52 protein-coding genes (1 of these 52 cut by a window edge) are annotated in these 57671 nt (G+C 53.3%); 28 read left to right on the top strand and 24 right to left on the bottom strand.

What is annotated here, in order from left to right:
• Together IEY39_RS18800 and IEY39_RS18795 are read right to left on the bottom strand one after the other, a co-directional pair.
• On the bottom strand, positions 1-914 hold the 5' portion of the coding sequence (locus IEY39_RS18800; protein WP_229688980.1) for a glycosyltransferase. It extends 313 nt beyond the left edge of the window; the window shows 914 of its 1227 coding nt (coding positions 1-914); its start codon is at positions 912-914; its stop codon lies beyond the left edge, outside the window.
• Positions 914-1744, bottom strand: coding sequence for an alpha/beta fold hydrolase (locus IEY39_RS18795; protein ID WP_188934443.1), 831 nt, complete (start codon positions 1742-1744; stop codon positions 914-916). The genes IEY39_RS18800 and IEY39_RS18795 overlap by 1 nt, the downstream gene beginning before the upstream one ends.
• Before the next feature lie 173 nt (positions 1745-1917).
• Here IEY39_RS18795 and IEY39_RS18790 point away from each other — a divergent pair, with 173 nt between their 5' ends.
• The 4 genes from IEY39_RS18790 (at position 1918) to IEY39_RS18775 (ending at position 5888) form a co-directional block, all read left to right on the top strand.
• Positions 1918-2358 (top strand): MarR family winged helix-turn-helix transcriptional regulator, encoded by a 441-nt coding sequence (locus IEY39_RS18790; protein ID WP_188934441.1) that lies wholly within the window; start codon positions 1918-1920, stop codon positions 2356-2358.
• A gap of 12 nt (positions 2359-2370) precedes the next feature.
• Positions 2371-4164 (top strand): acyl-CoA dehydrogenase FadE, encoded by a 1794-nt coding sequence (locus tag IEY39_RS18785; protein ID WP_188934439.1) that lies wholly within the window; start codon positions 2371-2373, stop codon positions 4162-4164.
• Between the two features lie 113 nt (positions 4165-4277).
• Positions 4278-5468, top strand: a complete 1191-nt coding sequence (locus tag IEY39_RS18780) for an N-acetylmuramoyl-L-alanine amidase family protein (RefSeq protein ID WP_188934437.1) — start codon at positions 4278-4280, stop codon at positions 5466-5468.
• 12 nt (positions 5469-5480) lie between these two features.
• Entirely contained in the window at positions 5481-5888 is a 408-nt protein-coding gene (locus tag IEY39_RS18775) for a DUF2251 domain-containing protein (RefSeq protein ID WP_188934435.1), read from the top strand.
• Here IEY39_RS18775 and pgl read toward each other — a convergent pair.
• The 3 genes from pgl to gnd are packed head-to-tail and all read right to left on the bottom strand — an operon-like array spanning position 5880 to position 9552.
• A complete protein-coding gene (pgl, locus tag IEY39_RS18770; RefSeq protein ID WP_188934433.1) occupies positions 5880-6599 on the bottom strand; it encodes a 6-phosphogluconolactonase in 720 nt (239 codons plus the stop codon). The genes IEY39_RS18775 and pgl overlap by 9 nt on opposite strands.
• A gap of 6 nt (positions 6600-6605) precedes the next feature.
• Positions 6606-8108: a glucose-6-phosphate dehydrogenase gene (gene zwf, locus IEY39_RS18765; RefSeq protein WP_188934431.1), complete on the bottom strand. Its 1503-nt coding sequence runs from the start codon at positions 8106-8108 to the stop codon at positions 6606-6608.
• A gap of 28 nt (positions 8109-8136) precedes the next feature.
• Positions 8137-9552, bottom strand: coding sequence for an NADP-dependent phosphogluconate dehydrogenase (gene gnd, locus IEY39_RS18760; RefSeq protein WP_188934429.1), 1416 nt, complete (start codon positions 9550-9552; stop codon positions 8137-8139).
• A gap of 303 nt (positions 9553-9855) precedes the next feature.
• On the opposite strand from gnd, the gene IEY39_RS18755 reads away from it, so the two are divergent.
• Positions 9856-13290: a galactose-binding domain-containing protein gene (locus IEY39_RS18755; protein WP_188934427.1), complete on the top strand. Its 3435-nt coding sequence runs from the start codon at positions 9856-9858 to the stop codon at positions 13288-13290.
• A 235-nt stretch (positions 13291-13525) separates the two neighbouring features.
• Positions 13526-16942 (top strand): discoidin domain-containing protein, encoded by a 3417-nt coding sequence (locus tag IEY39_RS18750; RefSeq protein ID WP_188934425.1) that lies wholly within the window; start codon positions 13526-13528, stop codon positions 16940-16942.
• A gap of 31 nt (positions 16943-16973) precedes the next feature.
• On the opposite strand, the gene IEY39_RS18745 is transcribed toward IEY39_RS18750, so the two are convergent.
• Entirely contained in the window at positions 16974-17384 is a 411-nt protein-coding gene (locus IEY39_RS18745) for a c-type cytochrome (RefSeq protein ID WP_188934423.1), read from the bottom strand.
• A 134-nt stretch (positions 17385-17518) separates the two neighbouring features.
• On the opposite strand from IEY39_RS18745, the gene IEY39_RS18740 reads away from it, so the two are divergent.
• On the top strand, positions 17519-18712 hold the full coding sequence (locus IEY39_RS18740; RefSeq protein WP_229688979.1) for an MFS transporter: 1194 nt from the start codon (positions 17519-17521) through the stop codon (positions 18710-18712).
• A gap of 241 nt (positions 18713-18953) precedes the next feature.
• Positions 18954-19283 carry an RNA-binding regulator gene (rbp, locus tag IEY39_RS18735; protein ID WP_188934421.1) on the top strand — a complete coding sequence of 110 codons (330 nt, stop codon included), beginning with the start codon at positions 18954-18956 and terminating at the stop codon, positions 19281-19283.
• 57 nt (positions 19284-19340) lie between these two features.
• Here the strand turns inward: rbp and IEY39_RS18730 are convergent, their stop codons facing one another.
• On the bottom strand, positions 19341-19751 hold the full coding sequence (locus IEY39_RS18730; protein WP_188934419.1) for an ATP-binding protein: 411 nt from the start codon (positions 19749-19751) through the stop codon (positions 19341-19343).
• Positions 19752-20015: 264 nt separating this feature from the next.
• Complete coding sequence (locus tag IEY39_RS18725; RefSeq protein ID WP_188934417.1) at positions 20016-20300, bottom strand: YXWGXW repeat-containing protein; 285 nt, start codon at positions 20298-20300, stop codon at positions 20016-20018.
• Between the two features lie 197 nt (positions 20301-20497).
• Here IEY39_RS18725 and IEY39_RS18720 point away from each other — a divergent pair, with 197 nt between their 5' ends.
• Positions 20498-21532, top strand: a complete 1035-nt coding sequence (locus IEY39_RS18720) for a 2-oxoacid:ferredoxin oxidoreductase subunit beta (protein ID WP_188934415.1) — start codon at positions 20498-20500, stop codon at positions 21530-21532.
• A gap of 641 nt (positions 21533-22173) precedes the next feature.
• On the opposite strand, the gene IEY39_RS18715 is transcribed toward IEY39_RS18720, so the two are convergent.
• A complete protein-coding gene (locus tag IEY39_RS18715; protein WP_188934413.1) occupies positions 22174-23064 on the bottom strand; it encodes a cupin-like domain-containing protein in 891 nt (296 codons plus the stop codon).
• A 113-nt stretch (positions 23065-23177) separates the two neighbouring features.
• On the opposite strand from IEY39_RS18715, the gene IEY39_RS18710 reads away from it, so the two are divergent.
• Positions 23178-23795 carry an L-threonylcarbamoyladenylate synthase gene (locus IEY39_RS18710; protein ID WP_188934411.1) on the top strand — a complete coding sequence of 206 codons (618 nt, stop codon included), beginning with the start codon at positions 23178-23180 and terminating at the stop codon, positions 23793-23795.
• 13 nt (positions 23796-23808) lie between these two features.
• Here the strand turns inward: IEY39_RS18710 and rnhB are convergent, their stop codons facing one another.
• Positions 23809-24435: a ribonuclease HII gene (gene rnhB / locus IEY39_RS18705; protein WP_188934409.1), complete on the bottom strand. Its 627-nt coding sequence runs from the start codon at positions 24433-24435 to the stop codon at positions 23809-23811.
• A gap of 60 nt (positions 24436-24495) precedes the next feature.
• Here rnhB and IEY39_RS18700 point away from each other — a divergent pair, with 60 nt between their 5' ends.
• Together IEY39_RS18700 and IEY39_RS18695 are read left to right on the top strand one after the other, a co-directional pair.
• Positions 24496-25593, top strand: coding sequence for a COX15/CtaA family protein (locus tag IEY39_RS18700; RefSeq protein WP_188934407.1), 1098 nt, complete (start codon positions 24496-24498; stop codon positions 25591-25593).
• Entirely contained in the window at positions 25590-27821 is a 2232-nt protein-coding gene (locus tag IEY39_RS18695) for a patatin-like phospholipase family protein (protein ID WP_188934405.1), read from the top strand. Before IEY39_RS18700 ends, IEY39_RS18695 begins: the two co-directional genes overlap by 4 nt.
• Positions 27822-27882: 61 nt before the next feature.
• Here IEY39_RS18695 and IEY39_RS18690 read toward each other — a convergent pair whose 3' ends face one another.
• Together IEY39_RS18690 and IEY39_RS18685 are read right to left on the bottom strand one after the other, a co-directional pair.
• Entirely contained in the window at positions 27883-28806 is a 924-nt protein-coding gene (locus IEY39_RS18690) for a diacylglycerol/lipid kinase family protein (protein WP_188934403.1), read from the bottom strand.
• Positions 28807-28889: 83 nt separating this feature from the next.
• Positions 28890-29891 carry an alpha/beta hydrolase gene (locus IEY39_RS18685; protein WP_188934401.1) on the bottom strand — a complete coding sequence of 334 codons (1002 nt, stop codon included), beginning with the start codon at positions 29889-29891 and terminating at the stop codon, positions 28890-28892.
• 161 nt (positions 29892-30052) lie between these two features.
• Between IEY39_RS18685 and typA the strand changes: the two genes are divergently transcribed.
• The 3 genes from typA to IEY39_RS18670 are packed head-to-tail and all read left to right on the top strand — an operon-like array spanning position 30053 to position 33097.
• Positions 30053-31870, top strand: coding sequence for a translational GTPase TypA (gene typA / locus IEY39_RS18680; protein ID WP_188934399.1), 1818 nt, complete (start codon positions 30053-30055; stop codon positions 31868-31870).
• A gap of 53 nt (positions 31871-31923) precedes the next feature.
• Positions 31924-32157, top strand: coding sequence for a CAMCR motif-containing small membrane protein (locus IEY39_RS18675; protein WP_229688978.1), 234 nt, complete (start codon positions 31924-31926; stop codon positions 32155-32157).
• Positions 32141-33097, top strand: a complete 957-nt coding sequence (locus IEY39_RS18670) for a glycosyltransferase family 2 protein (protein ID WP_188934397.1) — start codon at positions 32141-32143, stop codon at positions 33095-33097. The genes IEY39_RS18675 and IEY39_RS18670 overlap by 17 nt, the downstream gene beginning before the upstream one ends.
• A gap of 3 nt (positions 33098-33100) precedes the next feature.
• Here IEY39_RS18670 and meaB read toward each other — a convergent pair whose 3' ends face one another.
• Positions 33101-34003 carry a methylmalonyl Co-A mutase-associated GTPase MeaB gene (gene meaB / locus IEY39_RS18665; protein ID WP_188934395.1) on the bottom strand — a complete coding sequence of 301 codons (903 nt, stop codon included), beginning with the start codon at positions 34001-34003 and terminating at the stop codon, positions 33101-33103.
• Between the two features lie 39 nt (positions 34004-34042).
• Between meaB and IEY39_RS18660 the strand changes: the two genes are divergently transcribed.
• From IEY39_RS18660 to IEY39_RS18615, 10 genes are all read left to right on the top strand, one after another.
• The gene (locus tag IEY39_RS18660; RefSeq protein ID WP_188934393.1) at positions 34043-34756 is read left to right on the top strand and encodes an FkbM family methyltransferase; all 714 of its coding nucleotides are present in this window, start codon (positions 34043-34045) and stop codon (positions 34754-34756) included.
• Positions 34753-35781 (top strand): glycosyltransferase family 9 protein, encoded by a 1029-nt coding sequence (locus IEY39_RS18655; protein ID WP_188934391.1) that lies wholly within the window; start codon positions 34753-34755, stop codon positions 35779-35781. Before IEY39_RS18660 ends, IEY39_RS18655 begins: the two co-directional genes overlap by 4 nt.
• A 14-nt stretch (positions 35782-35795) precedes the next feature.
• Entirely contained in the window at positions 35796-36440 is a 645-nt protein-coding gene (locus IEY39_RS18650) for an LON peptidase substrate-binding domain-containing protein (RefSeq protein ID WP_188934389.1), read from the top strand.
• Position 36441: 1 nt separating this feature from the next.
• The gene (locus IEY39_RS18645) at positions 36442-37167 is read left to right on the top strand and encodes a type III pantothenate kinase (protein ID WP_188934387.1); all 726 of its coding nucleotides are present in this window, start codon (positions 36442-36444) and stop codon (positions 37165-37167) included.
• Positions 37142-37744: an LPS export ABC transporter periplasmic protein LptC gene (gene lptC / locus IEY39_RS18640; protein ID WP_188934385.1), complete on the top strand. Its 603-nt coding sequence runs from the start codon at positions 37142-37144 to the stop codon at positions 37742-37744. The genes IEY39_RS18645 and lptC overlap by 26 nt, the downstream gene beginning before the upstream one ends.
• 234 nt (positions 37745-37978) lie before the next feature.
• Complete coding sequence (locus IEY39_RS18635; RefSeq protein ID WP_188934383.1) at positions 37979-38620, top strand: TetR/AcrR family transcriptional regulator; 642 nt, start codon at positions 37979-37981, stop codon at positions 38618-38620.
• A gap of 55 nt (positions 38621-38675) precedes the next feature.
• Positions 38676-40034 carry a TolC family protein gene (locus IEY39_RS18630; protein ID WP_188934381.1) on the top strand — a complete coding sequence of 453 codons (1359 nt, stop codon included), beginning with the start codon at positions 38676-38678 and terminating at the stop codon, positions 40032-40034.
• 76 nt (positions 40035-40110) lie between these two features.
• Positions 40111-41157: an HlyD family secretion protein gene (locus tag IEY39_RS18625; protein WP_188934379.1), complete on the top strand. Its 1047-nt coding sequence runs from the start codon at positions 40111-40113 to the stop codon at positions 41155-41157.
• 40 nt (positions 41158-41197) lie between these two features.
• The gene (locus tag IEY39_RS18620; RefSeq protein ID WP_188934377.1) at positions 41198-42748 is read left to right on the top strand and encodes an MDR family MFS transporter; all 1551 of its coding nucleotides are present in this window, start codon (positions 41198-41200) and stop codon (positions 42746-42748) included.
• A 593-nt stretch (positions 42749-43341) separates the two neighbouring features.
• Positions 43342-44166, top strand: a complete 825-nt coding sequence (locus tag IEY39_RS18615; protein WP_188934374.1) for an SDR family oxidoreductase — start codon at positions 43342-43344, stop codon at positions 44164-44166.
• A 106-nt stretch (positions 44167-44272) separates the two neighbouring features.
• On the opposite strand, the gene IEY39_RS18610 is transcribed toward IEY39_RS18615, so the two are convergent.
• The 4 genes from IEY39_RS18610 to IEY39_RS18595 form a co-directional block, all read right to left on the bottom strand.
• Positions 44273-44650 (bottom strand): DoxX-related protein, encoded by a 378-nt coding sequence (locus IEY39_RS18610; protein WP_188934372.1) that lies wholly within the window; start codon positions 44648-44650, stop codon positions 44273-44275.
• 137 nt (positions 44651-44787) lie between these two features.
• Complete coding sequence (lysS, locus tag IEY39_RS18605; RefSeq protein ID WP_188934370.1) at positions 44788-46344, bottom strand: lysine--tRNA ligase; 1557 nt, start codon at positions 46342-46344, stop codon at positions 44788-44790.
• Positions 46345-46364: 20 nt separating this feature from the next.
• A complete protein-coding gene (locus IEY39_RS18600; protein WP_188934368.1) occupies positions 46365-47252 on the bottom strand; it encodes a flavin reductase family protein in 888 nt (295 codons plus the stop codon).
• Positions 47249-48265 (bottom strand): fumarylacetoacetate hydrolase family protein, encoded by a 1017-nt coding sequence (locus IEY39_RS18595; protein WP_188934367.1) that lies wholly within the window; start codon positions 48263-48265, stop codon positions 47249-47251. The genes IEY39_RS18600 and IEY39_RS18595 overlap by 4 nt, the downstream gene beginning before the upstream one ends.
• An 81-nt stretch (positions 48266-48346) precedes the next feature.
• Here IEY39_RS18595 and IEY39_RS18590 point away from each other — a divergent pair, with 81 nt between their 5' ends.
• Both IEY39_RS18590 and IEY39_RS18585 read left to right on the top strand, forming a co-directional pair.
• Positions 48347-49438 (top strand): fatty acid desaturase family protein, encoded by a 1092-nt coding sequence (locus IEY39_RS18590; protein ID WP_188934365.1) that lies wholly within the window; start codon positions 48347-48349, stop codon positions 49436-49438.
• A gap of 70 nt (positions 49439-49508) precedes the next feature.
• Positions 49509-50165 carry a sterol desaturase family protein gene (locus IEY39_RS18585; protein WP_188934363.1) on the top strand — a complete coding sequence of 219 codons (657 nt, stop codon included), beginning with the start codon at positions 49509-49511 and terminating at the stop codon, positions 50163-50165.
• On the opposite strand, the gene IEY39_RS18580 is transcribed toward IEY39_RS18585, so the two are convergent.
• From IEY39_RS18580 to IEY39_RS18565, 4 genes are all read right to left on the bottom strand, one after another.
• Positions 50154-51344 carry a GNAT family N-acetyltransferase gene (locus IEY39_RS18580; protein ID WP_188934361.1) on the bottom strand — a complete coding sequence of 397 codons (1191 nt, stop codon included), beginning with the start codon at positions 51342-51344 and terminating at the stop codon, positions 50154-50156. The two genes, IEY39_RS18585 and IEY39_RS18580, sit on opposite strands and share 12 nt — an antisense overlap.
• Before the next feature lie 3 nt (positions 51345-51347).
• Positions 51348-51671 carry a hypothetical protein gene (locus IEY39_RS18575; RefSeq protein WP_188934359.1) on the bottom strand — a complete coding sequence of 108 codons (324 nt, stop codon included), beginning with the start codon at positions 51669-51671 and terminating at the stop codon, positions 51348-51350.
• A gap of 69 nt (positions 51672-51740) precedes the next feature.
• Positions 51741-52628: a TIGR02757 family protein gene (locus IEY39_RS18570; RefSeq protein WP_229688977.1), complete on the bottom strand. Its 888-nt coding sequence runs from the start codon at positions 52626-52628 to the stop codon at positions 51741-51743.
• On the bottom strand, positions 52612-53751 hold the full coding sequence (locus tag IEY39_RS18565; RefSeq protein WP_188934357.1) for a cystathionine gamma-synthase: 1140 nt from the start codon (positions 53749-53751) through the stop codon (positions 52612-52614). Before IEY39_RS18565 ends, IEY39_RS18570 begins: the two co-directional genes overlap by 17 nt.
• Positions 53752-54029: 278 nt before the next feature.
• On the opposite strand from IEY39_RS18565, the gene IEY39_RS18560 reads away from it, so the two are divergent.
• Positions 54030-54494 carry a PepSY-like domain-containing protein gene (locus tag IEY39_RS18560; protein ID WP_188934355.1) on the top strand — a complete coding sequence of 155 codons (465 nt, stop codon included), beginning with the start codon at positions 54030-54032 and terminating at the stop codon, positions 54492-54494.
• 11 nt (positions 54495-54505) lie between these two features.
• On the opposite strand, the gene asnB is transcribed toward IEY39_RS18560, so the two are convergent.
• Genes asnB through IEY39_RS18545 form a run of 3 tightly spaced genes read right to left on the bottom strand, consistent with a single transcriptional unit; the run spans position 54506 to position 57582 of the window.
• Positions 54506-56353 (bottom strand): asparagine synthase (glutamine-hydrolyzing), encoded by a 1848-nt coding sequence (gene asnB, locus IEY39_RS18555; RefSeq protein WP_188934353.1) that lies wholly within the window; start codon positions 56351-56353, stop codon positions 54506-54508.
• Between the two features lie 35 nt (positions 56354-56388).
• On the bottom strand, positions 56389-56955 hold the full coding sequence (locus IEY39_RS18550) for a DUF2911 domain-containing protein (protein ID WP_188934351.1): 567 nt from the start codon (positions 56953-56955) through the stop codon (positions 56389-56391).
• Positions 56956-56964: 9 nt separating this feature from the next.
• A complete protein-coding gene (locus IEY39_RS18545) occupies positions 56965-57582 on the bottom strand; it encodes an acyl carrier protein phosphodiesterase (protein ID WP_188934349.1) in 618 nt (205 codons plus the stop codon).
• Between the last annotated feature and the right edge of the window lie 89 nt (positions 57583-57671).

Here is a 57671-nt window from a genome sequence, read left to right as displayed (position 1 = left end):
TTGCTCGCCCAGCGGATGCGCTGGTGAAAAAAGGCCTTCCACGTCGACTCGGGCCGGGTCGAAACGATGGCCCGGGAATTTTTTAGAAAGAAGACCTGCTGCGGCCATCGAAGGAATATCTTATGCATCAACAGCATATCGTCCCCGGAAGGAATGCTGTCGATGCCTTTGAAGCCGCCAACTTCCAGAAAGGCCGCTTTTGCATAGGCAAGATTGGCCCCGTTGCACATGGAATGTATCCTGCTGTGAACCGCCGCGCCGGTGATGCCCTGCAGCGTGATAAAGTCCAGTGTCTGGAAAACAGATAACAACGAAGACTGCCGGCCCCATACGCTCATCCCGCCGATGCGCACGGGCGCCGCGATAAACATGGCCCCCTTCTCTTCATAAAAGGCCGCCAGCGTCGAAAGCCAGTCAGGGTCAAAAAGACAATCCGCATCAGTTGCGACGATGAGTTCACCTGTAGCCCGGGCCACACCGGTTTCGATGGCAAATTTCTTGTGGGCGGTAACGGCACCGTCACGCGGCGCCTCCGCGAGGGGCAGGTACCGTATGCCCAGCGGCGCCGCGGCAGTGTCACCAACCGGCATGCCCCGGACCACATCCTTGGCCTGGAAGCCGGACCCGGTAAACTCCCGCACCACGGCCGCCGTCCCATCGGTGGAATGGTCGTCGATGACGATCACCTCGAAAAGATGACGGGGATAGGTCTGGGCCGCGAGGCTCTGTAGGCAATTACCAATATTTTCTTCCTCGTTGCGGGCGGGGATCAGCACCGTGATCTTTGTCCGCGGCTGCGCCGCCCCCGGCACAAACACCGGCAAAGCCATCCAGGCCTGGTGATACCAGGCGATGAGCCCGCTATAAACAGCGAAAAGCAGACAACCAATCAGTGTAAAGGAGAGCGTTACCATCAAATGATCGGTAAATATAGCGCGTTAGTGATGACTTCTATGAATTTAGGTTGCAGCAGCTGATGCCCTGCCGCCAACAGGGTCAGCCGGCAATAAGGGGCCGTGCGCTGACGGAAGCGCTCTCCCCGCCCCGAAGGGATGATCCGGTCATAGCTGCCATAGAGCAGGAACACGGGAATCTGCCGCTCACGGATAAAACCGGCGATCACATCTAGCCGCGGCCGGAAACCCCGCATCGTGGTCCAGCGGGTGTAGAGGTCCTGGCGAAGCCGGTCATCGTTGATATAATAGGCGGCAAACTTATACAGACTGGGGTTTACAAGGCGTAGTTTATTACCGGTGCGCAGCAGGAAAAAAAGCCATCCCGGCTTTTTCATCGTCCACCGAAACAGCTGATTGCCAGCCCTGCTCTGGGTGCCTAACCAATACCAGGGGTTCACCTTCAAGCCATCCGGCGCCAGCATCACCAGCCGTTGGACCCGCTGTGGCGCAAATTCGAGCAACTGCAACGCCACCCGGCCACCCATGCTGTACCCCATCAGCCACCACCCTGCTTCCCGACCGGGAAACCCGGCCGCTATTTCCTCCAATAGAGCAAGAAAGTCATGGGGATCGAGAAAAAGCCTGTCCTCCGCCCATTGGGTCGCCCCATGAAATGGCAGGTCGGGAGCGATGATCGTAAAATCGCTGCCCAGCGCTTCTTCCAAAAAAGAAAAGCTTCCAGCCGACTCCCCATAGCCATGAAAGGCGAAGAGAATACGGCTCCCCGTCCCCCAGGAAGAATAATGAAAACGCGATGAGCGGAAAGCAATGAAATGCTGTGAATGCACTTTAATCAAAAATAGCGCATTCCCGGCAAAGGGCTAACGCCTGCGACCGCACCCGCTCCGACTGCCTGCAGCCGCACCCTCTCCAACTGACTGCGGCCGCGCAAAATATTTTTCGAAATCCTTCCGCCATCCAGAAAAAATCCGTACTTTTAGTTAGTTGTTTATCTAACTGTATGTCAAACAACCAATTCAAGAAAGGCGAACTCTACAGTTTTATCACTGGCAAAGCCAGCACGGCCATTGCCCGCAATCTGCAAAAGAAATTCAACTCCGCGGGATTGAAGATCACGATCGAACAATGGAGTGTCCTGTACCAATTATGGAAAGAAGACGGTAAGAGCCAGCAGGAGCTTTGCAGCGCTACTTTCCGGGATAAACCCAGCATCACCCGGCTGGTGGATAACCTCGAAAAACAACAACTGGTAAGACGCGTGCCCTCGGAGAGCGACCGGCGCATCAACCTGATCTTTCTTACCAAACAGGCCCTGAAATTGCAGGAAGAGACGATGCAACTGGCGGAAGCCACCCTCAACGAAGCATTGGAAGGCGTACCCCCCGACCGCATCGACATCTGCAAGGAAGTTTTGCAAATTGTATACGACAACCTTCGATAAAAACTATTTTCTATGAGCGCGTCTACCGAAAAAAAACAAGCCCTGAAGGGCGCCGAGTGGCTGATAAAGGAAAGCTCTCCCTTCGAGACCTTTATCCCGGAGGATTTTAATGAAGAACAGCAGATGGTAAAAGACATGTGTAACGCCTTTCTGGATGCCGAGGTGCTACCCATCATCGACCGCATCGATAAATTGGAACCCGGGCTGATGCCATCGCTTATTCAAAAGGCGGGTGAGCAGGGGCTGCTGGGCGCAGCTGTTCCTGAGGAATACGGTGGCCTGGGAAAAGACTTTATAACGGCTACGCTGGTGAATGAAGGGCTGGGCGGCGGCTTCTCCTTCTCGGTTGGCGTTTCCGCGCATACGGGCATCGGTACCCTGCCGATTCTTTATTTCGGTACCCCTGAACAAAAGAAGAAATATATTCCCAAATTGGCCAGCGGCGAATGGAAAGGGTCCTATGGCCTCACCGAACCCAACAGCGGCAGCGATGCCCTGGGCGCCAGGACGACGGCTAAATTGTCGGCCGATGGCAAATACTACCTGCTCAACGGTCAGAAATGCTGGATCACCAACGGCGGCTTTGCAGACGTCTATACCGTGTTTGCAAAGATTGACGGCGACAAATTCTCCGCCTTTATCGTAGAGCGGGGATTCGAAGGGTTTACCCAGGGACCCGAAGAACACAAGATGGGCATCAAGGGTTCGTCTACCGTACAATTGTATTTCCAGGACTGTAAGGTTCCGGCAGAGAACCTGCTGGGCGAGATCGGCAAAGGTCATATCATCGCATTCAATATTCTGAATATCGGCCGCCTCAAGCTTTGTGCAGCCGCAGCCGGGGGTGCCAAACGGGCCGCTACCACCTCCATCCAGTATGCGAAGACCCGCGAGCAGTTCAAGACCCCCATCGCCAACTTTGGCGCTATCAAGAACAAGATCGCCGGGATCGCTATCCTCATCTGGACGGCGGAGACCGCGCTGTACCGGACGACCAAATGGATCGATGACAAGGAAGTGGGCCTGGCCGCCGAAGGCAAACCCTTCAATGAGGCGGTGCTTGGCGCAGCCGAAGAATATGCCATCGAATGTGCCATCCTGAAGGTATTCGGCAGCGAAATGCTCGACTTTGTGGTCGATGAAGGCGTCCAGATCCATGGCGGCAACGGGTACAGCGATGAATATATTATCTCCAAGGCCTATCGCGACAGCCGCATCAACCGCATCTATGAAGGGACAAATGAGATAAACCGCCTGCTCACCGTCGACATGGTTTTGAAACGCGCCATGAAGGGCAGGTTAGACATTATGGGCCCCGCCATGGCCGTGTCGAAAGAGCTGATGAGTATCCCTGAATTCGGCAATGATGGCGACGCACCCTTTGCAAAAGAGAAGAAGGCGATCCAGAATTTTAAGAAGGCGATCCTTATGACGGCAGGCGCCGCAGTGCAGAAGCTGATGACGAAGCTGGAGAACGAGCAGGAGGTCCTGATGCACATCGCCGACATGGCCATCGATACCTTTGTGGCGGAAAGCGCCCTGTTACGGGCATGGAAACTGGCCGATCAGCGGGGTGAGGCCGGCGCAGCCTTCGAACTCGACATTATGCGCACGTTCCTCTATGATGCAGCCGATCGGATCAATAAATCCGGGAAAGACGCGATCAATGCCTTTGCTGACGGGGACGAACAGCGGATGATGCTCCTTGGGCTCAAGCGATTCACCAAGGTCGATCCCTTTAACAGCAAGGATGCCCGGAGACGCATTGCTGATAAGCTGATCAACGACAACAAGTATCCCCTGTAAAGGGCGGCATTATAACATACTCGCGGGTCCACACATGAGCAACAGAGCCACTTTGCAAATAATTTGCGAGTGGCTTTTCTTTTATAAATTATCTTTAAGAAAAGATTCAAAGCATGCGGCGATCAACGATTGGCTTCCTGCTCCTGCTGCTGGCCTTCCCCGGCTTCTCCCAGGGCAGCTTCTGGCTGGCAAGGACGACAGGCCAGCTTCCCTTCATGGAATATGGCATCGGTGACGACCGCCTCGGGGGCGCCAAGATCGGTTTCCTGGATTCCAATGTCCTCGTAACCATTGTCGACAGCTTTAACACCGACTACAAAGTAAGGCTTTCTACCTTGCACTATGCGTATATCGCCAAGACCAGCCTGGTGCTGCAGGGCAAACAGGTCAACCGGCCCATCGCCCATAACCCGCATCTCACCGGCAATATAAAAGTATACGGTGACACGGCCTCCGACTATGTCACGCTTACGCTGGATGACCGGTATCCCTATCGGGGCATGCAGCTTCTCGACCCATCGAGGGTCGTAGTGGATGTCTTTGGAGTCACCAGCAATACTAATTGGATCACCCAGCTGCACTCTGCCAAAGAGATCAGCAACACCTGGTACGAACAGGTGGAGGATGATGTCTTCCGTGTCTATATCCAGCTGAAACACCCGCAACACTGGGGTTATGCCATCGCTTACGACAGCGTGGGCAGGCATCTGATCATACGCATCCGCCGTCAGCCGGCCGTGCTCGACATCCGCAAATTACGCATCGCCATCGACGCGGGACATGGAGGTGACAACTCGGGCGCTACGGGTGTCACCAGCAAGATCCTGGAAAAAAATTATACCCTGCTCATCGCCGAACAACTACGAAAGATGCTGAAGACCGCAGGTGTACAACACATTTTCATGACGCGGACAAAGGATACTACGCTCAGCATGCCCGAAAGGATCGCGATGCTAAAAGAATACGACCCGCATCTGCTGGTGAGCATCCATCTCAACTCGGCCTCCTACGACACCGTTGAGGGAACAAGCACCTACTATCGCTACCTCGGTTTCCGTCCCCTGAGCATGGCCATCCTGAATAGAATGCTGACCCTGGGGCTTGCCGAATATGGAAACGTCGGCAGCTTCAACTTTTCGTTAAGCGGGCCCACCAACTATCCCAATGTGCTGGTAGAGGTCGCTTTTCTCAGCAACCCGGGAGATGAGAAGAAGATACTCAGCCCCAAATTCCATAAAGCGGTAGCCCAGAAGATCTTTCTGGGTATCGTAGACTGGCTTAATGCACAAAAACCTAAACCGTAAAAAAATCATAAGATGAACGGATATCTCATGCAGGAGCAAGACTGGGTCGCCGGGGAAGATCTCTTCGTCGAGAGTTTCTCACCCGAAAATTCCTATGGAGTCGTTTTCGAAGATGACGGCGAAACCGCCTTCTTCTATGCCGTAGAGAAGGATAAGACCAGCGGCGAGCTGCGGGTGCTGGACGCCTTGCATATCCATGAATCGAATGAAGACGACCCCGAGCCAGCCACCGCACAGCTTAAAATTATCTGGTCCAAAGACTGGCTAAAGGTCGCGCTGGTGATCGACGATCATGTCCATGCCCTATTTGACTTCGAGGCGCATGGCGGCTATAATATCAATGAATTCCCACCTCCCAACGACTTCTGGACGCAAGGCGACCGCAAACTAAGCAACGAGATGATCCGGCAATTATTTTAGCTGCGCGGCTGCGGCCTCATCGACAAACCAATGCAGCTGTCCAACGGGCTTTATCACCTGCGATGGATAATGATCGGGGTTATAAGCGCCTTTCAGCACTTCCTGCAACGCATGCGCCTTTGTGCTTCCCGTCGTCAGGAAAGCCACGCAGGCCGATCGGTTCACGATCACCTTTGTCAGCGTGATCCGGTACATATCCTGTGCCTGGAGCCAGAAAGCCGTCGTCCAAAGCTTTTCTTCATGGATGACGGGTGTTCCGGGGAAAAGCGAGAGCGTATGCCCATCATCACCCATGCCAAGTAGCACCAGGTCGAAGCTGGTATCGGTGTTGTCAAAATATCCGTGGAGGATCTTTTCATATTCGGCGGCCGACTGCTCGGGTGGGATGTCCGTCCGCATAACATGTACCTGCCCGGCCGGCACCGGCACAAAGTTGAGCAGAGTATCGTAGGCCATCTTTGCATTGTTGCGGCTGTCCTCGAAAGGAACGGCCCGCTCGTCACCCCAGAAGACATGTAGTTTCGTCCAGTCGATCTGCTCCTTATACGGCGGCTGCGCCAGGATCTGGTGCAGCCGCTTAGGGGTACTGCCGCCCGAAAGGGCGATGGTATAACGGTCTTTTGTCTTTAGCGTCGCCGTGATACTGTCGGCGATGAATTTGGCTGCGGCGTTGCTAAGCGTTTCGCCGTCTTTGAATACGTGCAGTTCCATGAGTCCTTATTTGACGGGGGGCATGGTGATCCAGTTGTGTCCGTCCCTGGCGATGAGCGCTTCGGCGTCCTCCGGTCCCCAGGAATCGGGTGTATAGTTGGGGAAGCCTGCCGGGGGACGGCTTTCCCAGGTTTCCAGGATAGGCATCACGATCTTCCAGGCGGCTTCCACCTGGTCTGCACGCATGAACAGGGTTGCATTGCCCTCCATAACGTCCAGCAACAGGGTCTCGTAGGCTTCCGGCTCGTTTTCTCCATCCTTCGGATTAAAGATCATGTCCACCGGGCTGAGCGTCATGGACTGACCGGCGCGTTTTGACTGGAACCGGAGCTTTACCTCCATTTCGGGTTGAATGCTGATGGTCAGCCGGTTTGCCCGCCACGTCTCTGCCGCTTCCGGCGGAAAAGCATAGCTGGGGGCGGTTTTGAACTGTATCGTAATGCTCGTGGACTTCTGGTTCATCCTTTTGCCGGTGCGCACATAAAAGGGAACATCCTGCCAGCGCCAGTTGTCGATATAGAATTTGACGGCGGCAAAAGTTTCGACAGCAGAATTGGGGTTCACACTTTTCTCCTGCTTATAGCCCGGAACCTTCTCCCCTTTCATCCATCCTTCGCCATACTGGCCACGCACGGCCACCTGGTTCACTTCCTCCTTGCTGATCTTGCGGATCGCTTTCAGTACGTCCACTTTCTTATTTCTAATCTCATTGGCATCGAAGGACACCGGTGCTTCCATCGCGATCATACACATCAGCTGCAGGATATGGTTCTGCACCATGTCGCGTAAAGCTCCCGATTGCTCGTAGTAACCGCCGCGGCCTTCGACACCTACCGTTTCGGAGGCCGTGATCTGTACGTAGTCGATATAGTGCCGGTTCCAGATAGGCTCGAAAAGCGCATTGGCAAACCGGAGAGAAAGGATATTCTGCACCGACTCTTTGCCCAGGTAGTGATCGATGCGGTAGATCTGTTCTTCCTTAAACATGCCCATCAGCAGCTGGTTCAGCTCGTGGGCGCTTTTAAGGTCATGACCGAAAGGTTTTTCGATGACGATGCGAGTGGTGGATGTTTCCGAGCAGAGTTGAAGGGCGCCGAGCTTCTTGGCGATGTCCGGCATCAATTGCGGCGCGACGGACAGATAAAAAATAACATTGGGGTGTTCGCCCATCTCCGCTTCCTTTGCCTTGACAACTTCGGCTATCTTCTGATAATCGCCTTCTTTCTCGGCATCCATCTGGAGGTAGGTGACATGCTTGGAGAATTCATCCCAATGGCCGTAGGAATCTTCTTTCCGGCGGCTAAACTGCCGGATGCCATTGAGCAGCCGTTGCCGGTAATCTTCGTCATTATACGGGCTGCGGCCGATGCCCACGATGCCGAATTTCTCGGGCATCCATTCGTCGATGAATAAATTATATAAGGCGGGCGAAAGTTTCCTATAGTTGAGATCACCGCTGCCCCCGAAGATGAAAATCAGGGAAGCAGGCGGTATTTTATGGTTTTGCATAAACTATCTGTTGAATCTTAAAATATTACTATTTATTCCATTCCGTATGAAATATACCCGGCTCGTCGATACGCTGATAAGTATGGGCGCCGAAATAGTCCCTTTGCGCCTGGATAAGGTTGGTAGGCATCTTTTCGCTGCGATACGCGTCGAAATAGCTCAAGGCGGCCATCAGCCCGGCCACAGGATAGCCCATGTGGATGGCGTGGATGATCATGTTGCGCATATTCTGCTTTTTGGCTTGCAGCAGCTGGGCGATCTCACCTTCCAATAACAAATTGGGTAGCTCAGGGTTCTTTTGGAAGGCTTTAAAAAATACTTCCAGCAGAGACGACCGGATGATACAACCGCCCCGCCAGACCTTGACCACTTCCTGCATGGGGATCTGCATGTCCAGCTCTTTGGAAGCAACGTGCAGCATGGCCAGGCCCTGGGCATAGCTGATGATGACCCCGAAGAACAGGGCATCCTGCACCTGTTGGATAAAGACCTCTTGGGGGACAGGGATGTCGGAAGAAGGGTTTTTATAGAGCGCGGCAGCCTGGATCCGCTCGTCTTTATAAGCGGATAATTCCCGCAGGCAGACGGCCATGTCGATGACGGGGATGGGAACACCCAGATCCATCGCGTCCTGCGAGGTCCATTTGCCCGTACCCTTGGCGCCGGCCTTGTCGAGGATCATATCCACCAGGCGATTGCCGGTCTTCTCATCCACTTTCAGGAAGATGTCCCGGGTGATCTCTACGAGGAAGGATTGTAATTCCCCGTCATTCCAGTTGCGGTATACTTTATGTAATTCGTCATTATCGAGCCCCAGGCCGCGGTGCAGCAGGTCGTAGGTCTCGCTGATCAGCTGCATAATAGCATATTCGATGCCGTTGTGCACCATTTTAACATAGTGTCCTGCTGCGCCTTTACCCAAATGGGCGACACAGGGTACTCCACCCACCTTTGCAGCAACTGCTTCCAGTATGGGTTGAACAAAGGGATAAGCTTCGGGGTCGCCACCTGGCATGATGCTGGGGCCGGTGCGCGCACCCTGCTCGCCACCAGAGATGCCGACACCCATGAAATGGAAGCCCTTACCCTCCATAAATGTTACCCGGCGTAGGGTATCCGTATAATGGGAGTTGCCGCCGTCAATGACGATATCGCCTTTTTCCAGCAGCGGGAGAAGATCGTTTATTACATCGTCCACCGGTTTGCCCGCAGGCACCAGCATCATCATCTTTCTCGGTTTTTCGAGAAGCTGGACCATTTCGGCAAGGGTGGTCACGCCCTTGACCGTCGTACCCGACGATGCAGAAGATTCAAGAGTTGCTCCTTTCTGTGCGTCCTTGTCAAAGCCGACTACCGCAAAACCATGATCGGCCATGTTTAGCAGTAGGTTACGCCCCATAACACCGAGGCCTATCATGCCGAATTTGAATGAATTGTTTGCCATGTACACGTTTTAGAGGCCATAAATTTAGGTATTTTATCATTGAAATACATTCCTTCTGCGTTAAGCCTCCGTAACCGAGCTCTCGGATTAGGTAAAAACCCGCAATAAATAGCTATACTTATATTTTGTTATATCAACTCCTTTTGTATTTTTGTAGATTCTCGCTCAACCGCGTTTTCATCGAATCTCCCGTGTAAGACCTCCCCATGTCACTATGTTATAGCCTCCAAATGTCACTATGATCAGGCCATGACGTAACCTATTATTTGACCTTATTTACCTAACTGACCTTAAACCGACCAGATGAGACTCTCTACATTTTGCCCCTGGGCCCTGATGGCCCTGGCGCTCCATTGCGTACTTTCCCTACACGCACAGGTGAACATTTCCACTCTCCACATCAACAACCAACGGACTGGCTGGAACGACCGGGAAAATTCGTTGAATACGAAGAATGTCAAACCCGGCTCCTTCGGCAAGTTATTCTCCGTTGCCCTCGACGACGAGATGTATGCCGAGCCCCTTGTCGTCAGGGTCAACATCCCGGGCATCGGTACGCGGAACGTCCTTTATGCGGCTACCGTGAACAACACGGTCTATGCTTACGATGCCGACAGCCTCCGCGCCGGCGGCGCCTACTGGAGCAGGAATTTTACCCCAAGCGGGTACCGGCCGCCGATCAATACGGACATCGTTGGCGCGTGCTACGGCCAATACTCCGACATCCTCAAGATGGGCATCGTTGGAACTCCCGTGATCGACACGCTCACCAACACCATGTATTTTGTCGCCAGGAGCATCTCCACCGACGGCAATAACACGTTCGTAGATTGGCTGCATGCGGTAGATATTCTCACGGGCGCCGATCGGAAGGCCCCCGTACTGATCAATCCTTCGGTGGCCGGCACGGGCGACGGCAGCTCCAACGGCACCGTCCCGTTCAATCCCATGACCCAGAACCAGCGGGGGAGCCTGATGCTGCTCAATGGTATCGTTTATATCCCCTTCGCTTCGCACTGCGACCTATCCCCCTACCATGGCTGGTACGTCGGGTATGATACCACCACCCTTTCCCAGCAGATCGTCTACAATACCACCCCGGATGGCAGCGGCGGCGGCATCTGGGGCGCCGGCAACGGCCCCGCAGCAGATGCGGCAGGCAACATCTACATGGTGACGGGGAATGGCACCATCGGCGTCGGGGCCGACCCCACCAACAACCGCAACCGGGCCGAGAGCATGATCAAACTCACGCCTTCCGGGAACACCCTCTCCGTAGTGGACTATTTCGCGCCCTATAATTATGACGCTCTGAATAGATATGACCTCGATTTCGGCAGTAGCGAAATATTGCTCATCCCCGGGTTGAACCGGGTGCTGGCCGGATGCAAGGACGGGAACCTTTATCTCGCCGATGTCAACAACCTGGGGCAATGGAATAGCGTCCAGAACAACAATGCACAGACGATTCCCGTAGGCACCAATGCACACTTCCGGACGTCCTTCGGGTATTACCACGGCACGGCGGGAGAATACGTCTATATCTGGCCGGAGAACACCGCCTTGAAACAATTTCCGGTGAACAGAACGGATAACAATCTCGATGTCGCCCATGTGGTCACCAGCGGCATCCAGGGGCCCATCGGCAACAATGGCGCGAATATCAGCACCAGCTCCAACGGCTCGGTGGATTCGACCGCCATCGTCTGGATTACCCATTCCTATAACTGCGACGCTAACCACCAGCTATGCCCCGGCATCGTCCGGGCGGTGAACGGCAATGACGCCACCCAGGAGCTGTGGAACTCCAACATGGAACCCGGCGACAGCATCGGCCTCTATGCCAAGATGTCCATTCCCACTGTCGCCAATGGAAAATTGTATGTCGCTTCCTGGAGCGGAAGCCTGTCCGTATACGGATTGACCAATAACGCGAAGGACACCTGTGTCTCTTCCGACATCGCCCTCAATTTTACGGCAACATCGTCTTCGGTGCTCAACACCGGAACACCAGCCTGGTATGCTTTCGACGGCAATACAACCGGCAACTATTGGGAAAGCCAGCCCACTAATTCGGAATGGCTCTCTGTCGATCTTGGCCAGCCGTTCAACCTTTGCCGCGTAGCCATCTACTGGGCAACGGACTATGGCAAGGATTATGATATCCAGGTGTCCAACGACGCCTCCACCTGGACAACCGTCGCCTCCGTCCGGGGCAACAGCGCCTTCCAGAATTTCGTTAGCTTACAAGGTACGGGCCGCTATGTCCGGTTCAACGGCATCACCAGCGGGACATCCAACGGTTATGGCATCTATGAAATGATGGTCTATGGCGCCGCCGCGGGCAATTGCCCCGCACCCACTAACCTGCAGGCGACAAATATCCAGAAGAACAGTGCTACACTCACCTGGGACGCCGTGCCCAACGCCACCGGCTATTCGATACAATATAAGGATGGTTCCACCACCGGCTGGACAACCGTCACCAGCACTACCAATTCGGTGCAGGTGTCCGCGCTTTCCTGCAGCTCGGACTATGATTTCCAGGTGGCCGTCGTCTGTAGCGGGGGCCTCTACAACGAATATTCCACGCCCGTAGGGTTCTCTATGCTTTACTGCTCGGCTTCCTGCAGCACCCTTCCTACCCGGTGGACACAGACCGACGTCGGCAGCGTAGGCGTGGCGGGCCAGGCCTGCTATGATGGAGCCTCCTTTACCCTGCAGGGTTCGGGCGCCGATATTGGCGGGACGGCCGATGCCTTCCGGTTCGCTTATGTCAGCCTCACAGGCAACGATTATTTCATCGCCCGCGTCGTGACCCAGGACGCCACCGATGCCAATAACAAAGCGGGGATCATGGTCCGGAGTACCCTGAACGCTAACTCCCCCAATGCCTTCGTCGGTATCACTTCATCGAGCGGCGCTTTTTTCCAGACCCGCAGCACGTTCGGCGGCAATACCACTTCTACCGCTTCATCCGGCGCCCCCGCCGCTCCCTATTGGGTGAAACTGGTCAAATCCGGCACCAACTATTCTGGATTTATCTCCCCCGATGGGCTCACCTGGACTCAAGTAGGGGCCACCGCCGACCTGGGCTTCGGTGCAGGTACCAGCAATGTCTATGCGGGCCTGGCGATCACCAGTCATGACAATTCGGTGTTGTCGACGGCAACGATGGACAACTATTCGCAGGTCGATCCGCCACTCCCCGTTCAGCTGGTCAGCTTCACCGGCCAGCTATCGGGACAATCCGTGCTATTGCGGTGGACGACCGCACAGGAACAGGGCAGCGATTATTTTGCTGTGGAAAAAAGCGCCGATGGCGCACACTTCAATACCATCGCGACCGTGCTGGCGGCGGGCAACAGCAACAGCGAGCGCCTGTACAGCGCGACGGACGCCAATCCGATCGATGGGATCAATTACTACCGGCTGCGGCTGGTCGACCAGGATGGCAAGTTCGCTTATTCTCCTGTGGTGCTGGTCCATTACGGCAAGCAGACAGCGCCCGTGCTCTTCCCGAACCCCGCAAGCAGCTACTTTACCCTGATGGCAGGAACACAACCCATCACCGAAGTGAGGATCTATGACCTCTCGGGTAGGATGGCCTTGCAACTGCTGACCGGCACGGCCGGCCCCACGCTGACCCTCCCGTGCAGCAAGTTGTCGGCGGGAATATATATTGTTGAGATCCGCACTGCCGGCGGACGATATATCCAGAAACTCATCAAGCAATAAATGTATTCTATTAGGAAATAAGCGATTAGGATTAGCATGACACTGGCCGGGCTACCGCCCGGCCATTTTATTGTATAATAGGAATAGCTTTCGTATATTTATATCCTCTCTCTCAACCTGAACTTCTCATCGAATCTCCCGTGTAAGACCTCCCACATGTCACTATGACCAAGCCTCCATTGTCACTATGATCCAACCGTGACATTCCCTTTTTTATTGACCTTAAATCGACCAGATGAGAAACTCTATTCTATTGCTATGGAGCCTGCTCTCATCCGTCACCCTCTCGCTCCATGCTCAAGTGAACATCACAACCCAGCACATCAATAGTAACAGAACGGGCTGGAACAACCGGGAGACTACCTTGAATACAAAAAACGTCAAACCCGGCGCCTTCGGAAAATTATTCACGCTTCCCATCGATGATCAGATGTTTGCCGAGCCGTTGATCTATAGGGTCAACATGCCGGGCTTCGGCATAAGGAACGTGCTTTATCTGGCCACCTGTAACAACACGGTCTATGCCTACGATGCCGACAGCGTCCGGGCTGCGGGGCCCTACTGGTCGAAAAACCTTACGCCCGCGGGCAGCCGCCCGCCGAAAAATACGGATATGGTAGGGGCCTGCCAGAACAACTATAAGGATCTCGCCAACATCGGCATCGTCGGCACCCCGGTGATCGACACGACGACCAACACCATCTACCTGGTCGCGAGAAGCGTCAACACCAGTGGCACACAGGTGTTCAAACAATACCTCCATGCCATGGACATTACCACGGGCAATGAGAAAGCGAACAGCCCCGTACTCATTACGGATACGGTGGCTGGCAATGCTTACGGCGGTGCCAACACTCCCTTCAATCCGCAAACCCAGAACCAGCGGGCGGGTCTGCTGCTGCTCAACGGAACAGTATACATCGCCTGGGGCTCTCACTGCGACCTGGACCCTTACCATGGCTGGATAATGGGCTATGATGAAACCACCCTTCAGCGGAAGATCGGCTACTGTACCACCCCCGACGGTTTTGGAGGCGGCATCTGGCTGTCCGGCGGCGGATTACCCGCAGACGCCTCGGGAAATATTTATGCGACCACGGGGAATGGCACCATCGGTGTAGGCGCCGACTTCACCAACAACAGAAATCGCGGCGAAAGCATGGTCAAGCTCGCCGACTCCGGCAATACACTAAAGGTGGTGGACTATTTCGCGCCCTATAACGCCAATACGCTTATCAATAACGACCTCGATTTCGGCAGCACCGAAGTCTTGCTGATCCCCAATATGAACAGGGTACTTGCCGGGTGTAAGGATGGGAATCTCTATCTCGCCGATGTCAATAACCTGGGTCAGTTTGACACCGCAGGGAACCATAATTTTCAGACCATCCCGCTCGGCAGCAATGCGCTTTTCCACTCCAACTTCGGCTATTACCAGGGCACGGCGAAGGAATTTATTTACACCTGGCCGGAGAACACCGATTTAAAGGCTTTTCCGGTGAACCGCGTGGCGGGTAACCTGGATGTCGCTCATGTGGTCACCGCCGGTTACCCGGGCCCCATCGGCGCCAGCGGCGCGACATTCAGCAGCAGCTCGAATGGCTCCGTGGATTCGACGGGAATCGTGTGGATCACGCATGCCTATAATTGCGACGCCAATCACCAGGTCTGCCCCGGCATCGTCCGCGCCGTCAACGCCAGCAATATAACCCAAGAGCTCTGGAACTCTAATATGGTGCCCACGGATAGTATTGGTAATTACGCCAAATTCTCCTCCCCTACTATTGCCAACGGGAAACTGTACGTCGCCTCCTGGAGCGGAAACCTGGTGGTATATGGATTGACCAACCAGCCGGTAGATACCTGTGTTACCCCCAACCTCGCCCTCGGCATGACGGCGACGGCTTCTTCTCTGCTCAACGGCGGGGTACCAGCCTCCAATGCTTTCGACGGCAATATAACCACCTGGTGGGAAAGCCAGCCTACCGATGCAGAATGGCTCTATGTCGACCTCGGTGAAAAATTCAACCTCTGCGGCGTGGTCATCTTCTGGACCGCGGATTATGGTAAGGACTATGATATCCAGGTCTCCAATGATGCCTCCACCTGGACGACCATTAAGTCAGTCAGGGGAAATACCGGCCTCAAGGATTATATCGGTCTCCAGGGCGCGGGCCGCTATGTCCGGATGAACGGCATCACGCGGGGCACCGCAAATGGGTATGGCATTTATGAGATGCAGGTGTACGGCACCTCTGCGGTGAATTGTCCGGCGCCGGCCAATTTGCAGGCGACGAACATCCAGAAGAACAGCGCCACCCTCACCTGGACCGCGGTGCCCAACGCTACCCAATATTCGATACAATACAGAAACGTGGAGAGCCTCTCCTGGACAACGGTGACCAGCAATACCAATTCAGTGCAGGTGTCGGCGCTGTCCTGTAGCTCGGACTACGATTTCCAGGTCGCCGTCACCTGTTCGGGTGGACTGTTCAGTGAGTATTCCTCTCCGGCAGGCTTCTCTACGCTCTACTGCTCGGCCGCCTGCAGCACCATTCCTACGCGTTGGTCGCAGCTCGACATCGGAAGCGTAGGGGTGGCAGGAGGTGCCTGTTATGACGGGGCTACTTTCACGCTACAAGGCTCGGGCGCCGACATCGGCGGGACAGCAGACGCCTTCCGGTTCGCTTTTCAAACCCTCACCGGTAACGATCAGTTCGTCGGACGCGTCGTTACCCAGGACAACACCAATGCGGATAATAAGGTCGGCATCATGATCCGGTTGACATCGGATCCTGGCTCGCCCAACGCCTTCATCGGTATCACTTCGGCAAGCGGCGCTTTCTTCCAGACCCGCAGCACACAAGGCGGCAATACTTCCAGTACTTCTGCTTCCGGCACTCATATCGCACCCTATTGGGTGAAACTGATCAAATCGGGCGCCAACTATTCCGGATTCATCTCCCCCGATGGGCTAACCTGGACACAAGTAGGAGCCACTGCCAACCTGGGCTTCGGTGCAGGCGGCAGTGCGACCCTTGCAGGTCTGGCGATTACCAGCCACGACAATACGGTGCTGTCGACGGCAACGATGGACAACTTTACCCAGGCCGATCCCCTGCCTGTGACGCTGGTCAACTTCACCGGAGCGGTGACGGGCCAGTCCGTTCTGTTGCGATGGACCACCGCTCAGGAGCAGAACAGCGATCGTTTCGAGGTGGAAAGAAGCATCGATGGGGCGCATTACACCACCCTGACGACGGTGCAGGCCGCAGGCAACAGCACCATCGAACGGCAATATAGTGCAGAGGATGCGACGCCTGTCGAGGGCGTGGACTACTACCGCCTGCGGCTGGTCGACCTGGACGGTAAGTTCACTTATTCTCCCGTAGTGCTGATCCATTATGGCAGGCAGACGGCGCCGCTGCTCTTCCCGAACCCGGCCAGCAGTTACTTTACCCTGATCGCCGGGGCCCAGCCCATCACGGAGGTGCGGGTCTATGACCTCACCGGCAGGATGGCCCTGCAACTGCTGGCGGGCAATGCAGGTCCTACGCTGACCCTCCCCTGTAGCAAATTGTCTGCGGGACTTTATTTCGTGGAGATCCGCACTGCCGGCGGAAGATATGTACAAAAGCTTCTCAAAAACTAACAAAAAACCCCGGCGTCAGCCGGGGTTTTTTTTATTTGACCTCACCGGGGTGAGGGCTCCCGCGGTGGCAGGTGACACAGGAAATGGCGGGGATCGAATTGCGTATATCATCCTTATCGAAGCTGAAATATTTCTTGTTGATCCTCGCGGTCATCTTGTACATATGACGGGCTATATTCTTCTCCGGCTTGGCATCACTGGCGAAATCCAGGTGGTGGGAAGTACTGTCTGCTGACGGAGCATGACAGAAATTACATTTAACCCCAAGGGCGGCCTTCCATGCGTCCATCACCTTATCCAGATCGTCATGACTGATGTCTTTGGGCAACACTTTGAAGTTGTGTTTGGGCTTCGGATCATCCTGGGGACGAACAGCGGCCATACCGATGATCATCAGGCCGAACAGTGCTGTGATAACAAAGAATTTCTTGTGATGCAACATATGGAAGATTTTGGTGCACTAATTTAAGGGAAATCGCCCAACATTTGACAATATTTTGACAATTGGGTCGGCGCCAGGCAGTCCGTACTTTTGCATTCACAAAACTGGACGGAGTCCAGTTCGAAATTCGATTTATGCAGCAATCTTCGGCAACGGACTACCTCCGCAGGAGTCATATCGTGATCATGGCTATTTGCACAGGCCTCATCGTAGCAAATATTTACTACTGTCAACCACTGCTGGTGCTCATCAGCAAGAGCTTCGGCATCTCCGAGAGTAAAGGCGGACGCATCGCTTTCCTCACCCAATTGGGATATGCCCTGGGCCTGCTGTTCTTCGTCCCTCTGGGCGATAAGGTCGAACGCCGGGGCCAGATCGTCTGGATGGCGGCTTTTGCGGTGCTTTCTCTTGTCTTCGCCGCGGTATCGCCCAACCTTCTTTGCCTGGAGATCGCCAGTGTATGCATCGGAGCGACATCCGTTATTCCGCAGCTGATCCTTCCCCTTGCGGCGCACCTGGCCCAGCCGTCGAGGACGGGAAAGGTCATCGGCGCCATCATGAGCGGATTGCTCATCGGCATTCTGCTGTCGCGAACGCTCAGCGGCTTTGTAGGTCGCTGGCTGGGCTGGCGGGGGATGTTCTGGGTAGCGTCGGTCATCAGCTTTTCCCTGCTGATCATCATCAGGTATAGCTTTCCGCCGAGCCGGCCCAATTTCACCGGGTCTTACGCCTCGCTTATGCGCAGCCTCGTGACGCTTGCCAGGGAGCAGCCGGTGCTGCGGGAAGCCGCAGCCATCAACGCCCTGGGTTTTGCTACCTTCGGCATGTTCTGGACTACGATGGTGCTGCATCTCTCCGGTGCGCCCTTCCATTTCAAAAGCGATCTCATCGGGCTCTTCGGACTGGCTGCGGCGGCGGGAGCCCTTGCCGCTCCGCTGGTCGGTGGTTCGGCCGACAAACGCAACCCCCGCATAGCCATCGGGTATGGCCTCTGTCTGTTGTTATTGTCATTTGTGCTGCTATACGTCTGGGCTGACTATGTGTCGGGGATGGTCGCCGGTATTGTCTTGCTCGACCTGGCGATGCAATGCATTCACGTCTCCAACCAAAGCCGCGTCTATGCGCTTATCCCGCATGCGCGCAACAGGTTGAATACTGTATATATGACCGTGAGTTTCATCGGGACTTCGCTGGGGTCGGCCGTGGGCCTCTTCGCCTGGGATAAGGCCGGCTGGACGGGAGTATGTATCACCGGGGCGCTGCTTACGACGGCTGCATTCACTATATACGCACTTACATTTAGAAAAATTCGACCCGCCACAGCATAAAGGTCGCGCGGACAGGTTGCGGACAGGTTAACAAATTTTTAATTACTCCAATCACGACCCGATTTGCTTGGCGGATAGAATGAATTGTCCTATATTTGCGTCGTTAAATTTGAGCAAGTTTCAGCGCAGTAATTGCATAATGTATTTCCGCTAAATAAATCTCCGGTAATTGTTAGTCGTCTTTACTCTCTGCTTTTTTACTCAGATTGTCTTTTATTTTCATTTTTAACCAGTTATTAGTATGAACATTTACATTTCGAACTTGAGCTTCAACGTCACGGATGAAGACTTACAGGATTATTTTGCAGAGTATGGTGAAGTCTCTTCCGCCAAGGTCATCATGGACAAATTCACCGGTAAATCCCGTGGATTTGCATTTGTTGAAATGCCGGACGATGAAGCTGCTAAAAAAGCTATCCAGGAACTGGACGGTGCTTCCGTAGACGGCCGCACCATCGGGGTATCTGTAGCGAAGCCCAGGGAAGACCGCGGCAACGGCGGCGGCAACAAAGGCGGCGGTGGTTCTTTCCAACGCAGGGGCAACAACAACTATAGCAACAGCAGGTATTAATCGCTTGCTTTGTTGATATTAGAGTAAGGGCCCCTGATAAAGGGGCCTTTTTTTATCTTACGCCGCGGAGAACTCTTTCTGCAGCGTAAGCACCACTGTCGTGCTCATATCCAGGGAATCGATGCTGATCGAACCACCCAGTTTTTCGGCCGCATCCTGCACCTGCCGGAAACAATTGGCGCAACTACGATAAAAATAAACCCCTGCGTTGCGAACACGGATCATCGTGGTTTCGTCCTTGCGGATGGATTCAATGTGGATACATTCATTTTGGGTGCTTTCTACCGCCTTGTCCAATAGATTCCAAAGGATGAATGCCAGCAGATTCTCATCCGAACCTACTTCCAGATCTCTATCTATTTGATTGACGATAATGGTTTTGCGGCTAACCGCACGCGGAAGGAGCCCTGCCATCAGCTCGTCCACAAAGCGATGCAGGGAGATTGTGGTACACAAATCAGATGCCATTGATACAGGATTTTAGTAAGGGTGCTGCTTTTAACTGTGTAAATGTAACGCAATGAGACTTTGATAAATGTGATTGTGACACATTTATTTCAAAAAAATAAGGGTATCCCCCAAAGACTGCCCCCGGAAGACAAAAAAAGAGGCCGCCTCAAGCTAAAAGTAGACGGCCTCTTTTTTCATAATGTCCGGTAAGCGGAGCTTACCGGGGGAAAGCCCGTGGTATTGTACGCCCACGGCCTCCTCGCATATATAATAGAAGTGGATTTACCTCCAGTGACCCCGGTTCCAGCGCCATCCGCGATCGCCATGATCCCAATGGCCCCGCTCCCATCCCTGGCCCTCCCGGTGGCGGCCCCAGTGGCCCTCGTGCCAGACGTAGGTTCCGCCCGAAAAGACCCAGTCACCGTCGATCCAGATATAATCAGGGCCAGGCGCGGCCGGACGCACATAATAAATATCTGCCGGCTGGTCGGTCACATATCCTTCCACTTCACAGCCGGTGGTGGCCAAAAAGCCAATTATCGCTATGATCATGAGTATCTTTTTCATAATTTTTTTATTTTATTTGTTTTCCGCCCACAGCTCGGTTATTACCATACCGGGACCAAACCCATGCCATGCCGGAAGGGGATCATCCTCTGGTGATTAGGTCTTATCCTGTGGTGGTATTTCCCCATAAACGGACCCCAGTTGCAGTCAAATCACTAAATTTGTAGTATCACCTGTTTTTAAGGGTATAATTCATCATGAGTGAAACAACAACGATCACGCCGGCATTGACGGCGAAGGATTTTTCCACCGATCAGGAAGTACGCTGGTGTCCGGGCTGTGGGGATTATTCCATCCTCGCCCAGGTGCAGAAGATCATGCCCACGCTTGGGATCCCACGCGAGAACATCGTAATCATCTCCGGTATCGGCTGTAGCAGCCGTTTTCCCTATTACATGAACACCTATGGAATGCACTCCATCCATGGCCGTGCGACGGCGATCGCTTCGGGTCTGAAGGCGACGCGCCCGGAATTGAGCGTTTGGGTGGTTACTGGCGATGGGGATAGCCTGAGCATTGGTGGGAATCATACGATTCACCTGCTACGTCGCAACTTCGACATCAATATCCTGCTCTTCAACAACCAGATCTATGGTTTGACAAAGGGACAATATTCGCCTACTTCGGAAGAGGGAAAGGTGACCAAGTCGACTCCTTACGGGAGTATCGATCATCCTTTCAATCCCCTCGCCCTGGCCAGGGGCGCCGACGCCGGCTTTGTAGCCCGGAGCATGGACCGTGACCCCAAACACCTGCAACAGATGTTGCTCCGCAGCCACGCCCACAAAGGCGCTTCCTTCCTCGAGATCTATCAAAACTGCAATATCTTCAACGACGGCGCCTTTGAGATCTTTACGGAAAAAGGCACCAAGCCCCTGGAAACGCTCTTCCTCGAACAGGGCAAACCCCTTGTCTTTGGCGCTCAGCGCGAAAAAGGCATCCGGCTCGACGGATTCCACCCCGTCGTGGTGGAATTAGGGAATGGGTTTAGCGAAAGCGATTGCTGGATACACGACGAGAAAGATTTCTACAAGGCGCAGCTTCTTGTGCGGATGTTTGACGATCCGCGGATGGAAGGCCATCTGCCCAGGCCCTTCGGTGTCTTTTATGAGAACGAACGGCCTTGTTATGAAGACATGCTGAACTTGCAGATACAGGAAGCCATCCTTAGTAAGGGGAAAGGCGATCTGGATAAATTGCTGAGAGGCAACGAGACCTGGACCATTGCGTGATCTACAGCTGCTGACAATTCACCGCTATAAATAAAAAGAGGCAGGCCCGACAGGATTGAGCCGCCTCTTTTTTGGTTTTTTCACAGTGAAGTATTTATGGGCCAATTAGGCAGATAGTAATAAAAAAGAGCCAGCGATAGACATCGCCGGCCTGTGCTTACCTCTGAAACCACAAAAAGAAAAAGTTCAGAATATTTTTCATTGTTATAGACGTTCTAATCCACTATACCTTGCTGTTAGTATCTGTTACATTTTCCGGCAAACCCTTTAACAGGGTTGGGCCGCAAAACAATAAATTTATCGGGTCGATTAGTATCGGTAGACAGCCGGGACTGCACTTACCGGATAGACTTGCTTCAAAAAGGGTAACGAAGAGATTCTCGTCAGGACAGGGGATAGTTAGGTATCTCAAAACTATGAAGCGAGGGCTTCATTAGAAGGCTTGGAACCTGGATATCGATGGAATTGGAATCTTCGGATAGAATTTGGACGAGGAAATTGGATCAGGGATGGTTAATTTCAGAGTATGTAAGCGCGGTAAAAATAAAGACAGTTTCGGTAAAAAGCAATAATTTTTTTTATTTTTTGTCCACCCCGCGCGGATAGGGTTGCTTCCTGCAGGGTTGAAGCGCCGTAAACCCTTACTGAACAAGGGTTTCAAGCTCTTTATGCGCAGCTCTGAGCGTCTTTTCCATTTTCCGGTTGAACCACCATTCCGGCGCCGTCTTTTTCATCAGGGTGTCGATGTTGCGCATACCCATAAGATACCAGATGCCCCGGAGTTTCCCGGTGAGGGAGGATTGTAGGGCCCGCAGGCTCATCGCAAAGCCGCTGTCCAGGTATTCCATATGATGCCAGTAGCCGGCGGGCATAAACAGGGTGTCGCCGTGCTCCAGGATAATCTCATAGCCCCGGGCCAACCGCACCGCCGGATATTTCTCCAGGTCTAATTTATTCTCATCCTCATCGAAGTACTTTTCGAAATTGACAAAGCTCAGCACCTCCCAGGGCTTGCGATAAAGCTTGTGCTGCTCTTCAAAGGGAAAGAGCAATACCCGCTTGCGCCCGATAAACTGGGTATGGACGATATGCGAGAGATCGATGTCGAAATGCATATGGGTTACCGAGCCTTTGCCCCCTACAAACAACATGGGATAGCGCTTGACAAACCCCTTCATCAGCTGCTCGGGCCATTCGAAATCCCGCGCGAGCTGGGGGGCATGCTCGAAGATGTTGAAAAGAAATATCCGCCATTCGGCAGGGCCTTTGCGGACCATGTCGATATACTCCCCGAATTTCATGTAGCCATCAGCGGTATTGATAGGCGTATAGGCATCGCTCTTGACATTATTGTAAACCCCGACATTGACATCCCCTACAATGGATTTGAAATAATCCCAGGTCCATTTTTCAAAAGCCGGCCATTGCCTGGACAGCCCCCTGATCACCAATGGCTTCATAGGCGTGTAGTACCTGTCCCTGAATTCCTCAGGACTGATGCTATCTACCCTATCTACCACCTGTAAATTCATGCGCGCTATTGTTTCGATTGTTTCGGCAAATTTAAAAATAATTCTATGTTAAAGAATTGTTAGGGAAAAACTACCGGAACCTTTCATCCGTTTTTTCCTACCTTACTCTAACTATGTATTTGCACTTGCATCCGCTGAACCCGCAGCCCAGGAATATAAAGATGGTGATCGAATGTTTGCTGGATGGCGGGGTGATCATCTATCCTACGGACACGATATATGGTTTAGGGTGTGATATTTTCCATCACAAGGCCGTCGAACGCATCTGCCGGATCAAACAGGTTGATCCGGCCAAAGCACAACTATCCTTCATCTGTTATGATCTCAGCGACCTTAGCAACTATACAAAGAGCATCTCCACTCCCCTCTATCGCTTGCTGAAGACCTATCTGCCCGGGCCTTATACCTTTATCCTTCCAGCAAGCAAATTGGTTCCCAAGATACTAAAAAGCCGCAAAGACACCATCGGTCTCCGCATCCCCGACAACACCATTGCCCGCGCCCTCCTTAAAGAACTGCAGCACCCGATCTTAAGCTCCTCCCTCCCTGGAGAGATGGTCGAGGAATATACCGATCCTGAGATGATCCAGGAAAAATTCGGAAACCAGGTCGACATCATCATCGACGGGGGCATCGGGGGCATGATCCCCTCCACCATTGTGGATTGCACCGGCGACGAACCCATGCTCATAAGAAAAGGATTGGGCGAGTGGGCGGAAGCTGCCTCCTGAAAGCCTTTGGAGCTTATTGGTTAACCTCAAAATCGATCTCTTCCTGGCTGGACTCCGGCGAGATATTAAAGCTTTTGCGATGATATTTACAAAGCCCGAATTTTTCGATGGCATCACGGTGCTCCTTCGTTCCATATCCCTTATTACTATCCCAGCGATAGTGGGGAAATTCGGTATGCAGCAGCTGCATGTATTCATCCCGCCAGGTCTTCGCGAGAATACTGGCCGCGGCGATGGAGGCGAAGATCGAATCGCCTTTGACGATACACCGGTGGGGGATACGTTTATATTTTGTAAACCGATTGCCGTCGATCAGCAGGAGCCGGGGTCTGATCTTCAACTCATCGAGGGCCAGGTGCATCGCCTTGAAAGAGGCCTTTAGGATATTGATCCGGTCTACCTCATCATGATCTACCTTCGCTACGGCCCAGGCCAGGGCATTTGCTTCGATGTACCCCCGTAATTCGTTGCGATCTTCCGGCGTCACCTGTTTGGAGTCGTTTAGCAACGGATGAAAGAATCCTTTTGGCAGGACGACGGCCGCCGCGAATACCGGTCCGGCATAGCAGCCACGCCCGGCCTCGTCACAACCAGCCTCAGTCAGTTCCTCCTGGAAAAAAGGTCGAAGCGGATTCTCCATAGACCAAAAATACGATCATTGAAGTTTGTCTGGATAAAAATTGAGAACTTTACGCCCGCTATGGAATCCTACACCCGCTCTTCCTCGCGTCCGGTGGCCATCTGGGTTTACACCGGTGTTATCATGCTACTCGTTCAAGTGATCCTTGGGGGTATCACCCGGCTCACCGGTTCGGGTCTTTCGATCACCGAATGGAAGGTGGTCACCGGCGCCCTCCCGCCCATAAACGCCGCCCAATGGCAGGACGCCTTTGACAAATACCGGCAGACCCCCCAGTTTAGGTTGATCAATTCCGATTTTACCCTTCCCGATTTCAAATTCATCTTCTTCTGGGAATGGTTTCACCGCTTTTGGGCGCGGCTCGTAGGGGTAGTATTCCTGGTTGGATTTGTCTGGCTGCTGTTAAAGAAAAAGCTGCAGCCGGCGATGATCCGTCCCCTCATCATCCTCTTTCTGCTTGGCGCTTTACAGGGAGCCATCGGCTGGGTTATGGTGGCCAGCGGCCTCACGGGCGATGCCATTTATGTGGCGCCTACGAAACTGGGACTTCACTTCGTCTTTGCCCTTGGACTGGTCGTCTATGCCTTCTGGTTCGCGCTTGACCTCTCCGTTGCACCCGGCGCCCGCCTGCTCAACCGCCAAACCTCCACTCTCCGGCGCTGGACGGTGGTGATCCTCATCCTGCTTTTCTTCCAATTATTATATGGAGCCCTGATGGCCGGTCACAAGGCGGCAGCCGTTGCTCCGACATGGCCCACCATCAACGGCAGCTGGCTGCCCGATGGGGTATTTAGTCAACATCCCTTGTTCCGGGACCTCGTCGGCAACCCTTTCACCGTACACTTCATCCACCGTACCCTTGCCTACACCCTTTTCCTGTGCGTCCTGGCCTGGACGGCCGCCGCCCTTCATGTCCGGCGGCCGGTGCCGGATTCCTTTCGCCGGCTGCGCTGGCTGCCCCTGCTGGTCGTGTCGCTTCAGATAGTGCTTGGCATCAGCAGCCTGCTCACCAGCCCTGGCATCATCGCTCACCAGTGGGTTGCCTTTGACTGGCTGGCGCTGTTTCACCAGATGACGGGCCTCTTATTCCTACTGACAATGGTCGGGATGTTGTACCTTGTGGTACCAGACCATAAGAGTCATTCTGTAACCGTATGATGCGCATCCTTAAAAGCATTTATCATTTCTTTCCTGTACAGCTTCTTTTGTTGCATGTAAAAAAGTTCCAGGTATTGCTGATATTCTGGCTGATCCTCTTCAGCACCCTCAACGGGGGATTTATGCATTCCTATGGGGCGGCGGCGCTCTTCCTTTCGCCGGAATACCTGGGAGATGTCAGTCCCATCAGCACAGCCATCGTCGGCGTGGCGACCGGCATCTATATCATGGCCTGGAACATCACCACCTTTATCATCTTCTGCCGGCATTTCCGTTTCCTGGCAACGACGACAAAGCCCTTTCTGAAATATTGCATCAACAACGCCATTCTCCCGGCTATCTTCCTGATCTTTTACCTTGTAAAAGCCATGGAGTTTAGCATTCACCGGGAACTTATGCCCGGGAGATCCTTTATTTTACTATGCTTCGGTTTCCTCTCCGGGTTGATCTTTGTCCTCGGGGTCTCTCTGATATATTTCTTCCGTGCCGACAAGAACATCATCCGCCGGATGACACCGGTGATCAATAACCCCAAACTCTTTAAATCGCAGTTTTCCAAAGAAGAAGTAAAGCTCAACGATAGCCGGCTGATGCACGTCGACTATTATCTCAACTCCCTCACGTCCATGAGGAAGACCCGCGATGTGGCGCACTACAGCAAGGCCTTTATCGAGAGCATCTTCAACCGGCATCATATCTCCGCCGTCCTCTCCATCTTCATGGCCTTTGTCTCGCTGATCATCATCGGCTTTTTCATGGACAGCCGCTACTTCCAGCTGCCTGCCGCCGCCAGCATCCTGATCTTCTTCGCCATCCTCATCTCGCTCACCGGGGCCTTCTCCTATTTCCTCCAATCCTGGAGCATTCCCTTTTTCATCCTCGTCTACTTCGCCCTGAACCTGCTGTATAAATATAACGTCATCGATCCAACGAATAAAGCATACGGCGTCAATTACACCGAAAAGGATGACCGGCCATTGTACGACCGGGAGACCCTGCTGGATTTGTGTTCGGATAAGAACGTGCAGCGGGACAAGGAGAACATGCTGCGCATCCTGGAGAGATGGAAGGCCCGCCAGGCGTCGCAAAAACCGGTGCTCTTCCTCGTCAACACCAGCGGCGGGGGCAGCCGCAGCGCCACCTTTACCCTGAGCATTCTGCAACGGCTGGACAGCCTCAGCGGCGGGAAATTAATGCGCAAGACCTTTCTCATCACCGGCGCTTCCGGCGGGATGCTTGGCGCCGCCTATTTCCGGGAATTATCCCGGCGGCGAGACGCCGGCGATACCTCCATTCACCTGGAAGACCATCGGTATGTCAACGACATCTCCGGCGACCTGCTCAACACCCTCTTTTCTTCTTTTGTAGCCCGCGACCTTGCCTCGCCCGCACAAAAATTCACCGTGGGTGATCAGGAATATGTAAAAGACCGCGGCTTTGCCTTCGAACAACGCTTGAACGAGAATACCCACGGCATCCTCGACAAGCAGCTCAAAGACCTTGCTCCCGACGAAGCCGCCGCACGTATGCCGGTCTTATTGTTCAACCCGGTGATCACGCGCGACAGCCGTGCGCTGGTCATCTCCACCCAGCCAGTGAGCTTTTTAATGCGCCCCCGCTATGATAGCAGCAAGCTTCCGACGATGGATCCCGACGCGATCGACTTCGCCGCTATGTTTGCCAGGCAGCAACCAATGGATCTCCGCCTGCTCACAGCCCTTCGCATGAACGCGACCTTTCCCTATGTGTTACCCAATGTCTGGCTCCCAAGCCGGCCTGTCATCGATGTCATGGACGCCGGCTTCCGCGATAATTTCGGCGAGATGAACGCCATCCGCTTCCTCAATTCCTTCCGCGAATGGCTGCAGGAGAATACCAGCGGCGTTGTGCTGTTGCAGATCCGCGACCGGAAAGCCGGCGGCTGGGAAAATCCTTTCGAATCCGATGACATCACGGAGATCATCACAAAACCCATACTGCTATTGCAGGACAACTGGTACAAGATGCAGGAGTATAACCAGGACGATCTGCTGAGCCTGGCGAATAACGGGATGGGCTTCCCTTTCCGGAAACTGGTGTTTCAATATGTTCCCCGCACCGAAGAGGCCGGGGCAGCGCTCAATTTTCATCTTACCAAACAGGAAAAGCTGAATATCACCGGGGCGCTGGATAATTCGGATAATCAACGCGCCTTCCAGCTGTTTACCCGGCTGGCTTCAGATCATTGACCCGATGCCCAAAGGCCAGAACCCCACCATGAACCAATGCCGGGCCGCCGTCAGGCGCAAATCACGGTTGGATCAACTGAATAGCCTTCGGCACGACGCTGATGTGAAACTCGCTTGCCGACGCCTTGGGGTCCCCATCGATATGCAACGGCGCATGGCCCGGGTTTTCGATCACCAGCGCAGGAGTCTGAAAATAAATGATCTTGATCCTTGCCCCGCTTTCGGCCTCAGGTTTCGCCAGTACGCGATAGCCGCCCATCACCTGGCGAATGACGGATACCAGGAAGCGCAGCTGGTTCGTTTTCTTGGCAATGACGATATCGAGCAAACCGTCGTGCAGACTGGCCTTTGGCGCGATGGTGAAGTTGTTGCCAAACTGGTTGCCGTTGGCGATGCTGATAAAAAAGGCTTCTTCGCCAAACGAAGCATCCTGGCCGTTGCCGGAAGGGATCCGCAGCCGGAAGGGATAGGGCCGGGCGTTGAAGAAATTCTTCAGCGTCACCCGGACATACGTGCGGAAACCCCGTTTGGTCTGGCTGGCGAACTCCTCCGCAACTTTGGCATCAAAGCCAATGCCGCAAAGCATACAGGAAAACTGCCCATTGATGAGAAACCCGTCGATGGGTGAGGCATTTGCGGTAAAAATTATCTCCAGCGCTCTCTCCACATCTTTGGGGATACCGGCGGCGAAGGCGAGTCCATTGCCCGAACCCATCGGAACGATGCCGATGCGGACATCTACCCCGGCGAGCGCTGCGGCCACCGCGCTTACCGTCCCATCCCCCCCGCAAACGATGATGTCCGTCACGGCCGTCTGCTCGATAAAGGGAAGCAGAAAGGCATAGTCGCCCTCTGCATTGGTGGGTAAAATGCTATAGGCAATTCCTTTCTCCCCGGTCTTTTGGCGGATCATTTCCTGTAGCGAAAACTTGCCACCAGTGCCGGAGATGGGGTTAATAAGATAAATTATTTTGCGTGATGACATCTGACGACTCGGCTTTCCGGCGCAAAGATCATTTATTTTTCCTAACTGGACGGAGTCCAGTTCGTGCACGCAGTGCACAGACATTATTTACCCGATTCGGGCAGGTGCATTATATCCGTGAGAAAATGTGAGACGCCCTTCTCCACTCCCGGCACATCATGCGACCGGATGCCGCTGCCGATGACATGCGTCCCGGCCTCGGGAATGGCCTCCTTGTATTTCATGGCGGCAGGGGTACCCAACTGATCGAACATCTCGAGCTCGGCGGAGACCTTCACCGTACTATCCTGATGGTCCTTGTCCTTATAGAAGTAGTAAAGCCCCACCGGCTGGGTCACCTTTTCAAAATGCGCCCTGGTCATCGTCGTTTCTACCAGCTCTTCAAGGGCTACCGCAGCCTCCGTGCGATATTTGGGATACCAGTATTGCCGCCACAGGGGACCGTAATCCTCCTTGCTGATGATATAATTGGAGCCGGTGACCATGTGAGCGATCTGTAATCCCCAGGGGTCGTTCAACAACCAGGCATTGGGGTCATTGATGGCGATGTTGGGTGACAACAGCACCAGGGCCGCCACTTCATCGGGATAGCTGTAAGCCAGCTGCAGCGCAAGCGTACCCCCGGTAGAAGTGCCCATGAGGATCACCTTATCCCCCAACTGCCGCCCGATGGCCAGGGCCTCCTTTGCCGAATTCCATAACCCGTCCGCCGTGAGGTTGACCATTGGTTCGGTGGTGTCGATGCCATGTTCGGCAAGCCGTGCCAGATAAAGATTACAGCCGTATTTTTTTGCGGCCCACCGGTGGACGGGATCACCTTCCCCCTGGGAGGCGGAAAACCCATGGAGATAAACGATAGCATAAGGCGTTTTGCGCCTGGAGGAATCCGCCCAGACAATTTGGGCTTCGTTGTCCGGTTTGAGCTTGTGGACGGCTTCCTGGCTGCGGATATAGCTCTCCAGGCCAGAGGCCTCGGAAGGAACCACGGGCTGTTCGGGGCTATAGGCGGGCTTGGAAGGATGCGGACCGACGAAATACAGAACGATCAACACTATCGGGATCAGGAGCCACCATCTTTTACGCATGGGATAATTTTAGTTGAAATTAAGGATTGCGGCCCCTGTTTAGATGTTTTTTGTGTTATTTCTCCCCAAACGAACCTGATCAGCTAGGAAATCCGGCCATTTCGGCGTAATTTTGCGGCTTGAATTGGGGGGTACCCTCAATCGCAAGAAGGAATAACTATATGCAAATCAGAAACATAGCGATCATCGCCCACGTCGACCACGGTAAGACTACATTGGTAGACAAGATCTTACACGCCACCCATGTATTCCGTGAAAACCAGGAGACCGGGGAATTGATCATGGATAATAATGACCTCGAAAAGGAAAGGGGTATCACCATCTTTAGCAAGAACGCCGCCGTCGAATATAAAGACACCAAGATCAATGTGATAGACACCCCTGGCCACTCTGACTTTGGGGGCGAGGTAGAGCGCGTTCTTAAAATGGCAGACGGGGTACTTCTGTTGGTGGACGCCTTCGAAGGGCCCATGCCGCAGACCCGTTTCGTTTTGCAGAAAGCCCTGCAACTCAACCTGAAACCCATCGTCGTCATCAACAAAGTAGACAAACCCAACTGCCGCCCCGACGAAGTGCACGACGCCGTGTTCGAACTCTTCTTCAACCTCGATGCGACGGAAGAACAGCTCGACTTCCCCACCTTCTACGGCAGCGGTAAGAATGGCTGGTTCAATAGCAAGAACGAACAATGTGCGGATATCACCCCCCTCCTGGACGGCATCCTGCAATATGTCCCGGCGCCGAAAGTATCCGAAGGCCCCCTGCAATTACAGATCACTTCCCTCGACTATTCCTCTTTCCTCGGGCGTATCGCCGTTGGGAAGGTGACCCGCGGATCGATAAAAGAAGGCCAGTCCATCGCCCTGGTTCAGGCCGGCGGGGTGATCAAGCGTTCAAAAGTAAAAGAGCTTTACACCTTTATGGGTATGGGTAAGAAAAAGGCGGCCGAAGTGGTAGCCGGCGATATCTGCGCCGTGGTCGGCCTGGAAGATTTCAACATCGGCGACACCATTGCCGATGCGGAAACTCCCGAAGCCCTGCCGGTGATCAGCGTCGACGAACCGACGATGAGCATGCTCTTCGGCATCAACAACTCCCCCTTCTTTGGAAAGGACGGTAAATTCGTTACCTCCCGCCACCTGCGCGACCGCCTGATGAAGGAAACCGAAAAGAATCTCGCCTTGCGCGTAGAGGATACGGACAGCGCCGACAGCTTCCTCGTCTACGGCCGCGGCATCCTCCACCTGGGCATTCTCATCGAGACTATGCGTCGCGAAGGCTTCGAGCTCACCGTTGGCCAGCCCCAGGTACTCGTAAAAGAAATAGATGGCAAGAAGCACGAACCCTATGAGATCCTGGTCGTCGACGTCCCTGCCGAGTTCAGCGGAAAGGTCATCGACATGGTGACCCAGCGCAAGGGCGAAATGCTGGTAATGGAAAGCAAGGGCGAGATGCAACACCTGGAATTTGAGATCCCCTCCCGCGGGCTTATCGGCCTGCGAAGCAATATGCTCACCAATACGGCCGGTGAAGCCGTTATGGCCCACCGCTTCCTGGAATACAAACCCTGGAAAGGCCCCATCCCCGGTCGCAACAACGGGGTGCTACTCTCCAAGAACCAGGAAAAGACCACGGCCTATTCCATCGATAAGCTGCAAGAGCGCGGAACGTTCTTCGTCGACCCCGGTGAAGACGTCTATGCCGGCCAGATCATTGCAGAACATATCAAGCCGGGCGACCTTGTCGTCAACGCAACGGAAGGCAAGAAGCTGACCAACATGCGCGCCAGCGGTAGTGATGATTCGGTGCGCATCGTCCCCAGAAAGCAGATGACCCTGGAGGAATGTATGGAATACATCCAGCAGGACGAATGCATCGAAGTGACGCCCAAAAAGATCAGGCTCCGCAAATCCATCCTGGACGAGGAAGAGCGCAAGCGCTTCCAGAAGGTGCTGAAGACGGAAGAGGTTGGCAGATAAGTCGAACTTTCTTTTCGGACAAGTCGTACCTTTACAGATGTAAACAGCCGTCTATGTACAGAAGGCATCTCGTATTCATCATCGTCTTTTCCCTGCTGCTGTCAGCGGGAGCGCTGCCCGTAAAGGCACAATGCTCCATCTGTACGCGAACGGCGCAACAACTGGGCGAACGGCCGGCCAAGGCCTTGAACAAAGGCATCATCTATTTAGCTGTAACGCCCCTCGCTATATTCGGCATCATCGGATATCGTTGGTGGAAGAGCGAACAGCATGAGCATAATGATTGAATCCCCTCTCGGACCCCGTTTGGTTTCCGTCGTCCTGGGCACTTATAATGGCGAAGCCTATCTGCGCGAACAGCTGGATTCTGTCCTGGCGCAAACCTATTCTCCCCTCGAGATCATTGCTGTAGACGACTGCAGCTCGGATGCAACCGTCAGCATCCTGCGCGAATATGCCGCCCGGGACGCCCGGATAAAAGTCTTCGTAAACGAACGCAACCTGGGCTTTATCCGCAACTTTGAGAAAGGCTGTGCGCTTTCGACCGGCAACTGGATTGCGCTCTGCGACCAGGATGATTACTGGATGCCGGATAAGGTAGAAAAAATGGTCTATGCCATCGGGGAATACCCGATGGTCTATTGCGACTCCCTGCTGTGTGACGAGCATCTCCAGCCGCTTGGCAAGAAGATCTCCGATCTCGCCCATTTCCAGTCCTTCGACGACCCGCGGCAATTGTGTGTTTTCTCCCGGATGTACGGTCATGCCACGCTGATCACCCGCCACCTTTTTGAAAAGGCCAGCCCCTTTCTCGAGGAAGTGCCGCACGATGGCTGGATGGCTTACCATGCAACCCTGTATGGTGGCGTCCGCTACCTGCCCGAAGTGCTCGTTAAATACCGCCAGCATGCGGCTAATGTCTTTGGGGTCGTCGGGCGGAAGAAGAAAAAGACCGATCGGAGCGATCGCGCCGCCAAAAAGCGAAAGGAGTTGGCGCGTGTCCGTATCCGGATGAGAGCCTATTGCGACGCCTGCCCCGATACCCTGGTAGAGCAGAAGAAGCTGCTCCGGGCGTTGGTCAGCAGCTATCGTGACTTCGCTCCATGGAATGATATCCGCCGCGTCCAGCTCTTCCTTGCCAACTATAAGCTGCTGCTGGTGGTGAAGAAGTATTCGACGGGGAGGAAATACCTGTTTTGCCTGAAAATGCTGGTGAAGATCAAATAAAGATCAAATAGGGAAATCTTTCACAAACCGGTAGAGGTTGAAGGATCCATCTTTCGAAAGCTCTTCGATGGTGGCTGCAAGCGATTTCCGGTCGACCCCTTTCATCCGTTGTTGCTGGATCAGCAGGTAAGCCTGCTCGGCGAGGATGCGATACCGTTTCTCGACGGCGCTCGGCTTCTCGCGATCGGCGTCGATGTACCGCACCAGGTCTTCGATCCCCTGTTTCTGCCAGGCCACTGTCTTCACCACCGGGATATCCCGCCCTTCCTTGCGGAAGGCCGCTGTCTGCATCGACCGCAGATTGCGAATGAAAAGATCGGCGTCTGGCCGGTCGCTCTTATTGACGACAAAGATATCGGCCACTTCCAGCAACCCTGCCTTCATGGACTGAATATCGTCGCCTGCCTCCGGCGCCAGCACAACTAATGTCGTATCGGCCAGGCCGGCGATCTCTATCTCGTTTTGTCCAACGCCTACCGTCTCGACGAGAATCTGGTCGAAGGGCGCCTGTCTTACCACATCGGTGATCTCGATGATGCGCGGATGCAATCCGCCCAACGAACCGCGTGTCGCGAGGCTGCGGATGAATACCGCCGGATGGTTATACCAGTCGCTCATCCGGATACGGTCGCCAAGCAATGCGCCATAATATAAAGTAGAGGACGGATCGACGCAAAGTACGGCCACACGTTTTTGTTCCTTTACATAATGATCAATGAGGGCATCCACCAGGGTGCTCTTACCCACACCGGGTGGACCGGTGATGCCGACTACCGGAGTGGTAGTGGGCGGCAACCCGGCCAATTGCGCGCTATAATCCTCCACGCCATTCTCCGCATAAGAGATGGCGCGTGCAAGGGCACGAAAGTCGCCCCGTTGGACATCGGCTAATAATCGAGACGGCATAGCCGTACAAATATCGCGAAAACAAGTAATTTCGCCAGTATGAGACCTGGAACGGAAAAAAAGCTCTACAAAAAAGTTCAGGAAAAAAAGGTTGCGCTGCACCACATTTGTGAGGTAGGGGTCTGGCTCCCGGAAATGTCCAATGTGCTGGATTTTATTGTAAGCGAAAAAATAAGAACAACCCTTGTAGAGCCCGATCCGAAAAGCATCGCCGCCATTCATGCTTATTTCCGGGATTATCCCAACGTCCAACTGCTTCCCTATGCCGCCTTCGATCATCATGGCGTGCTCGAACTGGTACAGCGCAACGCCTCCACCTTTGTCTCTACCCTACCCTATAGCCCGGCACTGGTAAACGATAACTATCATATCCAGCAGGAAGACCGGTTCACGGTGGAGTGCAGGCGCTTCGACGAGCTCGACGATGGGACGATCTCCCTGCTCAGCGTCGACACCGAAGGCAGTGAATGGTATGTCATCCAATACCTCAAAAGCCGGCCCCTCGTCATTTCGGTGGAGATGCATGGGAAAAGCTACCTGAATCCTTATTACGCCGAGATAGCCGGTTGGATGGCCCGTGAAGGCTATGCGAAATGGTATATGGACAAGACCGATATCGTTTACTTCCGGAAAGGCGCTTTCCCCATCACCGGCGCGGAGAAACTGCAATTGTCGCTGATGGCCGCCTTTGTCCGGTTTAGACGGGCCCGTAAGCAGATCGGGAAACTCTTTAGTCCCAAAGCAGGAAAATGAGCCCTCGAAGCTTTATCATCAGCCGGACAGACGCCATCGGGGATGTGGTCCTCACCCTGCCGGTGGCGGGTGTATTGAGATCGCTGTATCCGCAAGCAACAATTTTTTTCCTGGGTCGCAGCTATACGGAGGAAGTGGTAAAGGCCTCCGGACATATAGATGAATTTTTGAATTGGGATGAATGGAAAAGGTTGCCCGGGGGGGAAGCGGCGCGTCTCCTGGCGGCAACCGGCGCGGATACCATCATCCATGTATTTCCCAATAGACAGATCGCCCGACTGGCGCGAAGGGCCGGCATCGCCGGGCGCATCGGCACGACAAACCGGGTGTATCATTGGTTTGCCTGTAACCGGCTGGTGAAACTGTCACGCCGTCATTCTCCTTACCATGAAGCCCAGCTCAACCTCCAGCTGCTGGTTCCCCTTGGCGCCCGCAAGCTCTACACGCTGGAAGAGATCGGCGGCTATTATGGACTGACCCGGCTTCAGCCCCTCCCACCCGCTGTTGCCGCACTCCTGGATGCGGAGAGGTTCAACCTGGTATTGCACCCCAAATCCCGTGGCAGCGCCCGCGAATGGGGTCTGGATAATTTCCGGCAACTGATCGAGGCGCTGCCGCCCCAGCGGTTCAAGCTCTTTGTCACCGGGACGGCCGCCGAAGGGGAATTGCTGCAACCCCTGTTGCGGGAGTTTCCTTCACTCACCGATCTCACCGGGCGGCTAACCTTGGGGGAATTGCTATCTTTTCTTTCCCATGCAGATGGGCTGGTGGCTGCCAGCACGGGTCCGCTGCACCTGGCCGCAGCGCTAGGTGTCGCCGCCCTGGGAATTTATCCACCGATTCGCCCGATGCACCCGGGCCGCTGGGCGCCCATCGGACCCCGGGCCAAAGTCTTTGTAAAACAAGGGGATTGTGAAGCCTGCCGCAAGACGGGGGACTGCGCCTGTATGCGGGAGGTGCGGCCGGAGCTCCTATCCGACTACCTCTTCTCCCTGCTGCCGGCCACACCTAAAATCCAAAATTGACTACTTTTGCGCGTATGACTAATTTCATTCCCGTTTTTCCCTTGGGGATCGTTGTCTATCCCGGGGAAAAGGTCAACCTGCATATATTCGAACCGCGTTATAAACAGCTCATAACCGAATGCTTAGCCGAAGCAAAACCCTTTGGCATCCCGACGGTGATCGACAACCGCCTGAATGAAATGGGTACGCTGGTAAAGATCACCGAACTGGTAAAGGTGCATGACAACGGTGAAATGGACATCCGCACCCAGGGCTTACGAGTCTTCCGGATGCTGGAATTGATAAAGACCGTCCCCGACAAATTATTCAGCGGCGCCATCGTCAACTACCCCGACAATATCGAAGGGCCCGGCAAACGGGAGCTTATGCAAAAGGTGGTCAACGCCATTCGCGAGTTGCATCGCCTGCTGGATATTGAAAAAGATTTTCAAAAACCCGATGAAGAGCTCGCTAGCTATGACATCGCGCATCATGCTGGTCTTTCGCTGGAACAGGAATATGAATTACTGGGATTACTAAGGGAAGAACAACGCCAGGAATATATCAAACGCCACCTGGGAAAAGTGTTGCCGATCATCGCCGAAATGGAGACCCTGAAGGAAAGAGTAAAATTGAACGGACATTTCAAAAATCTTTCCTCATTCAAATTTGAAGACTAGCATGGCTACGACCCTCTGTTTTGACTTCGGCAATACCCGGATGAAATGCGCTGTTTTCGTCGACGGCAACTTTGTGGCGGAGCAGGTGCTGGCCGACGATAGCGATGCAACGGTAAAGATGCTGCTCGATCAGTATCACCCCGATAAAAGCATCTTATCTTCCGTCATCGATCATAATCCGGGCATGGAAACGCTGTTGCAACAGCATACGCACTTTCACAGATTAGGTCATCAGTCCAGGCTGCCGGTAACAACCCCTGTCGGCAAGCCCGAGACCATCGGCGCCGATCGCCTCGCGCTTGTTGTAGCCGCCGTGACCCTCTTTCCCGGGAAGAACAATCTTGTCATCGGATTGGGCTCTGCCATAACGTACAACTATGTCAACAAATACAAGGAATTCATCGGTGGCGGCATCTCGCCAGGGATGGAGATGCGCTTCAAATCCCTCAACGCCTTTACTGCCAAACTGCCCCTGGTAAAAGCCGACTGGAATTTCCCGCTGGCGGGTTATGATACCCGGACCAATATCCTCAGCGGGGTGATCCTGGGGATGGCCAAAGAGGTGGATGGCATTATTGAAGCCTATGAGGAGAAATATGACAACTTTAACGTGTTATTGAGCGGCGGGGACTCGGCTTACTTTACCCGTCACCTGAAAAAGAAGATATTTGTGGACCCGCATTTGATCTATAAAGGTTTGTATGCCATCAGTGAGTACAATCAATAAAATAGGACTGGTAGTGTTCATCGCCTGTCTCGGCGTTGTGGCTTGCAACGACAAGGCTGCCGTGCAGCCTGTGGCCACCGGTCCGCATAAGATAATCCCCGAAGAAGCGACCGATCTCACGAGCCTGCTGAGCGAACCCGTGACGGACTCCAGTGGTAAACTGGGGGCCAGGGTGAAGGGGAAGCTAACGGCTCCCTATATGCTGCGTTATCAGTTGGCCGATTCGCCCTATGCGGAATTCCCCCGGACCCTGCACGTCGACTTTTACAACGACTCGCTGAAAACGGAAAGCCAGCTCGATTCCAAATATGGAAAGTATTACCAGAACCAGGAGAAGGTTTTCCTGCGGGATTCGGTCGTAGTAAAGAATCTCAAAAAGGGCGACACCCTCCGATGCAAACAGCTGTGGTGGGACCAGCATACGGAAAAATTCTATACGGACGACTCGGTTCGGATCTATACCCCCGATAAGATCCTCTATGGTACGGGCATGGAAGCCGATCAGAACTTCCGCTGGTATACCATCAAGAAGCTCTCCGGCGTCGTGCTCACCGCCGGCAGCGCCATCCCTAAATAAAACAAGTCATAGGTTCGCGGCTATCCTGGATAATAAGCCCCACTGCGATTTGGCCTGATAGTCAATTAAATAGCGTCAACGTCCCGCCGGCCCGCCCGCTTCCCCGACAATGACCCCACCACCGGCTGGATAGCCCCCATTCCCGCCGTTGAATTTTTAATCGAAAAATTTTCAATTAAACGTTTGTTTAATTCAAACGTTTGTTTAACTTTGTGGAAGCAATCAGCAGTTTACATGTCAGATAAAAGAGAACATATCCTCATCGTAGCAGAAGAGCTTTTTGGAGACAAGGGATTTGACGGAACATCCGTCCGGGATATCGCTCAAAAGGCGGGGGTCAACCTGGCCATGATCTCTTATTATTTTGGCTCCAAGGAGAAATTGCTGGAATCCTTGATCACTTTCCGTGCCGAATATGCCTTCGGCATCCTGGTTGAGCTGAACAAGGACGAGTCCCTGAGTCCCTGGGACAAGATCGACCGGCTGGTCGAATTCTATGTCGACCGCATCCTCAATAACCTACGGTTTCACAATATAATGTACCACGAGGCGACGTCCGTCCGAAACGAAGAGATCAAGAACAGGATATTAGCCATTAAGCTGCGCAACCTTGAGCAGATAACAAAGATTATAACAGACGGTCAGCAGAAAAAACTCTTCCGGCAGGTGGACGTCGCCTTAACCGTGGGAACCATCATGGGAACCATCTCAGCCTACACTCAGTCCCGCCCCTACGGTTGCGCTGTTCTTACCATAAAAGAAGACGCGGACGACGAAACCTATCGCGCAAAGCTTGCCCCCCGCCTGAAGGCCCATCTTAAGCATCTGCTGCGGGCCCACCTGGATATCCGGAACGAGACCCAAGCCTCCAACTGAGCCTTCGAGCGGCGACGATCCAAAAATTGAACGTAGTTTAAATACAAGAATCAACATGGAAAAAAAGTTAGCAGGAGTTTTGTGCTTCTTACTTTTTACAATCCTGGTAGCCCACGCACAGCCACAGCCAAGGACCCTTACCCTGGAAGAGGCGGTGCAGCTGGGACTTCAGAACAGCAAACAATTAAAAAGATCACAGGACAAGATCGATCTGGCCCTGACCCGTCTTGATCAGGCCAAAGACCTTCGCCTCCCCAACGCCAAGGTCGGCTTTCAATACCTTCATGCCCTGATGTTGTCCCGCCTGGTCAGCATCCCCGGCCTGACAAAGGAGCCGATCAAACTGAATTTTGACTTTCCCGCCTATGTGGGAACATTATCCGTGTCCGAACCCATCTTCAACGGCAACCAGTTCAAGTATGCCCGCCAGTCGGCCGATCTGATGGTGCAGATGAGCCGGCTCGACGCCGACAAGGACAAGGACGATATCACCTACCTGGTGATCAACTCCTATCTCAATTATGATAAGATTCTCGAGAACCTGCTCATTGTCGCGCAGAACATGCAGGACGTGCAGAGCAAGCTGGATGAACAGATCAAATACGAAAGCCAGGGTCTTGCAACACAGAATGACGTCCTCCGCTTCCAGTTGCAGAAATCACAAATACAGCTGACGGAGATACAGCTCGAGAACAACCGGAAGATCGCCAATTACAATATGGATATCATCCTTGGCCTGCCGGATACCACCGAGATCATCCTGCCCCCCGTGAATTACCGGATAAACGAGCAGTTTGCCTTTGGCGACCTGATACAGACAGCCGAGACCAATCGCCGGGAATTGCAAGACCTCTCCTATCAGACGAAGATGGCCGACATCGATATCAAGAAGATCCATGACCAGCGGCTGCCCACGGTCTCTGCTACGGGCGGGATGTACTACATCAACCCGACGGGTGACCCTATCCCGATGCACAACAACCTGCTGGCGCCCCTCACCCTTGGTGTCGGCGTCTCCTGGAATATCGGTACCCTGTATACCAATAAGAACAAGGAAAGGGAAGCGGCCGTGCAACGCCGCGATCTGAATGTGGCCCGCGACCAGACCCTCGATGACATCCACCAGGACGTACACCAGCAATTCATGCTATACCAGACGGCCCTGGAACAGATAAAGGTGTTACAGGTGGCCGTCACCCAGGCAGAAGAGAACGAACGCATCACCGAATCCAAGTACCGCAACAACCTGGTGAATACTACCGACCGTATCGATGCACAAACCCTGTTGTACCAGGCGCGGGTGAACCTCGAGCTGGCAAAATCCGACGCCACCATCTCTTATTATAATGTCCTGAGAGCTACCGGGAACCTGATGGGCCAAGGGCCCATCGGCCGAAGGCCAAACATTAAATAAAGCCGGAGGACCGTAAAACGGTCCGATGGCGTAATCGAAACCAAAGCAAATTCGAACACAAGATCATTTAAAGATTATGGAACAGAATAACACTCAAAAAAAGCCTCGTAGAAAACTCGCATTTCCGATCATCCTGGGTATCGTCCTGGTCGGAGCGCTGTTCTTCTCTATAAAGGAATATGTATTCTTACAGTCCCACGAGGAAACCGATGATGCACAGGTGGATGGGGACATCAGCCCCATTATTGCCCGGGTATCCGGGTATGTGATGGATATCCGCTTCAAGGATAACCAGGTCGTACATGCAGGGGACACCCTCGTGATCCTCGACGACCGGGACTATAAGATAAAGCTCGACCAGGCCTATGCCGCACTGGCCGCAGCACAAAAGAATGCCGCCGCAACCGGCGCCGCCATCACGGAAGCCCAGTCCAACTTTGCCGTACAGAAGGCGAATATCGAACAGGCCCAGGTGCGCTTGTGGAAGGCCACCCAGGACTACGAACGCTACAAGAACCTCTACGATGACCACGCCATTACAAAGGCCCAGCTCGATGACGCGACCGCCGAAAGAGACGCCGCACAGGCTTCCCTGGATGCCGCCAAGAGCCAGGTTCCTGTCATCGACAGAAGAGTGTTCACCAGCAAAGAACAAACGGTGGCTACCACCTCCATCATCGATGCACGCAAGGCCGATGTCGAATATGCGCAGTTGCAGTTGAGCTATACGGTGATCACGGCCCCGGCCACCGGCATCGTCTCCAAACGGAATATCCAGGTTGGTCAGCTGGTACAGGCCGGCTCCCCCCTCTTCTCCGTTGTGCACGAAGACATCTATATCACCGCCAACTTCAAGGAGACCCAGATGCGGGATATCAACGTAGGCCAGAAAGTGGATATCCGGGTGGATGCTTTTGAAAAGAACGTGATTCCCGGTACGATAGAATCCTTCTCCGGTGCAACAGGCGCTAAATTCTCTCTGCTTCCCCCGGACAATGCCACGGGTAACTTCGTAAAAGTGGTTCAGCGTATCCCTGTCCGCATCCATATCGATGCCGATACGGCAGTACTGCATAGAATGAGGCCGGGGATGAGCGTGGATGTCGTCGTCCATACCAAATAGCCGGGAACAAGAGCAGAATTGAACATTTAAATTTTTTGATATGGCAGAATATGGTTTTAGAAGGTGGATCATCACTTTCACCGTTATTACGGCCGCCCTGCTGGAGCTGATCGATACGACCATTGTCAACGTGGCGCTCCCCAACATCATGGGTAACCTGGGCGCCACGCTCGAAGACGCCAACTGGATCGTGACGGGTTATGCCGTGGCCAACGTAATCATCCTGCCCATGTCGGGATGGTTGGGCGACCGGTTTGGCCGGAAGAACTACTTTCTGGCTTCGATCCTGATTTTTACCGTCGCTTCCTTCCTCTGCGGGAATTCCCATAGCCTTTCCGAACTCATCGCTTTCCGGCTACTGCAGGGGCTTGCCGGCGGGGGCCTTATCTCTACCGGACAGGCGATACTGCTCGAGACTTGGCCACCCAGTGAAGTGGGGATGGCGACCGCCCTTTTCGGCCTGGGCGCCGTTGTCGGACCGACCGTAGGACCGACCATCGGTGGCTTTATCACCGATAACCTTTCCTGGGAGTGGATCTTCTACGTCAATATCCCGGTAGGTGCGATTGCAGCCTTTTGCGTGTCCACCTTTGTGCGGGAGTCGCCAAAATACGGCCAGGGGAAGCGCATCGACTGGTGGGGTATCTTCTTCCTGGCCCTGGGTGTGGGCGCCCTCCAGGTAGTGCTGGAAAAGGGCGAGGATAAGGACTGGACCCAGACGTGGTGGATCACCGCACTCATCTGGACAACTATCGTTTCTGCGATCTGCTTTGTATGGCGGGAAGTGAGCATCGATTATCCCGTGGTCAACTTCAGGATACTGCGCCATCGAAGCTTCTTTATCGGCATATTCACTTCCTTCGTGCTGGGAGTGGCCCTCTACGGAAGTACTTTCATCTTCCCGGTATTCTGTCAGAACCTCCTGGGATTCACCGCTCAACAGACGGGTCTGATCCTCTTCCCGGGCGGCCTGGCCACCATCATGTGTATGCCGTTTGTGGGTAATCTGCTAAAGAAGGGTTTCCCGGCGCAGATCCTCTCGGCCGGCGGCTTTATCCTCTTTTTTATATTCTGCTGGATGTTGTCCAGCAGCACCCTGGAATCCGGTACCGGCAACTTCTTCTGGCCCCTCATTGTCCGGGGCGTCGGAATGGCTATCCTGTTCGTGCCCCTGACCACACTGGCTATTGCCGACCTGAGAGGCCCCGAGATCGGCCAGGGTACGGGTCTGAACAATATGATGCGGCAGCTGGGTGGTTCCTTCGGCATCGCCATTATGACCACCATCATCCACATCCGGATGGGGACCAACCGGGCAATTATCCTGGAGAATATCCACAACTTTAATCCGGCCTTTACCGCGAGGTATAACCAGATAGTACAGGGTTTCCTTGCCCAGGGCATTCCCTACACCCGGGCCCAGGAAATGGGGTATGCGGCGGTAGAAGGCATTGTCACCAAACAGACCATGCTCACCACATACAACGGGGTCTACCTGCTCATCGGCGTATTCACCCTTTGCTGTGTACCACTCATTTTCTTACAACCTTTTAAAAAGAAACCGGTGGCGATGCCCGTCGACGCACACTAATAAATTATTAGATAGGAAAAAGATACAACCGAACGGCAACCAAATCAACAGCTCAGACCATAGGTCCATGCAAAAGAAAAGTCCTGATCTTACTCAGGACTTTTCAATTTTTTTGTACGATACTTAACCAACAGTTCTCGGCCATCAATAGGTACAAATTTTAATTCGGCTTGTTCTTAGGATCTGGATTCGAAGTGGATTTTGGATTTAACTGAATAAGTTTTGATCGATAAAGGATTCAGGGTTTCGACGGATGATTGGATTGATTCTGGTTTTTGTTAAGGATCTTGGATGACGGATTTCAGTTGGAAATTGGATTTTTGGTTTTTCTTCGGATTTTTTCATTCATTCATTCAGTTGGCTTTCCCAGGATTATTGGATCGTGAATCGCTTGTCGATCATACTTAACAATACAAACATACAACTTGGTGTTAATGAGCGCAAGAGAATAAACGCGTTATTTCTATGTTGATGAATTTACGGTTGAACTCGTAGAACTACGAATACGGGCTTGGTATTGACACGCGATTTTTTTGGCTGCATCATAAATTAGCCTATTTTGTAGTTTACTAAAATGATCCAGATCAATCTTCATGAGGAATTTCGAGAACAAAACAGTACTTATCACCGGAGGCACCCGTGGCATCGGCAAAGCCATCGCTCTTCGGCTGGCAAAAGAGGGCGCTAATATCGCTATCGTGGGTAAGACAGCCGAGCCCAACCCCAAGTTAGAAGGAACCATCTATACCGCGGCCGAAGAAATAACCGCCGCCGGCGGCGGCCGCGTCCTCCCCTTACAGGGCGACATCCGCTTCGATGAAAACATCCAATCCATTGTCGCCAGGACGGTCGAGACCTTTGGAGGCATCGACATCCTGGTCAACAACGCCAGCGCCATCAACATCGCCACAACCGAACATGTAGAGCCCAAGCGTTACGACCTGATGCAGGACATCAATGTCCGGGGAACATACTTTATGAGCCAGGCCTGTATCCCCCATCTCAAACAAGCCCATAACCCGCATATCCTGAATCTGTCGCCACCACTGAACCTGGATAATCGTTGGTTTGCGCCCCATCTTGCCTATACGCTGAGTAAATATGGGATGAGCATGATCGTGCTGGGGCTGGCCGAAGAGCTGAGGCAATACCGGATAGCTGCAAACGCCCTCTGGCCAAAGACTATTATCGCTACTGCCGCGGTGAAGAATGTGCTCGGCGGCGACTTCCTCATCCAGCGAAGCCGTACCGCAGACATCGTTGCCGATGCGGCCTACTATATTTTGCTAAAACCGTCTTTTGAGACCACAGGCAATTTTTTTATCGATGAAGACGTTCTACAACAGGAAGGGATCACCGATTTTGGTAAATACGCCATCAATCCCGACCAGAAACTCATGAACGACCTGTTTCTCTAAATAGTCGAGAACTCTTTTTCATTTTGATCCTTGGGTAAAAAAAGCAACAGTCCTCCCGCCTAGCGCGGGAGGAGTTTTTTTTACAATAACCAGCAGATCAATCATCTCACTTCTTGGCCTGCCCAGCCACCATCAGCGCAGCTGCAGCAAGCCCCGTGTCCTTGATCAGATTGGTCAGCGGGAATCGCCGGGCATTGTTATCCGGGGCGCTCATCACGGCCGGAAGGTGCACGGTCAATACAATAAGCAGTAGGAAAAGGCATAACAACAGGGCCGCCAGGCGAACCTGTTTGTTGATGAGGAAGGCGAGCGATGCAAGTAGCAGGCAAGCGCCGGTGGCGTATACCCAGAAGACCCCGCCCCCGAGAAAGGCGGGTACCATTTTCTGCATGCCAGTTCCATACAGGAAGTGGTTGACGCCAAAGAAACCAATAACGAGGGCATAGAAAATCGTCCCGATTCTGGAGAGGGTTGCATTATCCATATGGCAATCGTTTTAGTCACTTCTAATATAACAAAAAAATAGCAGATAACCATAAACGATTTTTGCACAGCAATGGGCATGCCCGGTAGTTTGACCCGTTAGGACCCTGGTTTGGGCAATAAATATCAACTTCGGGGTTAAATATCCGCCTTGGGGTGCTCCAGGGTCTGTTCGGGCGTCTTCTCTGGTCTCATCTGCGGGAAGAAAAGCACATCCTGGATGCTCGGCTGCCCGGTCATCAGCATACAGATGCGATCGATGCCAAATCCAATACCGGCGGTAGGCGGCATTCCATATTCCAGGGCGCGTAGAAAGTCGTGGTCGATAAACATCGCTTCATCATCTCCCCGCTCCATCAATTGCAACTGCGCTTCAAATCGCTCACGCTGATCTATCGGGTCGTTGAGTTCGCTATAGGCATTGGCTATCTCCTTCCCGTTGACCATGAGTTCGAAACGCTCGACCAGCCCGGGTTTGCTGCGGTGCTTCTTGGTCAGGGGACTCATTTCGACGGGGTAGTCGATGATAAAGGTCGGCTGGATAAAATGCTCTTCACACTTCGAGCTGAAAATCTCGTCGATCAGCTTACCCTTGCCCATCGTCGGGTCGGCGTGGATATGCAGCTTGTGGCATACTTCTCTCAGGCCTTCTTCGTCCATGCCGCTGATATCGATGCCGGTATGCTCCTTTATCGCGTCATACATGGAAATGCGGCGGTAAGGGGCCTTGAAGTCGACGGTCTTTCCATCTACTTCCACGGTGGTGCTGCCGTTGGTGACGATGGCGGCGTTTTCCAGCAGCTGCTCGGTTGTCTCCATCATCCACAGATAGTCCTTATAGGCGACATAGAATTCCAATACGGTAAACTCGGGATTGTGCGTCCGGTCCATGCCTTCATTGCGAAAGTTGCGGGAAAATTCATAGACCCAGTCGAACCCGCCGACAATAAGCCGTTTGAGATAAAGCTCGTTGGCGATGCGCAGGTAAAAGGGCACATCCAGAGCATTGTGATGGGTGATAAATGGCCGGGCCGCCGCGCCACCGGGAATGCTTTGCAGCACGGGAGTGTCCACTTCCAGCGCGCCCCGCTCATTCAGGAAGTTGCGAATCGCGTTGATCATCTTTGTCCGGCGAACAAAAACATCCTTCACCTGCGGGTTCACGATGAGGTCGGCGTAGCGCTGACGGTAGCGAAATTCCGGATCGGTAACGGCGTCAAAGGTCTCCCCTTCTTTCTCCTTGGCAACCGGCAGGGGCTTCAATGCCTTTGTCAGGATGCTGAATTCCTTTACATGAATGGAGGTCTCCCCTGTCTTCGTGGTAAAGACATAGCCTTTAGCCCCGACAATATCGCCCAGGTCGAGCAGGTGTTTCCAAATTTTATCGTACAGGCTCTTGTCTTCGCTAGGACAGACATCATCCCGCTTGACATACAGCTGAATCTTTCCGGTGCTGTCCTGCAACGAGGCAAAAGAGGCCTTACCCATGTCCCGACGGCTCATCAGGCGGCCGGCGACGCAAACATCGGCGAATTCAGCGTTATTGACGCCTTCCTTATAATTCTCTTTAATATAAGTCGCAGTAGTATTGACGGGATACAATGCTGCCGGGTAGGCGTTGACGCCCAGTCCGGTCAATTCCCCTAATTTCTCTCTCCGAATGATCTCCTGTTCAGATAAATTTCCTGTGTTCATAAAAGTCCCGCGAAGATAAGTTATTCGGCCAGCGCGAGCAAAACCTGCCAGGCCTCCGCGACTTTTCCCCTGTCCAGCAGCTCTGCCGCATAGCGATGCAACTCCTTTTCCATCTCTTCGGGACTCACCGCATAATATTGGAAGATCTGCCGCAACCGCTCATCATCGAAGGCGGGGTCCACCACCGGCAACTCGTGGACATTAGCCAGCTGCCCCAGTTGATTGCCGCTGAGGATCTTGCTACTACGGATTGGGCCCGGGAGGGCGTCCATTCCGATGCCGAGGCGTATATTGGGTTTTTCCACGAGGAAGAGATTGTCCGGGCTAACCCGGCAGTACCAGTCCCCACCCAGCCGGGCCACGTGTTGCAGCCGCCGCTGGTCGATATGTTTGTGCGCATCGTCGAGGATGGCATCATCGATATGCATCCGCAGCGCCTCGCAAAAGACGAGGTTGCCGGCGCCCCCCAGCTCCCCCAACACTTTTGTCTCTATCACCCGGCACTCGATCTTTACCTTGCTCTCCTTTACCATCGGTGGCCGGACAAGCGTAGCGGGTTCGGCGGTAAAACCCGCTTTGGTGAATTCATTGACTTCTTTTGGGTAGTCGCAGCTGGACAGACTGGTTTGTTGCACCATCGGATAGTCGACGATATTGATCACTACTTCGCCCACCTCCTGCACATTCTGCCAGGTATGTTTTGTCGTATTGTCCCGGACACGCCGGGAAGGTGAGAAGATGAGGATGGGCGGGTTCGTCGAGAACAGATTGAAAAAGCTGAAGGGGCTGAGGTTCACCCGGCCGGCCGCATCGATCGTACTGGCGAAACAGATGGGGCGCGGGGCTACGGCAGATTGCAGGAAATGCTGTCTTTCGACGCCGCTCAATGTAGCAAGGTCGATGATCATGCAGGGCGATTTTTTTTCAGCTTCAGTAAGGACCAGTCGCTGTCCTCGCGGACGATCGTATTGCTCAGTACACCCAGGCCATCCACTTCCAGCTCCACCACATCTCCTTCCTGCAGCCACTGCTCCTGGTAGGCAGGGTCGTTGAGCTTGCCCGTACCATTCAGCTCGAGGAAACAGCCCGTTCCTACCGTTCCGCTACCGATGACATCACCGGGATACAGGTCGACGCCATAGGAAGCGCGTTCGATCAGCTCGGCAAAGGTCCAGTCCATATCGGCGAGATTGCCGTCGCTCACCTCAACGCCGTTGATGCGGCACTGCATCCGCAGGTTCCAGCTCTTGCCCGTGTGGCCTTCTTTGCAGGGTGTCTCGAATTCGGCCAGCTCATCGGGCGTCACCAGCCAGGGACCGGTGACCGTTGCGAAATCCTTGCCCTTGGCAGGTCCCAGGTTGAGCAGCATTTCTTCCATTTGCAGGGTCCGCGCGCTCAGATCGTTCATGATCATCAGGCCGGCAATATAGTCATCGGCTTCCGCAGCCGGGATATTCCGGCCATGACGGGAAATGACGATGGCTACTTCCAATTCGAAATCGAGCTTGTCGAAATGGTCGGGCATACAACGGACTTCGCCGGGGCCCTGGATGCTATGATGATTGGTAAAATAAAAAACGGGATACTGGTCGAACTCGGGGATCATCGGAACCTTGCGATTGCGTCTTGCTGCGGCCACATGTTGGCGGAAAGCATAGCCATCACGGCAGGAAGCAGGAAGTGGCACCGGCGCCAGCAGGTCGACGGTATCCGACGGGATGGCATAACGCAATGGGCCCTGGCTCTCTTCCATTTCCGCCGCCCTGGCGCTCACTACAGGGAACAATTCATCCCAATAGTTGAGAAACATGTTCATCGAATTAGGAACATCGGGAAAGATCGTCTCGGCGTCATAAAGAAAACCATTTATCAGAACAGCAAGCTGTTCGTTTCCTTCTTTGAGGTAGGTGACAAGCTTCATGGTCGCGAAGATATAGGATTATTGAGCACAAACCTTCCGGCTATTTAGGTTGTTATAGACGGTGGTAAAGGGACTATAGCAATGGAACGGAGGCCTTTATTTCCAAAGGACGAACAAGATCGGCTGTTTTATAGTATCCGCGGGAAAGTAAACAAACTGGTGGCGGAGCTGGAACCGAAGTACAGGGGGCACATGCTGCTAAAAGCTTTCCTGTATCCCCCGCTGTATTTTGGCCTGTATGGCCTTGCGCTGGCCTACGGCAGGGACCTCGCAGCATTTTATGCTTGTTATGCCGGTATGGGGCTGCTGCTGGTGATCAATTTTCTCAACCTCATTCACGATGCCGTTCATGGCGTCCTGTTCAGGAGTAAAAAAGCCAACGCCCTCTTTGTCCGGCTCTTCGATCTCATGGGCGCCAATAGCTATGTGTGGAGTATCCGCCACACCCGGCTGCACCATAATTATCCCAATATCATGGGGTGGGACAGCGATGTGGAGCAAAGCAGCCTCGCCCGCATCTTTCCGCACGGGCCCTATTCCCGGATTCATAAATATCAACATTTTTACCTCCCCCTCATCTATCCATTTTATCTTCTTAACTGGTTGTTAGTCAGAGATTTTAAGGATTTTTTCAACCGGCGGAAACCGGTATGGAAAGTAACAGTGATCCCTACTCGCGAATATTTCATCCTGTTCGGTTTCAAGCTGTTCTTTCTTTTTTATACGGTAGCGTTGCCCAAGATGGCGCTGGGCATCTCCTGGGGTCAGGCGCTCGCGGCCTTCCTGGTCATGCTCTTCACCGCCAGTATTTTCTCCCTGCTGGTATTGTTGTCACCTCATGCCAATACGGAAAACGAGTTCCCCTTGCCCGATGCAAACAATCAATTGCCCTACAGCTGGTTTATGCATCAGTTGCATAACACCAATGACCTCGTTCATGACAACTGGTTCGTCCGGTGGTGTATGGGCAGCTTCAACTATCACGTCGCACATCATTTGTTCCCTACCGTAAGTCATGTATATTACCCTGCGATCACGCGGCTTCTCCGGGAGGAAGCGCAGCGGCATCAGTGGCCCTACCGCGCTTATCCTTTGATTACCACATTAGTAAACCATTACCGTCTTTTGAAGGAGAACCGCCGGCCGGAAAACATATTTGAAGAAGTTCTATGAAAGCTGGTCCGGCGCCGATGCTCATTGTTGGCAGCTTCTTCGTATTTTTATACCCAAATTCCAGATCGTCATGAAATTCGAAAAGATCAATAATAAAGGGCAGGCTCAATTATTTAAGAACCAATACCTGGAAATGCTGACAAAGACCCATCCTCTGGTTATTTGGGGGATGTATCTTCCTGTAATTGTTTATTTCCTTTATCATGCCGGGGCCGACCTGCAATATCCCATCCTCCGTGTCGGCCTGACCTTTTTTGGCGGCATCTTCTTCTGGACCTTCTTTGAATACCTTATGCACCGGTTTGCTTTTCACGCCATCGCGGAAAGCGAAAGGGCTCAGCGCTTCATTTATACCATGCACGGCAACCATCACCATTTTCCACGGGATAAAGAGCGGCTGTTCATGCCTCCCGTCCCCAGTCTGATCATAGCGTCCACCGTGTTCTTCCTCATGCGTCTGACCATGGGCGCCAATGTGTTCGCATTCTTCCCCGGTTTCATGCTGGGCTACCTCCTGTATGGCAGCATGCATTACGCCATTCACGCCTGGAATCCTCCCTTTAAATGGATGAAGCCTTTGTGGCGCAACCATCACCTCCACCATTACAAGGACGAGCACAAAGGCTACGGCGTAAGCAGCACCCTTTGGGATCGCGTCTTTGGCACCATGTTCGACCTCAGGAAAGAAAAAGAAGACAAGGAGAAAGTGAAGGAATTAATGTATTGATAATTGTAATTGCCCTTCCAGCGACGACTGGGCCACATCGGAAGGCCGGGAAGCCGGAGGGAAGATATAGCGGTAGGTTCGGTGAACCTTGTCTCTTTTGGCGCCCGTAGCCTCGTGCAGCGCGATCATCTTCGTATTAAAATCACCCACCCAGGCAAGCTCCACACCTTTGATGGTTCCCCTTGGCAACACCTCCTTCTGGAGGCAGCGGATAAGGGCGGACTCTATGCCATGCTGTTGAAATCTCTGCTTGGCGCCCATGACGATGATCCGTAAGCGGTCGACGGTAGAGGTGTACTTGTACCACAGGAATTTTAGTTTCCCCAACAGGTCGAGCCGGCCATTGACGTGCCTGAGCAATTGATTGACATCCGGCAGGCAAAGGATAAAGGCGATAGGCTCGCCCTGGTAGTAGGCGAACCAGATGATCTTCTCATCCATCACCGGGCGCATCTGCCGGAATGATTCGCGGATCGTCGGCATCTCGAGCGGGGTGAAGTTCTCGAATTCGCACCAGGCATCATTATACACTTCCTGGAAATCGGCGAAGAACTTCTCCTTTTGCTTCATAGAGAAATGCTCGAAGGTATATCCGGGCTTTTTCATCACCCAGTCCGAGATGCGGGTAAACCGCTCAGGCAGCGGTATGGTTGCGTCGAGGAAATTGGTCAGCTGGTCATAATGTTTCTCGAAACCATAGGATTCGAGGATCCTGCTATAATAGGGTGGATTATAGTTCATGCCAAGCGTAGGAGATTTGAACCCTTCGACGAGCAATCCCCAGTATTTATCATTTTCTCCGAAATTGACAGGCCCCTCCATGGCCTGCATGCCTTCTGCCTGCAACCAGTCGCGGGCGGCATCCAGCAGCATATGGCCGGCTTTCTCGTCATCGATGCATTCGAAAAAACCCATTCCGCCGGTCGGCTGGGGATACAGGTAAGCTTTTTGATAATTGATAAAAGCGGCGATGCGGCCGATGGTCCTGCCGGCACCATCCAGTAATATCCAGCGGGTGCAACGGCCGTGAGAGAAAAAGCTGTTGCGGCTGGTGTCGAATACAGCAGCTATATCCGCATCAAGCGGACATATCCAGGCTGCATCCCTTTTGTACAAGGTCCTGGGAAGATCGATAAATTGCCGATCTGCCGATCGATTGGATACTTCGATGAGTTGCATATTCTACCATCTTTCTTCATCGCTACTTGCATCCCCGGACCTGAACTGCTGCCGGGTCTGCATTTTTTGCCATTGCCTTTCCAAAACCAGTTTTGCCAGTAGTCGACCGGCATCTTCATTTGGCTCTTCTTTTAAGAGGCTTCGTACTCTCGTTTCACTGATGTCGATGCGGTACAGGAATTGTAACAAGGCATTGAAATCCGTTAGTATCCATCGGTTCAAATTCTCTGCCAACAGCTCTTCCAATTCCTCCGGCCTGAGTCCCCGGGCCAGCTCCCAGCCAAACGACCCGTTCAGCTCCTGTATAAGTTGTTCGGTGTCGTACATATTTACCTCTAGCTGATTGGTTTATATACCAAAAGTAAGGTAACGATAACAATGAAAAAAAGCTGTTGTTCAGAATTTTTCCATCACGCCCAATCCAAATAAAGCAAAATCGTATTTGACGGGATCATCGGGGTCCAACTGCAGCAGGTGAGCCGTCAGCTCCATTGCCGCCAGCCAGTCGGCCTGCGGCCGTGACAGCAGGCCAAATTTCTTTGCCACCCTGGCTACATGCACGTCGAGCGGACAGACGAGGCGGGCAGGAGGGATACGCCGCCAAAGACCAAAATCGACACCATTCTCATCCCGCCGCACCATCCAGCGGAGGAACATATTGATTCGCTTGCAGCTCGAACGCTTTTCCGGCGATGCAATATGCTTGCGCGTCCGGGGTGGCGTCTCGTCCAAAGAGAAAAAGTAATGGTAGAATGCCGACAGTGCGCGCTCGGCCTCCCAGCCATCGGGTACAGGCCCTCCATCCGCAGGCCCCGCACCCGCGGCCGCCCCATCGGGTGCAGCCCCCCGCTCTTCCCAGGGACGTAAAAAGGCATCCTCCAGCGAGTCATAATGACTATAATGATGATGGAAAAACGCGACAAAGTACAACAGATCGGTGGCGTTGAACGTCCGGTGACGGAAATCCAGCAGCTTTTTCAGATCGGCATCGGTATGTTGCAGGACGAACTGGTGCGGGGCCCGATCCATCAGCTGCATCAGCTCGTCCGCTTTGCGGATGATAGTCGTCCTGTTGCCCCAGGAGAAGATAGCCGAAAAGAAGCCGGCGATCTCGATATCCTGCTGCCGGGTAAATTGGTGCGGGATGCTCACCGGGTCGCTGGCAATAAAGGAAGGCCGGTTATATTCGGCCACTTTCCTGTTGAGGAAAGCGCTGAGCTCCTTCAGCCGCGCGCGCTCCGGCTTCGCAGCGTCGCCGCCAGCCGGTCTAACCGATGGCTTCACTGAGGTCGGCTTTAAGATCGTCCACGTCTTCGATGCCGATGCTGAGGCGGATGAGCGAGTCGGTCAACCCGTTTTTAAGCCGTTCTTCCCGCGGGATGGACGCATGGGTCATACTCGCCGGGTGATTGATCAGCGATTCCACGCCGCCAAGACTCTCGGCCAGCGCAAGGAGCCTGGTGGAGGACAATACCTTCTTCGCGGCTTCAAGACTATCGTCCTTTAACGTAAAGCTCATCATCCCGCCAAAGCCCCGCATCTGCTTCCTGGCGATGGCGTAGCCGGGATGGTCCTGGAATCCGCACCAATAGACCTTTCCCACTTTGGGATGACTCCGCAACCAATGCGCGATGACTTCCCCATTGATGCAATGGCGGTCCATCCGAACATGTAAGGTCTTTAAACCTCGCAGCACCAGAAAACAGTCCTGTGGTCCGGGTACGGCGCCACAGCTCTTCTGGACAAAATATAATTTCTCCCGCAGCTCATCATCGTTCATCACCAGACAGCCGTGGATCACGTCACTATGTCCGCCCAGGTATTTGGTGGCGCTGTGCAGGACGATGTCGGCGCCCAGGTCAAGCGGGTTCTGCAGATACGGCGAAGCAAAGGTATTGTCGACGCAAAGCAGGATGCGCTTCTCTTTTGCGATCGATGCCAATGCTTCGATATCCACAATATTCATCAGCGGATTGGTCGGCGTTTCCGCCCAGATGAGCCGGGTCTTGGCATTAATATAAGGACGAATAGCTTCTGCCTCCTGCATATTGACAAAATGGAACCGGATGCCGGTCTTCTCGAAGATCTTCGTGAACAAGCGGTACGTTCCGCCATACAGATCGTTGCACGCAATTACTTCATCGCCCGGGACGAGCAGACGAAGGACAGCATCGCTCGCGGCAACGCCACTGCTGAAACAGAGACCATGCCGGCCATTCTCTATCTGGGCAAGAGCGGCTTCCAGTGCGGCGCGCGTAGGGTTTTGCGAACGGGCATACTCATAGCCTTTATGCACACCCGGTGCGCTTTGGACATAAGTAGAGGTCTGATAGATGGGAGTCATGATGGCGCCGGTGGAAGGGTCCGGCTCTACTCCTGCATGTATAAGTTTTGTAGATAGTTTCATTGGCTAAAGATACAAAGGGACAACCACTCATATATGCTTATCCAGTTTAACAAAAGCTTAACCCCTAAAATGCAACACGGCGCTGACGGCTTCACGCACCTTTTCACCGGTTTAATAAGTGGTTTTACCTCCTTTGGTCGAACGCGCAACTATACAGTTGTAATCCGCTCTGGACAAGGGTTGCCGGAGATGTAGAAATGCTTGACACCGGCTCTTTTACACTATAGTTTTACATCATCAAATGAACTTGTTTCAAAAAACTTTAAAAAATAAATGCTATGGCACGCAGACTCCTTCAAAGAAGCTTACTCATCGCTTGCTGCCTTTTCGCCCTGTCCGCAGGGAGAACCTTCGCAGCCTCGGATATCAACATCAGCGATAAATTATTGCAGGCCTTTCACAAGACCTTCCCCGATGCTCAGCAGGTAAAATGGGCGGAAACCGAAGACAGGTACATGGTCAACTTCAAACAAGGCGACATCCTTACAAAAGTGGAATATGATAAGGATGGGAATTTCCTCAATTCACTGCGCTATTACTCGGAGAAGAACCTTCCCGTCAACATCCTTTACCGGCTGCAAAAGAAATATGCAGATAAGAAGGTGTTTGGCGTCACCGAAGTGACAAACGACAATTCCGTTGAATATTATATCAAGCTGGAAGATGCCGACAACTGGATCACCGTTAAGTCCAATACCGACGGAATCATGCAGGTAGTGGAAAAATACAAGAAGGCCAGCTAAGCCGCCGCATCTCACGCGAAAAGGCTTGCTGCCGTAACCAGATACCGCCAGTCCCTATTTTCAGCCGCATGGACCTCCTGCGGCTGAATTTTTTTTTGAAGGACACGGGGCGTAAGGATACCGGCTTTTACCAGGGTTCGCCGTGCTTCGAAAAGATATTCCTGCATCATGGGGTCTTCCATCCAGGTTTTTTGTGGCGGCTCAAAACCGGTCTTATCCTTTCGCCAGGCGATCTCCCCAGGCAGGATATCCTCCATGCTCCTGCGCAATAACCACTTCGTCCAGCCTCGCCTGATCTTAAAGTGTGCGGGCAGTGAGAACACGAATTCAACAAGTGTGTGATCCAGGAAAGGCAGCCTGACTTCGACGCCATGTGCCATGGAATTGCGGTCGGCGTAACGCAAAAGCTCTTCCATTCCGTTCATAAACGTGTTGTAATAGAGAACGCCGTTCAATTTATCAATATGTGGGATATCGTAATATGAGACGCCCGACTCCCGGATAAAGTCCCGGGAGAGATCGCTGCTCCGGCGTTGTTGTGCCGATCGCGCTTTTTTCAGGATCACTCCGGTATATCCTGGCAGCCAAGCGGCCAGCCGGTTCTTCCAGGTGAAGCCCTCGCTGACCCCCGATTCCCTGGCGGCTTCCAGCTCAAGCGCAAGCGTCTTCTTATCGCGGCGATACAACTCCTGCCAGTACCAGTTGTAGTATTTGTGGTATCCGGCCAGCAGTTCGTCGGCGCCTTGTCCGTCCAGTAAGACCTTCACCTTGTTGCGGGCGGCCAGCTCGTATACGGCCCATTGGGCATAGATGCTGGAGGAAAGGAAAGGCTCTTCCTGGTGATAGACCAGCCGTTCGAAATCCTTGATGAGCCCGGCGGCAGTAGGTGTCGTCGGATGATTTTGCAGGGAATAATGCCGCGTAAGCAACCCGATATAGGCGGATTCATCTTTTTCAAAGCCCGGAAATAAGGCGGAAAAGGTCGGTAAGTCAACAGGTGCATCCTGTTCCTTCAGGATACAGGCCACCACCGACGAACTGTCCAATCCACCGCTGAGGCTTGTTCCTACCCGGACATCGCTGCGAAGCCGCCGGTGGACAGATGCATGGAACAACCGGCTGAATGTTTCGATGGCGTTTTCTTCGGTGATGGTGCGGGTCTGTTCTGCTTCGATGTCCCAGTAGGCCGAGATCTCCAGGTCTCTCGTGACGGGATGATAGAAGAGAAACGACCGGGCCGGCAGCTTATAGATATTTTGGAAGAAGGTCTCCGCTGCATCGGCCGGGTTCTGAGTATAGCCGATGGTGAGGAAGTTAAAGATCATTTTGAGATTGCTTTCCTTCTTCACCCCTGCGGCCCACAGGGCCTTCAGCTCGCTGGCAAAAAGGAATTCGGCTGCGTCGTGATAGAAGAACAGCGGTTTTTCGCCAAAACGGTCGCGGGCAATAAAGACTCGCTGCGTCGTTTCATCCCAGATGGCAAAAGCAAACATGCCGTCAAAATATTGGAGGCATTCCGCCCCGAAATGATCGAAGGCGGCTGCGATGACCTCGGTATCCGTGCGGGAGTAGAAGGTGTAGCCCTTTGCCTGCAGGATGTCGCGTAATTCGAGATAATTGTACAACTCTCCGTTGTGGATTATCGTATAGCGGTTGAGGTAATGCATCGGTTGGGCGCCGGCAGGGCTGAGGTCGATGATCGACAGCCGGCGATGGCCCAGTCCCGCCACACCGGAAGGGCTGATCCAGACCCCTTCACCATCGGGGCCGCGATGGGCAATCGCGGCAGTCATGTCCTTCAGCCGCTGTGGAGTTATCTTCGCCGCGTCGGCAGAAAGAATGCCTGCAATACCGCACATAGAGTGAATTTGTGATTTATCCGGCGCCCGTGGCCCTACCAGGTTATGGGAAGCCGCACCAGCACATCATCCCAACTGAACAGCAAATCGGCGCCTTTCCCCGATTTTTGAAAGGAGATGGAAAAAGCTTCGGCAATATCCGATCGTTTTTCCACCGCCACCGTGCTCCGCAGGACGTCTTTGGAAGAATCATACCGGAAGGCGCCCCAGGTGTCGGTTTCCTTGTTCAGGATGACGGTCCATTTGTCTTCATTGACGAGGGCATACAGCGTATACCGGCCCTTCTTCGCTATCTTGTTGTCGATCTTCACATCCCGGAAAAACTCGATCTCTGTCGCTTCATTGGCGCCCAGTCGCCAGATCTGTCCATAGCTGATAAGATCGCCAAACAGCTTCCTGCCTCTTTTCTGTGGCCGGCTATAGACTACCCGCGCGACCAGTGGTTCGGAAACCTTGTCCTGTATCTTCAGCACAGGATAGTCAACCGGATAATAGCTCATATCGAGCGGGCTACTGTCCAGGTTGGGAGGGGTTGGCTGCGTTTGCGCCTTTGCCACAGTGATACCCATGATCAAACTCACTAACAAGACGATCTGCTTCATGGGCCAAAATTATTCTTTTTTCCCATCCTGTTGCAGCTGTTGAAGGGTCCGAAGCGCAAAATCTTTCACCTCCGGAAAAAAATCCACATAACAGGCTTCCAGCCCGGCATAATGCGTCTCAAACAGCGTTATGGCCTGCCCGGGCGGGGGCATATAGCTGGCCCGTCTGGCCAATCCTTCAAAGCTGTTAAAAATTAGTTCCTTATGACCATAGTTGGCTAACCAGTCCTGCGTCCGCATATAATGGAATAACCGGGCAAACCGTTGAGGGAGAATGGCCTGCCAGTCCCCCACCCTTTCGTAAGTCCTTTGTGCAAAGGCCTTTAGGGAGCTATTGTTCTCATCGGGCGGAAAGGTCAACGCATCGTTCGCCAAAAAATGGTCGTAAACGATATCTACCAGCGCACCGGAATACAGGCCATACGCTTCCCTGAAATAGGATTTCGCCTGGCGGGTAGTAGGATGAGTATCGGTAAAGCCGTCGATAGCCCGGTGGAGCATGATCCCCTGTCTGATCTTTTCCGGAAAAGCTTCTTTTTGCTTGCCTTTTATAAAATCACTGATCAGGTTGCCTACCGTTATCTCCGGCAGTTCGAATGACAGATAGGCATGTGCGAGATAATTCATTCCTACAATTTATCGAATTTCTGTTAATAGTATTAACATCCTTTTCCGCTGATCAATATTGGCTTGCTCACTCATAAAGGCGATGATAG

The sequence above is a fragment of the Puia dinghuensis genome, assembly GCF_014642875.1.
GTDB lineage: Bacteria > Bacteroidota > Bacteroidia > Chitinophagales > Chitinophagaceae > Puia > Puia dinghuensis.
This window is presented reverse-complemented; position numbering and strand designations above follow the sequence as displayed.

What these genes read in the sequence shown, in the direction of transcription:
- IEY39_RS18790 (WP_188934441.1), top strand. Translation starts at nt 1,918, where the DNA reads ATGTCAAACAACCAATTCAAGAAAGGCGAACTCTACAGTTTTATCACT.
- IEY39_RS18785 (WP_188934439.1), top strand. Translation starts at nt 2,371, where the DNA reads ATGAGCGCGTCTACCGAAAAAAAACAAGCCCTGAAGGGCGCCGAGTGG.
- IEY39_RS18780 (WP_188934437.1), top strand. Translation starts at nt 4,278, where the DNA reads ATGCGGCGATCAACGATTGGCTTCCTGCTCCTGCTGCTGGCCTTCCCC.
- IEY39_RS18775 (WP_188934435.1), top strand. Translation starts at nt 5,481, where the DNA reads ATGAACGGATATCTCATGCAGGAGCAAGACTGGGTCGCCGGGGAAGAT.
- pgl (WP_188934433.1), bottom strand. Translation starts at nt 6,599, where the DNA reads ATGGAACTGCACGTATTCAAAGACGGCGAAACGCTTAGCAACGCCGCA.
- zwf (WP_188934431.1), bottom strand. Translation starts at nt 8,108, where the DNA reads ATGCAAAACCATAAAATACCGCCTGCTTCCCTGATTTTCATCTTCGGG.
- gnd (WP_188934429.1), bottom strand. Translation starts at nt 9,552, where the DNA reads ATGGCAAACAATTCATTCAAATTCGGCATGATAGGCCTCGGTGTTATG.
- IEY39_RS18755 (WP_188934427.1), top strand. Translation starts at nt 9,856, where the DNA reads ATGAGACTCTCTACATTTTGCCCCTGGGCCCTGATGGCCCTGGCGCTC.
- IEY39_RS18750 (WP_188934425.1), top strand. Translation starts at nt 13,526, where the DNA reads ATGAGAAACTCTATTCTATTGCTATGGAGCCTGCTCTCATCCGTCACC.
- IEY39_RS18745 (WP_188934423.1), bottom strand. Translation starts at nt 17,384, where the DNA reads ATGTTGCATCACAAGAAATTCTTTGTTATCACAGCACTGTTCGGCCTG.
- IEY39_RS18740 (WP_229688979.1), top strand. Translation starts at nt 17,519, where the DNA reads ATGCAGCAATCTTCGGCAACGGACTACCTCCGCAGGAGTCATATCGTG.
- rbp (WP_188934421.1), top strand. Translation starts at nt 18,954, where the DNA reads ATGAACATTTACATTTCGAACTTGAGCTTCAACGTCACGGATGAAGAC.
- IEY39_RS18730 (WP_188934419.1), bottom strand. Translation starts at nt 19,751, where the DNA reads ATGGCATCTGATTTGTGTACCACAATCTCCCTGCATCGCTTTGTGGAC.
- IEY39_RS18725 (WP_188934417.1), bottom strand. Translation starts at nt 20,300, where the DNA reads ATGAAAAAGATACTCATGATCATAGCGATAATTGGCTTTTTGGCCACC.
- IEY39_RS18720 (WP_188934415.1), top strand. Translation starts at nt 20,498, where the DNA reads ATGAGTGAAACAACAACGATCACGCCGGCATTGACGGCGAAGGATTTT.
- IEY39_RS18715 (WP_188934413.1), bottom strand. Translation starts at nt 23,064, where the DNA reads ATGAATTTACAGGTGGTAGATAGGGTAGATAGCATCAGTCCTGAGGAA.
- IEY39_RS18710 (WP_188934411.1), top strand. Translation starts at nt 23,178, where the DNA reads ATGTATTTGCACTTGCATCCGCTGAACCCGCAGCCCAGGAATATAAAG.
- rnhB (WP_188934409.1), bottom strand. Translation starts at nt 24,435, where the DNA reads ATGGAGAATCCGCTTCGACCTTTTTTCCAGGAGGAACTGACTGAGGCT.
- IEY39_RS18700 (WP_188934407.1), top strand. Translation starts at nt 24,496, where the DNA reads ATGGAATCCTACACCCGCTCTTCCTCGCGTCCGGTGGCCATCTGGGTT.
- IEY39_RS18695 (WP_188934405.1), top strand. Translation starts at nt 25,590, where the DNA reads ATGATGCGCATCCTTAAAAGCATTTATCATTTCTTTCCTGTACAGCTT.
- IEY39_RS18690 (WP_188934403.1), bottom strand. Translation starts at nt 28,806, where the DNA reads ATGTCATCACGCAAAATAATTTATCTTATTAACCCCATCTCCGGCACT.
- IEY39_RS18685 (WP_188934401.1), bottom strand. Translation starts at nt 29,891, where the DNA reads ATGCGTAAAAGATGGTGGCTCCTGATCCCGATAGTGTTGATCGTTCTG.
- typA (WP_188934399.1), top strand. Translation starts at nt 30,053, where the DNA reads ATGCAAATCAGAAACATAGCGATCATCGCCCACGTCGACCACGGTAAG.
- IEY39_RS18675 (WP_229688978.1), top strand. Translation starts at nt 31,924, where the DNA reads ATGTACAGAAGGCATCTCGTATTCATCATCGTCTTTTCCCTGCTGCTG.
- IEY39_RS18670 (WP_188934397.1), top strand. Translation starts at nt 32,141, where the DNA reads ATGAGCATAATGATTGAATCCCCTCTCGGACCCCGTTTGGTTTCCGTC.
- meaB (WP_188934395.1), bottom strand. Translation starts at nt 34,003, where the DNA reads ATGCCGTCTCGATTATTAGCCGATGTCCAACGGGGCGACTTTCGTGCC.
- IEY39_RS18660 (WP_188934393.1), top strand. Translation starts at nt 34,043, where the DNA reads ATGAGACCTGGAACGGAAAAAAAGCTCTACAAAAAAGTTCAGGAAAAA.
- IEY39_RS18655 (WP_188934391.1), top strand. Translation starts at nt 34,753, where the DNA reads ATGAGCCCTCGAAGCTTTATCATCAGCCGGACAGACGCCATCGGGGAT.
- IEY39_RS18650 (WP_188934389.1), top strand. Translation starts at nt 35,796, where the DNA reads ATGACTAATTTCATTCCCGTTTTTCCCTTGGGGATCGTTGTCTATCCC.
- IEY39_RS18645 (WP_188934387.1), top strand. Translation starts at nt 36,442, where the DNA reads ATGGCTACGACCCTCTGTTTTGACTTCGGCAATACCCGGATGAAATGC.
- lptC (WP_188934385.1), top strand. Translation starts at nt 37,142, where the DNA reads ATGCCATCAGTGAGTACAATCAATAAAATAGGACTGGTAGTGTTCATC.
- IEY39_RS18635 (WP_188934383.1), top strand. Translation starts at nt 37,979, where the DNA reads ATGTCAGATAAAAGAGAACATATCCTCATCGTAGCAGAAGAGCTTTTT.
- IEY39_RS18630 (WP_188934381.1), top strand. Translation starts at nt 38,676, where the DNA reads ATGGAAAAAAAGTTAGCAGGAGTTTTGTGCTTCTTACTTTTTACAATC.
- IEY39_RS18625 (WP_188934379.1), top strand. Translation starts at nt 40,111, where the DNA reads ATGGAACAGAATAACACTCAAAAAAAGCCTCGTAGAAAACTCGCATTT.
- IEY39_RS18620 (WP_188934377.1), top strand. Translation starts at nt 41,198, where the DNA reads ATGGCAGAATATGGTTTTAGAAGGTGGATCATCACTTTCACCGTTATT.
- IEY39_RS18615 (WP_188934374.1), top strand. Translation starts at nt 43,342, where the DNA reads ATGAGGAATTTCGAGAACAAAACAGTACTTATCACCGGAGGCACCCGT.
- IEY39_RS18610 (WP_188934372.1), bottom strand. Translation starts at nt 44,650, where the DNA reads ATGGATAATGCAACCCTCTCCAGAATCGGGACGATTTTCTATGCCCTC.
- lysS (WP_188934370.1), bottom strand. Translation starts at nt 46,344, where the DNA reads ATGAACACAGGAAATTTATCTGAACAGGAGATCATTCGGAGAGAGAAA.
- IEY39_RS18600 (WP_188934368.1), bottom strand. Translation starts at nt 47,252, where the DNA reads ATGATCATCGACCTTGCTACATTGAGCGGCGTCGAAAGACAGCATTTC.
- IEY39_RS18595 (WP_188934367.1), bottom strand. Translation starts at nt 48,265, where the DNA reads ATGAAGCTTGTCACCTACCTCAAAGAAGGAAACGAACAGCTTGCTGTT.
- IEY39_RS18590 (WP_188934365.1), top strand. Translation starts at nt 48,347, where the DNA reads ATGGAACGGAGGCCTTTATTTCCAAAGGACGAACAAGATCGGCTGTTT.
- IEY39_RS18585 (WP_188934363.1), top strand. Translation starts at nt 49,509, where the DNA reads ATGAAATTCGAAAAGATCAATAATAAAGGGCAGGCTCAATTATTTAAG.
- IEY39_RS18580 (WP_188934361.1), bottom strand. Translation starts at nt 51,344, where the DNA reads ATGCAACTCATCGAAGTATCCAATCGATCGGCAGATCGGCAATTTATC.
- IEY39_RS18575 (WP_188934359.1), bottom strand. Translation starts at nt 51,671, where the DNA reads ATGTACGACACCGAACAACTTATACAGGAGCTGAACGGGTCGTTTGGC.
- IEY39_RS18565 (WP_188934357.1), bottom strand. Translation starts at nt 53,751, where the DNA reads ATGAAACTATCTACAAAACTTATACATGCAGGAGTAGAGCCGGACCCT.
- IEY39_RS18560 (WP_188934355.1), top strand. Translation starts at nt 54,030, where the DNA reads ATGGCACGCAGACTCCTTCAAAGAAGCTTACTCATCGCTTGCTGCCTT.
- asnB (WP_188934353.1), bottom strand. Translation starts at nt 56,353, where the DNA reads ATGTGCGGTATTGCAGGCATTCTTTCTGCCGACGCGGCGAAGATAACT.
- IEY39_RS18550 (WP_188934351.1), bottom strand. Translation starts at nt 56,955, where the DNA reads ATGAAGCAGATCGTCTTGTTAGTGAGTTTGATCATGGGTATCACTGTG.
- IEY39_RS18545 (WP_188934349.1), bottom strand. Translation starts at nt 57,582, where the DNA reads ATGAATTATCTCGCACATGCCTATCTGTCATTCGAACTGCCGGAGATA.